Origin of the sequence: Aquirufa novilacunae (genome assembly GCF_045310505.1) — a bacterium.
In the GTDB taxonomy this organism is placed as follows: Bacteria; Bacteroidota; Bacteroidia; order Cytophagales; family Spirosomataceae; genus Aquirufa; species Aquirufa novilacunae.
Genome location: NZ_JBEWZG010000003.1, coordinates 344,671 through 402,341, shown reverse-complemented (window position 1 = coordinate 402,341; position 57,671 = coordinate 344,671). Strand labels below are relative to the sequence as shown.

Sequence of the window (57,671 nt, the reverse complement as noted above, 5' to 3'; positions counted from 1 at the left end):
TTAGTTAAAGGAACAAACACAGGAGCTACTACAGATGTTAACGGTGCATTCTCTGTAACTGTTAAGTCTGCAACTGCAGTTTTGAATATCACAGCTGTAGGTTACAAATCACAATCAATTACAGTAGGTTCTCAATCTTCTATTAACGTAACGTTACAAGAAGATAATTCTCAGTTAGACGAGGTAATCGTAACAGGTTACTCTGTAACTAACAAGAAGGAGTCTACAGCGGCAGCTTCAATCGTAAAAGCGAAGGATTTGCAAATTGCACCTTCAGGAAACGTTGAGCAGCAATTACAAGGTCGTGTAGCCGGTGTTACTTTGATCACGAACGGACAACCAGGTACGAACAGTATCATCCGTGTACGTGGTTTCGGTGCATTTGGTGGTAACGAGCCATTGTATGTTGTGGATGGAGTTCCAGTAGGAACGACGGATTTCCTTTCTCCAGATGATATCGAGTCTACTACGGTCCTTAAGGATGCGGCAGCAGCTTCTATCTATGGTGCTCGTGCGGCGAACGGTGTAATCGTTTATACGACTAAGCGTGGTGCGCGTAACAAAGGTATCACAGTTACTTATGATGGATTGTACGGTGGTACTGACCCTAACGTAGGTGGTGTAGCTAAAATGTTAACTCCTCAAGAGCAAGCTGATTGGACTCACGTAGCTTACCGTAACAACGCGGCAGCTAACGGAACTGCAGTTGCTTATACTCACCCTCAGTATGGAACTTCTGCGCAAGCAACTTTACCTACTTACTTGCACTTCAACGGTGCTAACGGTGTAAACTCTGGTGACTTAGCAGCAGCTCAAGCAGCTTATGCAGCTAATCCATTGACTACTTTCGTTATTAAGACAAACAAAGCAGGAACTAACTGGTACGATGAAATCACCCGTTTCGGATCGACAATGCGTCACTCTTTAGGTATCCAAGGTGGTACAGATAAAGGTCGTTTCTACTTAGGTTTATCTGGACAAGAGCAACAAGGTATCTTGATTCAAAATGATTTCAAGCGTTATTCAGCTCGTTTTAACTCAGAGTTTGACTTAGGAAAGAAAGTTCGCGTGGGCGAAAACATCCAAATGACGTATCGTTCAGTGCGTGGTCAAGCAGGTGGTAACAACGGTTTAGGTGTGGCTGCTGATGAGTCAGTAATCTTATCTGCTTACCGTATGCCTACAGCGATTCCAGTTTACGATGAGTTCGGAAGCTTTGCATCTACTAAGGCTGCTGGTTTTAACAACCCTCGTAACCCAGTTCGTCAAATCTTACGTAATAACGTAAATGACAATAACTACAACGCATCTGCATTTGGTAATGTGTATGTAGAGTATGAGCCAATCAAAGATTTAATTATCAAATCTTCAGTAGGTGGTCAATACTCAGGATATGCTTACAAAGATTATAACTACAAATATTTAGGTGATTCAGAGCCAGAGGCTTCTAACTCATTCTATGAAGGATCAGGTTATAACTTTGCTTACACGTTCACTAACACAGCGGCTTACAAGACGAAGTGGAGAAAGCACGGAGTAACTGCTTTAGTAGGTATGGAGGCATTGAACACAGGTGCAGGTCGTCAGATCTCTGGTTCAGGTATTAATCCATTCTCAATGGATACAGACTTCGTAACTTTATCTTCTGTACAATCTCCAGTAGTAAACTCTGGTTTATATTCAGGTGTTAATTTCTACTCTTTATTCTCTAAGGTAGATTATAACTTTAACGAGAAGTATTACTTAACAGGAGTTGTTCGTCGTGACGGATCATCTCGTTTCGGTCCTGAGAATCGTTATGGTATTTTCCCTGCAGTATCTGCTGCTTGGAGAGTAACATCTGAGGAGTTCATGAAAGATCTTCCTGCTATCTCTGATTTAAAAATCCGTGGTGGTTGGGGTTTAATGGGTAACTCAAACAACGTAGACCCAGCTAACCAATTCTCTTTATATGCTGCGAATCGTGGTAACTCATTCTATGCAATCGATGGTCAATCATCTGGAGCAAACGAAGGTTATTTCCGTTCTCGTATTGGTAACCCAGCTGCGAAGTGGGAGACTTCAGAAACAATGAACGTTGGTTTTGATGCAACTCTTTACAATGGTAAGTGGGAAATCGTATTAGACGTTTGGAGAAAAGATACACGTGATTTATTATTCAACGTGCCTCTTCCAGCGGTAGTAGGTAACTCTGCATCTGCTCCTTCAGTAAACGTGGCGAAAATGCGTAACCAAGGTATTGATTTCCAAATCATCAACCGTGGTAACTTAACTTCAGATTTGAAATATGAATTAACATTCAATAACTCATTCTTGAAGAACGAAATCGTTGCATTTGCTCCAGGTATCACTAACTTAACAGGTGGTGCATTCCGTGGAATTACACCAGTACGTATGGAAGTAGGTCGTTCTTTATCTTCTTTCTACGGATACCAGGTAATCGGTTACTTCAACTCAGCTGCTGAAGTTGCTTCATCTCCAGCGCAAGATGGTAAAGGCTTAGGTCGTTTCCGTTATGCTGATATCAACGGTGATGGAAAAATCACAACGGATGACCGTACATACTTAGGTTCTCCAGTTCCTACTTACACAGGTGGTATCAACGTAGGTTTAACTTACAAAGATTTTGAATTCGCTACGTATTTATACGCTTCTGCTGGAAACAAAATCTGGAACCAATCTAAGTGGTTTACAGACTTCTTCGGAACGTTTGAAGGATCAGGAAAAGGTGAGCGCGCTAAGCAATCATGGACTCCAGAATTAGGAAACAGCGCTGCTGCTCCGATTTGGGAATCAAACTCTAACATGTCAACTTCAGGTGCTGCTAACTCATGGTATGTAGAAGATGGTGATTACATCCGTATTCAAAACATCTCTTTAGGATACAACATTCCTAAGAACTACACTTCTAAGTTAGGTATCAAGCGTGCGAAGTTTACGTTATCAGCTAACAACATCTTCACTATCACTAAATACAAAGGTTTAGATCCAGGTGTAGGTGGTGCAGCTGATACAGGATTTGGTATTGATGTGGGTAACTACCCAGTGACTCGTTCATTCAACGCATCAATTAACTTAACTTTTTAATTAGCAACAGCCATAATTAATGAATAAGAAAATGAAAAATAATCAAATTTTAAAGCGAATCGCTTTAGTGAGTGTGTCAGCGCTGACGTTGACCTTCGCTTGTAAGGATCAGTTTTTAGAAGTTCCGCCTACCGCATCATTAGCGCAAGCGCAATTATCTTCTAAAGAAGGTGTAGAAGGGACCTTAATTGGTGCTTATGCTCAGTTAGCTGCAAAGGGATATTCTCGTTTAGCAGCTGGTAATAACTGGGTTTGGGGTTCTATCCGTGGTGGAGAGAACAATAAGGGTACGGATGCGGGTGACTTCACTGCCATCAACCCGATGCAACGTTATGAGGTTCAGCCTACAGACGGTGATTTGAATAGCACATGGCAAGCAAAATACGAAGGTATTGCTCGTTGTAATGCGACGATCAACTTAGCCAATGGTTCTAAGGAGATCTCTGCAGCGGATAAGACACGTATTATTGCGGAAGCACGTTTCTTACGTGGTCACTACTACTTCGAATTAAAGAAGTTGTTTAACTCTGTTCCTTATGTGGATGAGACAAAAGACTACGGTAAAGGAATTGAGAAAGTGGCTAACACGGAAGCTTTCTGGGATAAGATTGAGGCTGATTTTGCGTTTGCTTACACAAACCTACCAGCAACGTCTTCATCTGCAGGTCGTGCAAACAAATGGGCTGCGCAAGCTTATTTAGGTAAAGCGTTATTATACCAAGGAAAATTCGCTGATGCAAAAGCGAAGTTTACTGACGTAATCGCTAACGGTGTTACAACGAATGGTAAGAAGTATGGTTTAGTTCCTAAGTTTGCTGAAATCTTCAATGCGGAGAATGACAACAACGAGGAGGCTATATTTGCTATCCAATCTTCAATGAACACGGGTAACGTGAACAACGCAAACGGTTTTGATGACTTGAACTACCCATACAACACGGGTTCTGATGGTCCAGGTAACTGCTGCGGTTTCTTCCAACCTTCATTCTCATTAGCTAACGCTTACCGTACAGTGAACGGTTTGCCGATCTTAACAGAAACGGCTGGTGCTCCAGATTATAACTTACCTGCTAACGCAGTGAAGAATGACTACAAAGTTGCTTCTTCTGCTGCATTTACTGAAGATGCAGATCCATTAGATCCACGTATTGACCACACAATCGGTCGTCGTGGTATTCAATACTTAGACTGGATCGAGCACCCAGGTAAGAACTGGATTCGTGATCAAACGTATGCAGGTCCTTATTCACCTAAGAAATACGTATACTACAAGCGTCAAGAGAATACATTAACAGATGGTTCATCTTGGACACGTGGTTATGCAACAATGAACTACAATATCATTCGTTTTGCAGACGTATTGTTAATGGCTGCTGAGGCTGAAATCGAAGCTGGTTCATTAGCAACTGCTTTAGATTACATCAACCGTGTTCGTAACCGTGCGGCTAATCCTGCTGGTTTCGTTATGAAAGGTGGCGTAGCAGAAGCTAACTATGTAATTGCTCCTTACACAGCATTTGCTGATAAGGCTACTGCACAAAAAGCAGTTCGCATGGAGCGTATGTTAGAATTAGCGACTGAAGGACACCGTTTCTTCGACTTAGTTCGTTGGGGTACTGACGTATCTACGTTAAATGCTTATTTAAACTACGAGAAGCAATTCCTAGTAACGAAGTTTGGTGGTGCATCTTACCAAGCTACGGATAAGTATTTACCTATCCCTCAAGCTCAAATCGATATCCAAGGTTCTTCTATCTTGAAGCAAAACGCAGGATATTAATTTGTTCTAATTTTCTGTAAAAAAGGTGGGATATTAATCCCACCTTTTTTATTTTCGCTTAAGTTTAAAATTGCCTTATGAAGCCTATTTACGCCAATTTATTCCTTGCTTTCTCCTTTCTCGTTTTCTCTTGTAAAAACGCCACTACTTTCGAGCTTTTATCCGGTGATGATACCGGTATTCATTTTTCAAACAAGATTGTCGAGAACGATACCTTGAGTATTTTGAAGTATGAATACCTCTACAACGGAAGTGGAGTGGGTATGGGAGATTTTAATAATGATGGGCTGTTAGACTTGTTTTTCTCGGGTTCTCAGGCGAATGCTGCTTTGTATTTGAACAAGGGAGAAATGAAGTTTGAGGAAGTAGGAAAGGCATCTGGTTTAGATACAAAAGATCGCTGGTGTTCTGGAGTAAGTATTGTGGATATTAATGGGGATGGATTGCTAGATGTATATGTATCAGCAACGATGAAGAATGTGGAGCGTGATCGCCAAAATATGCTGTTTGTGAACCAAGGAATTAAAGAGGGGATACCCAGCTTTAAGGAAATGGCAACCGAGTATGGGATTAATGATTCAGGGCATAGTGAGCATGCTGCTTTCTTTGACTATGACCGGGATGGAGATTTGGATTTATATGTATTAACGGATGTTATTGATCAATTCCCATCCTTATACCGCCCAAAGGTTACCGATGGTTCCTATCCTAATACGGATCGTTTATACCGCAATGATTGGTCTAAGGATAAAAGTCATCCGGTATTTACAAATGTGTCGAAAGAGGCTGGGATAACGATAGAAGGGTACGGTTTAGGTATTAATATCTGTGATATTAACCAGGACAATTGGCCGGATATCTATGTGACGAACGATTATGTGTCGGATGATATTCTCTACATCAATAACCACGATGGGACTTTTACAGATCAGGCGAAGGCTTATTTTAAGCACACAAGTTTATCGGCGATGGGGAATGATGTGGCGGATATTAATAATGATGGACGTCCAGATATTGTGGCGCTTGATATGTTGCCTAAGGACAATGAGCGCAAGAAGCAATTAGCGCCGCCTAATAGCTATCAGTCGTATCAGAACAGTGATTTACACGGTTATACCTACCAGTACATGCGCAATTCCGTGCAGTTAAATGCAGGTAAGAAGGCAGATGGTTCTCCAGCGCCCTTCCAAGAGATTAGTTTACTAGCGGGCGTGGCGGAGACGGAGTGGAGCTGGTGCCCTTCTTTGGCGGATTTCGACAATGATGGATTCCGTGATTTAATGATTACCAATGGTTTTCCGCGGGACGTAACGGATAGAGACTTTATGTTGTACCGAGCTAATTCAGCACGCCTGGCGTCTGACGCCATTCTTTTAGAGCAAATGCCGGTGATTAAGGTGAATAATTATGCCTTTAGAAATAAAGGGGGAATGCATTTTGATGATGTGAGTGCGGCTTGGGGAATTCAACGTCCCTCGTTTTCAAATGGGGCTTCCTATGGTGACTTGGATAATGATGGCGATTTAGATTATGTCGTGAATAATATCAACGATGAGGCTTTTGTATACAAGAACAACACGGTTGAAACGAATGCGGATAAGGGACATTATTTACGCGTTAAGTTGCAAGGTAAGGGCCAAAATACGCAAGGAATTGGAACCCGTATTGAGGGACTTTATGCGGATGGCACCTATTTCTATTATGAGAATTCACCTTATAGAGGCTATTTGTCTAGCGTAGAGGCTGTTGCTCATATTGGTTTAGGGACGAAGCAGAAGATTAAAGAATTACGAGTGATTTGGCCAAATGATTCCATGCAGGTGATTTCTAAGCCGGGTGTCGATCAATTACTTACACTAAAGATCTCCGATGCGAAGCAACCTTATGTCTCCTTATATCAAACTGAAGCTCCTTTACTTCGGGAGGTGACGAATGAGATGCAGTTAACGGAAGTACACAAGGAATACGACTTTATCGACTTCAATTTCCAAAGTTTAACCCCGTTCAAGATGTCTCAATTAGGGCCTGGAGCATCGGTGGGTGATGTGAATGGAGATGGTTTAGAAGATTTCTTTGTAGGCGGCTCTAAATTTTATTCGGGTATTTTCTATCTGCAACAAGCTTCTGGCAAGTTTAAAGCAAATTTTTTAGAGGGTGTAGCAGAAAACAAGAATAAATTAGGAGAGGATTTAGGTTCACTTTTAATCGATATGGATCGGGATGGAGATTTGGATTTATACATTGCTCGGGGAGGAACAGAGGGCCAAATAGGTGCAACGAGCTTCCAAGATGTGGTGTATGCGAATGATGGGAAAGGAAACTTCAGCCTAGTGTCGAGAGCATTGCCAGCCTTTACGGAAAGTAATGCGGCAGTTAGGGCAGTGGATTTTGACAAAGACGGAGATTTAGATTTATATGTCAGCGGTAGAAACGTGCCGTTTTCTTATCCAAAAGGAACGGTTTCTCGCCTGTTGCGCAATGATTCGAAGGCCGGTATGATTAAGTATACAGACATGACAGCGAAGTGGGCACCTGATTTATTGAAGCCGGCATTAGCTTGTGATGCGGTTTGGACAGATGTGAATAACGATGGCTGGTCAGATTTAGTCGTGGCTGGGGAATTTATGCCGATTCAGATCTACCAGAACGTAAAGGGCCATTTAGTAAAACTTGAGAAGACGGGAGTAGAGGAAATGACGGGTCTTTGGGGCTCGGTGGCAGCGGCTGATTTTGATCAAGACGGAGATATGGACCTAGTGGCAGGTAATATGGGGAAAAACACCCTGTTACGTGCCAATGCGAAGCAGCCGGTGGATGTACTTCATGGGGATGTGGATGGCAATGGAGTTTATGATATTTTCCCTTTTGTTTATTTCCAAAGTGCTGCAGGAGCACCTGTTTCAGCTCCTTTATTTGGCAAAGACGATGTGCACAAGCAGTTGAATTCAACACGTCAGCGCTGGGTGTATTATAAGGATTATGGTAAAATTACGCAGGATGATTTCTTAACGGAGAAAGAACGGGCGAAAGCGACGAAGCTTTCCTTTACAGAGAATGCCTCATTGTATATTGAGAATCTAGGTGAAGGTAAATTTAAGGCGCATGATTTGCCCGACATGGCCCAGTTATCGGCGTTGAACGGGATGCAGATCCTAGACATCAATGCGGATGGTTATCTAGATATCTTGTTTGTGGGGAATAACTTCGCGAATGAGGTCGCTATGGGTCGCTACGATGCGTCGAATGGCGGTGTTTTATTAGGCAATGGCAAAGGGTTCACTTATGCACAAAATTCAGGAATGATGGTTCCAGCTGATGCGAAGGCCTTAGTAGGTATTCAGGTGGGTGCAGATTTAGCTTTTGTGGCACTACAGAACAGAGGTCCGATGAAGGTATTTAAGCCTCAGGGGGCCTTTATAAAAGCCGCTGTAAAGCCGGGTGTTTCATTTAGCTATACCTTAAAAGGACATAAACAAAAGATAGATTGGACCTATGGCTCTTCTTATTTAAGCCAAAGCGCCAGCGCACAGGCCTTCATTCCGAAGGGAGCTAAATTGAATTAACGAATTGAATTACGTAAGAGTCGAAGCTGAAGGCCAGGTGTTAGTTTAACGCCTGGCTTTGGTTTTCCAAATTGAAAATTACCAAGCAAAAGATCGACATCGCCATCTTTATCTAAATCACCGGCATCCATCGCCATGTAACGGGCATCATCCGGTAGGTTGATATTGCTAACCTGGAAGCGAAGTTTGCCCTGGTTTTGGAAATACAAGAATGATTCATTTACCCCTTTGTCATTCTCCGGAAAGAAAGCGATCATGGCTAGATCTAGGTCGCCATCCCCATCAAAATCACGGGCCAGCGTTTTCGTAGCTCCATAAGCTGGGTAAAAATACCCTTCCTTGAAATTATTTTTGCCATCATTCGTGAAGACATGCACCCCATGGTAGGCTTTCTTAGAATAAGAATTATCCGCATTATCTCCTGCTGAAATGATGATATCATCGAATCCATCTTGATTCAGATCCGCCACATCCATATAAGTACTTCCCCATATCGACTCAAATTGCAGTAAGGGTTTCTCCACAAATAAGCCCTGGCCTTTGTTGATAAAGAGGGAAACACCCTCTTTGGCTTCGGACATTAAAACTAAAATGTCAGGTTTGCCATCTTTTGAATAATCTTTAATGACGATGTTTCTAGCCCCAGGCTGAGATTTCAAGGTATGCCGTTGTTTGGTTTTTCCATCTACCCAAACGACCTGTCCCGCTTCATAGCCATATTCACAAATCAGATAATCTAGCGTGCCATCTTCATTGAAATCCGCCATCTGCATATCCACAGGGCGTTTTAATCCGTCGACTAGCTTAGTAAGTTTTCCAGCTGCGTTCATCTCGAATAGATTTCCGATTTTTTCGTCATTCGGGAGGATTTTGCCAATGCTTAATAGGTAATTTTTTCCTTGAATGAAGGAGGTATTTACATTGGGGCTTGGGGTTTTGAAGGTCGTTTTTACCTGTAGTTTACTGTCTACAATAGCGGTCTCATTCGAGTTCATTCCGATCCAAGCTTCCGCCTTCACTGGATGAATTTGAATAGAAGTTACTCGGCCTACAGAATGAACTGGAGAGATGAAATCCTCCGTTTTAAAGTGTAGTGGATTGGTGGAGATAGGACTTTTGGTTTTTTGTGGCAACGGATTTTCCGGTGCATTCGTTACATAATAATCCACGATCGCTTGCCAATTCTCGATACTCATCGCTGGGCTATCTGGAAAGGCATTTGCAGAAACTAAGGCATGGTATTGCTCTTCAGGTAAACTGGCGGCTAATTCAAATTTATTACGCAAGCCTAAGCGGTAGGACATGTCCATTAGGACTTTATCGTTCCAGGTCTTTTTGTCTAACAGACTTGGGTCTGGGAACTTGTGGCAAGAGCTACAGTTTTCTTTCGCCAGTTCTTCCCCTGTTTTCTTAGAGTTGCAGGCAAATGTTAGTAAAGCGATAAAGGCAAAGGCAATTAGTCTCATTCAGGCAAGGCGGTGGCAGTGGAAGAAGTTAAGGTAGAATCCCCTCCAATTCCTCCGACGCAACTAAAGTCGAAGGCTAAATTTTCGGGTTTAATGAATGGCATTTTTTGGTATCCATCGAGGGCTAATGATCGATCAGAGTAGACTTTCTCCATGAATTTTGTGAAGGCAGGCATGGCCATTTTTGCTCCTTGACCTAATTGAATGTTTCTGAAGTGAATACTGCGGTCATCGCCACCTACCCAAATACCGGTAACCAGTTTTTGGGTAACTCCCATAAACCAACCGTCAGAGAAGTTAGAAGTGGTACCCGTTTTTGCTCCAATTTCGTTTCCTGCAGCAATTGAGCTGCGATTTAATCCTTCGGCTGTTCCACCGGGTTCACGTACGGCACCTTGTAACATAAATGTCATTAAGTAGGCTGTTTCGGGCTTCATTACTGCCTTAGCTGTGGGCGAGAATTCGCGCAAAACGACGCCGTTTTTATCGGTGATTTTTAGAATGATGATCGGGTCGATTTTTTCACCACTATTCGCGAAGGTACTGTAGGCCGAAACTTGTTCGTAGACAGAGACTTCGGACGTGCCTAGGCAAAGGGAAGGTCCTTCGTACAGAGAGCTTGTAATACCCGCTTTGTGAGCAAAATCGGCAATTTTGCTGGCTCCTAGAGATTTCATCAGTTTCGCTGAAATCGTATTGATGGAGCGTCCCATCGCGCGTCTAAGCGTTAAATTCTCGTAACTGTATTTGCCATCGGAGTTTTGAGGCGTCCAGGTGTCATTCGTCAGTCCATCCTCTGTCCCAAAAGTCACCGGCTCATCCACATATTTATCACAAGGAGTGGCAATTTCATTTTCGATGGCTGCCCCATAAACAAATGGTTTGAAGGTAGAGCCAGGTTGGCGCTTACTTTGGGCAATATGATCATACTTGAAATACTTGTAATTAATGCCACCAATCCAAGCCTTCACGTGGCCATTCGTCGGATCCATCGACATCATGCCCACATTCAAAATACGCTTGTAATACCGCATGGAATCCAATGGGCTTAAGGTGGTGTCGATATCGCCATGGTAAGAGAAAATCGTCATTTTTACAGGACGATTTAATTCCTCCCAAACCCGCATCTCATCATTATTATACGCCTCCATTAAATCCCGGTAGCGCTGCGTGCGTTTCATAGCAGACGAAATAAAGCCCTTCAGCTCCTGCATTTTCTCATTTACCCAAGGATTGCGTCCCGCCCAATGTTGATTGAAAGCAATTTGTTGCGCTTTCATATGCTCTTGCACGGCATCTTGCGCATATTTTTGCATACGCGAGTCGATCGTCGTGTGGATGCGTAAACCACTGGTATACAAGTTCAATTGCTGGTCTTCCGGGCGGTCTTTGTTAATCTCAGAAAGGATACCTAGAATTTCTTTACGGATGGATTCGCGTAAATACGGAGCTGCGCCGGTGTTTTGGTTTTCTACTTTATAGCGAAGGTTCAAGGGGTCTGCCTTCATCTTTTCCGCATCCTCCTCTGACAGGTATTCGTATTTAGCTAGTTGGCCTAAAACGGTATTCCGACGCGCTAGAGTCCTTTCCGGTCTGATGCGTGGATCATACAGGGAGGGATTTTGCAATAAGCCGATCAAGGTGGCTGCCTCAGGGTAGGTAACTGTCTGCACGTTTTTTTGGAAATAAGTCCGGCAGGCTACTTGAATTCCATAGGCATTATTCCCAAAACTCACCTCATTCAAATACATCGCCAAGATTTCTTGCTTCGTGTATCGGCGTTCTAATTTGATGGCCAAAATCCACTCTTTAATTTTCGCGATGGCCGTTTTTAGCCCACCCACTTTCATTAATAAACCCATGTAAATAGGATCGTCTTCGCCATATTCAAGTGAACGGGTGTGGAATAAATTCTTGGCTAATTGCTGGGATATCGTACTTCCACCTCCTGAGGTACCAAAAGAGAATAATACGCGGGCCATAGAACGCACATCGATACCTGAGTGGCTGATGAAACGGGCATCTTCTGTCGCCATGAGCGTGTTAATCAGGATGGGTGACAGCTCCTCGAACTCCACCGGATTACGGTTCTCTCGGAAGTATTTTCCAATCTCTTCTCCGTCTTCTGAAATCAATAAGGACGCCTCTTGGCTTTTCGGATTCTCTAGCTCTTGCAGGCTAGGCATTCCACCAAACAGCCAAAGGAAATTATAGTTTACCGATGCAATGAAAAGAATGGCAAATAAGATTGTGCCTCCAAATATTTTGTAGGCTAAGGTAATTTTATTCAATTTAGATTCCTTTATGGGTTCTATCATTTGTTAATCAGCTTTAGCATTTCATTAGCCTCTGCAACGAGGGGGCTGGTGGGGAAAGATTGGACAAATTCACCTAACAGGCGTTTGCATTCTGCACTTTCCTGTAAACCCGCTTTACAAAGCGCCATTAAAAATACGATTTTATCTTCCAATTTACTACCAGGCGTATTTTGTTGAATCGCTAGGCAAGCCTCAAACGCCATCGCAAACTCTTTTGATTTAAAACGTTCATAGGCCTCTTCGTATTTCTTTTGTGCCTGAATTTCTTTGTTCTCGGTTAGCGCTCCATTTTCTAATTTGAGGATCATCGTCTTGAAATAGGAGCTAGGATAGCGTTCGAAAAGTGTTTTTCGTGAATTTGTTTTTGCGGTCCCTTCTTGGCTTAAATAAAGAACGTAAAGTGCCTCTGCTTCAAAAGCTGTGCTTGGGAATTCTGCTAATAATTGTTGTAACGTGCTAGTAGCCAAGGTGTTTTCGCCTAATTCTAAACGGGCCAACTTACCTAGTTTGAATAAGGATTCTTCCTTTAATTTGGTCGCCTTATTCGCGGCGTTAGCACTAAACGGAATTGCTTTCAACCAAGTTTCTTCTGCCACTCCTGTTGTGTTCGTTTGGGGAAGATTTGTTTTCTCCGTTACCGTAGAAACCGTGGTGGAATTGCTCAGGCTTGCATTTTTATTCTTTCTATTCCAAAAATCCTCCAAGGTCCGATTCCCCCATCGATTGCTAAATTCAATGCTACCCTGAATCCGAGCTTGTTCGTTATTGAAGTAGAAATTTTGTTGGTCTGCGTTAAAAGGGCGTCTCGTAAAAATAGGAGCAGTAGTTGCAGCACTTACCGATTTCTTCACCGTATCTTTTTGCTGCTTTAAAAAGAGCTCGTGTAATGCCTGTGGAGATAAAGTGGCTAAATGCAATAAGGAATCTTGTAAGGCTATTTGTTTCGAAAACGAAGTATAGCTAGCCCAGGATTTTTTCAGTTTTTGTGCTTTCGCGTAGTCGGGATGATTGTTTGCGAGGTAGGTAGCTGCACTGTCGTAGTAGTTTGCCGCTAGATCATAGGCCTTTAATTGTTTCGCGAAAAGACCGCCTAATTGAAAATAGAGTTCTCCTTTATTTGGGTTGTTTTCGCCGCCTTTCTCCCAATTTTCTTTGGCTTTTTTGTAGTCCTTTTTAGTGTAATAATATTGACCTATTTTGACATAGATAGCCGATTTGTTGTCCTCGTTTTTAGGGTCTTTCAGCATTTTCTCCAAGGCATCCACATTACCTTCGATTTGATGAATAGCCAGGCTTGATTGCAAGTTTAAATCATAGCTAGGCTTTGTTTTTAGCGTCGTTTTAAAGCTTTCTACCGCTAAATTCGGCTGGTTATTGTCCGCAAATAGTTGGCCCATGATGAATGAGATGCGCGCTTTTTCTTCGCCCTTCTTCAGGTATTTGGAGGCTTCCTGGAGTAATGAGAGGGCTTTTACAGGTTCATCTGCCAGCTGGTAGGAATAGGCTTTTAGTAACAAGAATTGCTTTTTCTCGTTTGAATTCAAGGGGTTTTCACTTAAGAATTCTTCGATCTTTTCTGCGGCAGTAAACTCCTGTTGTTGTAAATAAATTTCATAGAGAGCGAGTAATGCCTCTGGTCTAATTTCAAGTGAGTTTACGTATTTATACGTGTCAATGGCATTCTTTAGGTCGTATTGGTAAATGCGACCCTTACCGATTAGTAAATAGGCATCGATAATGTATCGGGAATTTTGGTGGCGATCGATCACTAAAGACGCCTTGCGGATTAGTTCTTTAATGTCCTTTTCGTTGCCTTGTTTAAAGCTCGAATCCAGTGGAATTCGGATGGGTAAGGTGGCATTATAGCTTTCCTTGCGTTCCGCGAATAGTTTGCGCTCTAATTCTTTTTCTAATCTCGAGGCCTGCCAAATGGCATTGTACTTCGCATTCACATTGTGAAACGCAACGGCCATGGGCTTGTTGCTGAATTGAGAACAAGACCACGTACTGAGGGCTAGAAATAAGAAGACAAGACGCCTGTACATAGGATTCGACGGAACAATTTTCAAATTTACAATTTATCTTCCCGAAAATTGGATAAATTTAGGCGAATATGAATTCCTACCAAAAATTCTTAGGGGCCGCTTTTCAGATGCTCGTCACCATCGTGGCAGGCGTTTTTGCTGGCCGCTATTTAGATGCCTATTTTTTTACGGATAAGCCCTGGTTTACGCTCATTTTCTCCCTTGGATCGATCGCATTTGCCCTGATCGCCTTGATCAAAAGTCTTCCCAAATAGGGTTCGCAGAAGCGCAGAATATTCTGTATTTTTGTCATTAAAATTCAATCCACTTGTTTACTCAACGGCGAAACCTGATCTTCTTGTTTTTCGGCCTCATCGGTCTCTTGTTCATCGGGAAGCTATTTTTCCTGCAAGTGATCGATGATACCTATGAGAAAGCAGCGGATAATAATGCGATTCGCAAGATTATTCAGATCCCATTTAGGGGGGAAGTGTATGATCGGTTTGGCAAATTAATCGTCTACAATACGCCCGTATACGACCTCTACATCATCCCTCGAAAAGCGGTGGTGAAGGATACGAATCAATTTTGTCGTGTGTTCCGTATCACGCGGGAATACTTTATCAAAACCACCCAGCGCGCTAGAGCTTATTCGCGGGTGAAACCGAGTCTATTTCTGAAACATTTATCGAAGGAAGATTTTGCAAGTGTGCAAGATGCGATGGTGGATTTTCCGGGCTTCTTTTTTGAGACCAATGCCTTTAGAACCTATCAATCCCGTTCCTTTTCGAATGCCTTGGGTTATGTAGCTGAGATCAGCCCGACTGCTCTGACGGATCAGAAAGACGATTATTACCGCCAAGGAGACTATGTGGGTATTTCTGGAATAGAATCCTTTTATGAAGAGACTTTACGTGGTCAGCGCGGGGTAAAATACCGGATGGTGAACAGTAATGGGGTAGAAAAGGGCGATTATAAAAATGGCTCTTTAAACATCAACCCAGTCTCTGGAAATAACTTATACACCTCCATCGACTTAACTATTCAGGAATATGCGGATAGCTTGATGCAGCATAAAGTGGGTAGTTTAGTGGCGATTGAACCTTCTACGGGGGAGATTTTAGCCATGGTTTCCGCCCCGTCCTATGATGCGAGCTTACTTACGGGGAATAATTTCTCCAAGTATTACCAGCAATTAGCCTTAGATCCGATGAAGCCTTTGTTAAATCGGCCTCCATCTGCTTATTATCGGCCGGGATCCACCTTTAAATTAGTACAGGCTTTAGTGGGACAACAGCTCGGATTTATTGGGCCAGGCACGGTTTTCTCTCATGCGGGAGCTCCGGTGAAATGCCATGGACATGGTCCTGTGGATTTAAGAGGAGCCATTCGGGTGTCATGTAATCCCTATTTTTACCATGCCTTTAGGAAAATGGTCTACGATAAAACGACGGGCGATACCTATGAGCGATCGGCGCAAGGTTTGCAACGCTGGGCGGATTTAGTGGCTAATTTTGGTTTTGGGCGCAAATTAGGGGTGGATTTAGGGAATGAGAAGAAGGGAATTTTGCCAAATGTAGAGTACTATAATTCAGTCTACAAGGGGGAGAAAATGTGGAAGTTTTCGAATATTTATTCGATTAGTATTGGGGAGGGGGAAATTGTCGTTAGTCCCCTAAAAATGGCAAATCTCGCTGCGATCATCGCTAACAGAGGATGGTACATTCCGCCGCATGTGGTGAAGGGAATTGGATTAAAGAAAAGTATTGACCCTTTCTATAAAACGCCAGTAAAAGTAGGTGTGGAGGCGAAGTATTTTAATGTCGTGATTGATGGCATGGAGGATGCGGTAACACATGGAACGGTAGAGGCGGATGGACGAATTCCTGATATCAAGATGGTCGGAAAGACCGGCACTTCCCAAAACCAAAAAGGGAAAGATCACTCCATTTTTATTGCCTTTGCGCCTCGCGATAATCCGAAAATCGCCATTGCCGTTTTCGTAGAGAACGCGGGTTTTGGTGGGTCTGCTGCGGCCCCAATAGCTTCTTTAGTCGTTGAAAAATACTTGAAACGAAAAGTAGATCGCAAGGCGGTGGAGACGAAATTTATGAATATGAATTACCTGCCTAACGTATACAGCGTGACACGTAAAAAGGTAGCCATTGATTCTACGAAAAAATGACAGATTCGAATCACATTCAGGGGCGCATTGACTGGATCACGGTGGGGTTCTATGTCCTGTTCGTCTGTTTAGGCTGGATGAATATCTATTCAGCGGTTTACAGTCCGGATGCCCCATTGAGCTTTTCGGATGCGGCATTTTACGATTCCAATGCGGGGAAACAATTGGTTTGGATCGGGACGAGTTTCGTATTAATCGTGTGCATTTTAGTGATTGATTTCCGTTTTTTCGAGTCCTTCGCCCTCTTCATCTACCTCGGTTTATTGCTTTTGCTGCTCGCAGTTCCCTTTTTAGGGGTGACCATCAATGGTTCTCATTCCTGGTTTAAGTTCGGCGGTGTTACGATTCAGCCGGCGGAGTTTGCCAAAACAGCAACCGCACTCTTGCTCGCCAAATACCTTAATGACCCCTTAGTCAACTTGAATAAATTCGCCTTTCAATGGAAGGCAGCCCTTATTATTGGGATTCCTATGCTGTTGATTATTGGGTCAAACGAGACAGGTTCAGCCCTAGTTTTCGCTTCCTTTTTAATTTTATTGTACCGAGAGGGCTTGCCGGGAACTTATCCAGCCTTATTTATTGGTGGAATTGTCTTGTTTGTGTCTGCTTTACTCGTTAAGGCTTGGATTATCTTGTTAGTCTTAGTTTTATTAGCCGGGCTTTTTGTACTTTTTATGCCCATTTATTTACAGCGCGATCCGAAGACCTATTTACGCCTCTCGGGAGCCATTGCGGTGATTATGACCTTAGCGCTTTTAGTAGATTGGGTGGTCAATAATGTGTTGCAGGAGCATCAAAGAAACCGGATTCGTGTCTTGATTGATCCCGGCTTTGACCCTCGAGGTTTAGGCTACCAGGTGACTCAATCGAAGATTGCGATTGGTTCGGGTGGTTTTTGGGGGAAGGGATTTTTAGGCGGAACTCAAACGAAATTTGATTTCGTACCGGAACAAAGTACGGATATGGTTTTCTGTACGATCGGTGAAGAGCATGGCTTTGTGGGCGTTATGCTGATGATCATTTTCTTTTTAGGCTTTTTGTGGCGTCTGATGTATTTAGCGGACTTACAGCGCTCCCGTTTTGCGAGAGCATATGGATTCGGATTAGTAGGAATTCTGTTTTTTCACTTTTTAGTTAATATAGGGATGACAATCGGCTTAATGCCCATCATGGGGATTCCATTGCCGTTTTTCTCCTACGGTGGATCGTCCTTGTGGTCGTTCACAATATTACTTTTTATCTTTTTAAAATTAGACTCTCACCGGTCTGATATGCTTTCTCGCTAGTATGGAAAATGAAACAATTTCTGCCAAAGCCAAAATGCTCATAGCCGTCGCCGCTCTTGGCTACTTCGTGGATGTGTATGACCTCATTTTATTTTCTGTCGTGCGTAATCCCAGCTTGATGAGTTTGGGATTGAAGGGCGATGAATTACTGAATCAAGGCTTGAACTTGATGAACGTTCAGATGGGAGGGATGCTTTTGGGTGGAATTTTGTGGGGAATCTACGGGGATAAGAAAGGCCGTAAATCCGTTTTATTCGGTTCGATACTTTTGTATTCAGCTGCGAACGCACTGAATGGTTTAGTGACTGATTTGAATACCTATGCGATTTTACGTTTTATCGCTGGTATCGGCCTTGCGGGTGAACTAGGAGCAGGTATTACGCTCGTAAACGAAACCTTACCGCCTTCTAAGCGCGGTATCGGAACCTTGATTATTGCCGGTGTAGGTGCTGCTGGAGCAGTGTTTGCGCCGATTATTGCGGGTTTAAGCCCTGATCCGGAGTGGTGGAGATCTTGCTATTTTATTGGTGGAGGAATGGGCTTAGCCTTATTGCTTTTACGTTTAGGAACGTTCGAATCGTCGATGTATTCAGAGATGGATTCGTCTGTGAAGAAGGGGAATTTTCTGCAACTCTTTTCTAGCGCTGCCACCTTCAAAAAGTATTTGTATTGCATTTTGATGGGGCTTCCCATTTGGTATATCATCGGAATTTTGGTTTTCTCAGCGCCTGAAATCTCTCAGCTAGTAGGCATTGAAGGTAAGATTAGTGGGGGTAACGCGATTATGTTCTGTTATATCGGACTTGCCACAGGAGATTTTGCTGCGGGAGCTTTGAGTCAATGGCTGAAAAGCCGCGGAAAGGCCGTTTTGACGTATTTATTTATTGCTGTTGGGATTTGCATCTATTACTTATTCGGGATGTCTAACATCACAACGACGCATGCGTATGTGATGATTACTTTATTAGGCTTCTTCGGGGGCTATTGGGCGGTGTTCTTGACATACTCTTCAGAGCAGTTTGGAACGAATGTACGAATGACAGTGACGACGACCGTTCCTAATTTCGTGAGGGGCGCATTAATTCCTATTTCCTTATTATTTAAGTTTTTAATTCCTTCCGTAGGCTTGATTCAGTCGGCGGCTTATGTGGGTGTGTTATGCTTTGCTTTGGCCATCTACTCCGTCTTACAACTGAAGGAAACCTTCGGTAAATCTCTAGACTACACCGAATAATGGCGCTAATCTCTAAGAAGAAGACCCTTTATCGGATTAATCAGCAGCTGCGCCGCTATTTGCATAAATACAATCGCGAGCACGTGATGAATATTAGTTATGCAGATCTCTTGCGTTACGATAACGCGATTGTGTTGTACGACAAAAATGAGGTGGATACGCTTTGGGAGACGGTTTTCTATTCTCCAGGTGATCAAGAGGAGGTCTATGAGGCGCTAAAACAGATCTATGCGGATTTAAAGACGGATGGTAACGAGGAGGTAATCAAGCACTTAGTGATCGACCGGGTGGATTATTGCACCTATGGGAATACGCATCCTTTCCGGATTCGCATTGTGAACCGGGTGAATGATAACTTTGATTATTTCTATATCAAAATTGCGGATGCCTCGCGTGTCTATGGGCTAGAGTTAGAGCATATTTTATCCCCAAATAGAATCAATTACGTCACCCACGAAAATACATTGGTCGAAGAGCATATCGCTGGAGTACCTGGAGATGCCTTTTTAAAGCAGGATTTAGAGCAGGACTTGGAGTCGCCCATTCGTTTAGCGAAAGAGTTCGTGAAATTCAATGAACGCTGCTTAGTACAATTATTGGGTGATATGCACAGCGCAAACTTTGTGGTAATTACGACACCGGATTTCGAGGAGATCTATTACCGTATTCGCCCAATTGACTTTGATCAGCAATGTTACGAAGGGAAGAAAACGGTGTATTTGCCGCAGTATTTCAAGCAAAATAATGCCCTCATTGAGCTGGGGATGAAGTATATGACGCCAGAATCGGTTTGGCAGTACCAAATCGAAGAGCGTTCGATGATCGCCTCACGTCTGAAATCAGAGAGTCAGCGCGTCTATGATTTGATGGCGGTGATGTCGAAGGACGAAATCGCTCCTCCCGAGAATGTAGAGCAATTAAAATCAGAACTGGCAAAGCATTACGAGGACAATCGCTTCTTGAATTGCAAGACGATGGGGGAGATTGTTTGGCTGAGCTTAGAATTAGTGATGCGTCACTAATTATTTCTTAAAGATGGACCACATCATGAGTCCGTAACCCATCATATAGCAAAGGCCACCGATAGGTGCAATCGCTCCAAAGATGGACATATTCGTCAGGCAGATCAGATACAGAGATCCAGGAAAGATAATGCTTCCCGCGAATTGAAAATAGGCGGCTGACTTTAAGTGCTTATTGCTAAAATTCATCTGCCAAACTCCCAAAATCAAAAGGGCCATTCCTCCGTACATTTGGTAGCGTGCTGCCGTTTCGAAAGTCTCTAAGCGATTGATATCACGCAAATAATCCTTCCAAGCATGAGCGCCAAAAGCGCCTAAGGCAACGGAAAGGCCTGCCATAAGTGAACCGAAAAACAACGAGAATTTTTTCATGGTAGGGGGATAAAAAAAGGCCCTGTTTCCAAGGCCTTTCTTATTAAGATGCTAAAGAAACTTTTAAATCGTTCAGCTTCCGCTTGATCGAATCATCGATCTGTTGGTCACCTACTTTCAAAATGAATCCACCGATTAGGCTCTCATCAATTTGTTCGATTAATTCTACTTCTTTACCTGTGTAATCTTTTACGATTTTAGCAACGGTTGCTTTCTGATCAGCTGTTAAGCTAGAAGCCGTTGTAACGGTAGCTTTTTGGATTCCTTTGTAATCCGTGTACATCGAGATGAATTCTTTTGCCACAGCAGGAAGAATTTTCTCGCGGTTCTTGTTCGTGATGATCACGAAGATACCGTAAGTCAATGGATTGAATTTATCCTTAAATAGCTTCGCAAGGATCGCTAATTTCGTATAATGCTTAATGATTGGGCTCTTCAGCGCTAACACTAATTCATAACTTCCTTCGCAAGTTTCTGCGAAATCGATCATATCCTTAGCCACAGCCTCTACCGCGTTCTTCTCGATCGCGAAGTCTAGCAGGGATTTAGCGTAACGGTGAGCTACAATTAATTCTGACATGGTCTATTCGATTAAGATAATTTAACGTCAGCCATCCACTCAGTTACTAATTTCTCCTGAGCTGCTTTGTCTTTTAATTGGCTTTTTAACACTTTCTCAGCTAAATCTAAAGAAAGAGTTGCTGCTTCCTTGCGGATAGCGGCTACTGCACTTGCTTTCTCTTGTTCGAACGCCACACGTGCTTTTTCGATTTCTTGGTTAGCGGCAGTTTGTGCATCTAACTTCGCTTGAGAGATCATCGCATCCGACGCTTCTTTCGCTTGTTTGATTAAAGCATCACGCTCAGCACGTGCTGAAGCGATTAATTGCTCGTTACCTGCTTTCAACTCAGCCATTTCAGCACGTGTTGTTTCAGATAATTTGATTGCCTCGTCGATGGATTGCTCGCGCTCAGCTAATGATTGAATGATCGGTTTCCAAGCAAATTTAGCCAAAAGGAAAAACAAGATTCCAAAGACAATTAGTTGCCAGAAGATAAGTCCAAAGTCTGGGGTGATTAACTCCATAGTATTTTTATTTAATATAAATCGTGTCAAAAAACGCAATTTGGCACCTAATGTAAACCAAATTGCGTTTTAAATGGGGTAGAATCTAATGCAAAGGCTAATCCTTTGGCGATTCTGATTGGTATCTTATTTCAAAGTTACCAATAGACAAATTACAGCAGCGAATAACGCAACCGCCTCAACGAAGGCAGCAACGATTAACATCGCACCTTGAATTTTTCCAGACGCTTCTGGTTGGCGAGCGATAGCTTCCATGGCAGAACCACCGATACGACCGATACCGAAACCTGCTCCTAAAGCAGCTAAACCAGCACCAATACCTGCAAGACCAAGACCTACAGAAACTTCTAATAAAATCGATAAAATAGACATACGATTTGGGTTTATATAAAAAAATAATTTACAAATTAATGGTGATGCTCTTCTACCGCCGCTCCGATGTACGTCGAAACTAACATCGTAAAGATGAAGGCTTGAATGAAGGCAACAATTAGCTCGATTACGTTCATGAAAAGCGAGAAAGGAACTACTGCTAGACCTAAAGCTGCATTTTCAAAAATGAAAATCAAGGATACTAAACTTAATAAAATGATGTGACCCGCTGTAATGTTCGCAAACAAACGAACCATTAACGAGAAAGGCTTCATGAAAATACCTACGATTTCTACCGGAGTTAAGATCACTAACATCCACTTCGGTACACCTGGCATTGCGAAGATGTGAGTCCAATACGTCGAACGACCATTAAAGTTCGTTACGAAGAAGGCAATAATCGCTAATACTAAAGTTACGGCGATATTACCTGTTAAGTTTGCGCCTCCTGGAATCAAGCCTAACATATTGTTAAACCAGATAAAGAAGAAGATTGTTAATAAATACGGCATGAAACGACGGTAGTGTTTCTCTCCGATATTGTTTTTTGCGATTTCATCACGCACAAAAATGATGATGGGCTCAAATAATGATTGTAAGCCTTTCGGTGCTCTGTGAGGATTTTTTTTGTATTTTTTACCGATACCGATGAAGATAGACAATAATAAAACTGCTGATAATAATAGAGAGGCTACGTTCTTCGTGATCGAGAAATCGTATACTTTTTCGCCATTCTCCGCGTGAATCTTACCATGCTCTAAAACGAATCCGTTGTAAGCGATTTCTTCGTGGTGTTCGTTCTTAAAGTTAGAAGACGAGAATACTTGTAAGCCTGCTGATTCCGTGTAAACGATACAAGGCAATGGCAAAGTAGCGTGGAAATGGCCAATCGTGAAGAAATGCCAATCATGCTCATCCGCAATGTGGTGTAGAATTAATTTACCTGGATCGAATTTTTCTGTTTTCGCTTCGTGAGCAGCAGGAGCAGTCGCGTGAGCAGCTGTGTCGTGTGATGCAGAATCGTGCGCAGCCACTGGTTCGTTTGCGAACACATTTAGGCTAATAAAGCTCAAGAAAAGCCCTAGTAGTATATTCGAAAAGTACATTTTTTGTGTTGAAGTCTTCACCTGCATCTGAAACATTAATCTTGCTATTTTCTAAAAACGTCGCAAGTTACGAAGCAAACCAAAAATTTCAAAATTTGTGCTACATAAATAGAGTACAAAAAAGTTGCTGGCGAACAAGACCATATTTGGCGTGTGGATAGAAGCGAAATATCCGATGAAAACGACGCTTAAAATAAATCGAATCGTGAGCGAAATCATCTGAAATGGGATGAATTTCTCTCCTTCGTTTTTTAAACCTAATTGAGCGAGGTTGAAGGTCAAGTAGGTTTGGAACAAAAGAAAAACAAAGATGAATTTTAGGTCTGGGTGCATATACGTTAGCACGCTAGTTTGCGCTAAACCATACAAAAGCCCCCCTAAAATTCCATAAAACAGCGCCATTTTTAACATAGGGCAAATATCGTCAGAAAGGAATTAATCGGCAAAGATTTTGGAAAAAAGGGATTTCGGCTGTTACTTGCAACCTCAAATCAAAAAGCCTCGCTTGTTGATTTATAAAGAAGAAGGGAGAGACTAGGCTCAATGAACTTCTGGCAACCCGTCCGCGAAAGCAGACCCCGGTGCTAATTCCTACCCCAGGCGGTGCCTGTTTAGGGAAATATAAACCATTTTGTGCATGCAAGCTGAGTTTCATCATTTTCATTCTGCGTCCCCATTTGCCCTTGAATTAGGGGGAGATTTGCCTGCTTTAGATTTAGCTTACCAAACTTGGGGCAAACTAAACGCTAAAAAAGACAACGTCGTTTGGATTTGCCACGCCTTTACCGGAAGTCACGATGTGGCGGAATGGTGGCAAGGACTGGTAGGACCCGGAAAGTTGTTTAATCCGGAGAATAACCTCATCGTTTGTGTCAATATTTTAGGCTCGCATTACGGTTCATCAGGTCCACTAACGGTGGATCCGAGAACAGGAAAGCCGTATTTTCACTCGTTTCCAGATGTGACGATTCGCGATGTAGTCTCTAGTTTCGAGGTTTTACGTAAAGAATTGAAGATTACGAAGATCAAAACCTGCATCGGTGGTTCTTTAGGTGGCCAGCAAGCCGTTGAATGGGCGATTATGAATCCGGGTTTGATCGAAAATTTGATTTTAGTGGCGACTAACGCGGTTCATTCGCCTTGGGGGATTGCCTTTAATGAGTCCCAAAGAATGGCCATCGAAGTCGACCCTAGCTGGAAAGAATCACAGCCTAAAGCTGGTTTAGAAGGAATGAAGGCCGCTCGTGCGACCGCTTTGATCTCCTACCGCAATTACGAAACCTACCAAATTACCCAAGCTCGCAAGGAAAATTCCTATGGATCATCTTTACGTGCAGTTTCTTATCAACGTTACCAAGGGGAGAAATTAGCTCAACGCTTCAATGCGTATTCCTATTTTCAATTATCGAAGATGATGGATTCGCAAGATGTGGGTCGTAATAGAGGAGGTGCTGTCGCTGCTTTGAAACAAATTCAGTCGAATACGCTGGTAATTGGTATTAAATCCGATGCTTTGTTCCCGATAGTAGAGCAAGAATTCTTAGCTAAGCATATTCCGGGTGCCTCTTTCCATGTCATCGATTCCTTGTATGGGCACGATGGATTCTTAATCGAGAGTGGATTAATGACCAAAGCCGTACGATTATGGCAAAAGTTACAACGCTTAGAAGTAAACCCGATGGCCGAATTCTTCCAGGCCTTAGAAGCTAAAATGGCAGCCCATGAAATTTCATAACAAAGTAGTTTGGATTACGGGCGCTTCGTCCGGAATCGGAGAGGCCTTAGCTTACGCTTTTGCGACAGAAGGTGCTTTATTAGTTTTGTCTGCGCGTCGAGAGGAGGAATTGCAGCGGGTAGCAAAAGCCTGTGGGAATGCCTATGTACTTCCTTTTGACATGCTTTCTGTGGCAGAACATGCCGATCGCGTGCTGGATGTAATCAACACCTACGGCCGTATTGACTATTTAGTTTTAAATGCAGGCGTTTCCCAGCGCTCTTTTGTGAAAGATACTTCCTTCGATGTATATCGCCGTCTGTTTGAGGTGAATTTCTTTTCGATTGTTTCCTTGACTCAGGCTGTTTTACCGATTTTTACCGCCCAAAAATCGGGTGTTTTCGTCCCCATCGCCTCTGTGGCAGGTCGGATTTCGACTCCTCGCCGGGCGGCTTATGGGGCAACTAAGCATGCTTTGATTGGTTTCTTTGACTCTGTGCGGGCAGAAGTTTTCAATGACGGTATCCGCGTAACGACTATTTTGCCAGGTTATATTAAGACGAACATTTCCCTTCACGCGATGAACGAGAAAGGGGAGGCTTACGGTAAAATGGATCCGAATCAGGCCAAAGGCCTAGATCCCAACATCACCGCCCAAAAGATTCTTCATGCCGTACTAGCGGAGAAAAATGAATTCTTTGTCGGTGGATTTCTCGAAGGTTTTGGCCTTTTTGTGAAGCGTTTCTTTCCTGCGATTATGCCATTTATGCTGCGTAAGATTAAGAATACGTAGTCTTTTTCTCACTAAAGAAGAACACGAAGAGTAGTAAAACAACCCCTGCAATCGCAGCTGGCACCATCCAAACTGATTGCCAATCCTTTATATCGTTGATTGTATAATAGTCTAGAACGATTCCCGACAGTTTAGAGCCGATGCCCATCCCGATGCCATAGGTCGCAAAGGTGATTAATCCCTGAGCAGAGTTCTTGATTTTTTCTCCCGCTTTTTGGTCTGTATAAATCTGCCCCGTCACAAAGAAGAAATCGTAGCAAACCCCGTGCAGGATAATTCCGATGTACAAAATCCATTCGCTCGAGATTCCATCCCCATATCCGAAGCAAAGGAAGCGTACAATCCAGGCCACTAGACCTACCACGAGCATCTTTTTAACACCTAATCGAGTGAATGCGATGGGGATCAATAGCATAAAAATCACCTCGGAAGCCTGCCCTAAGGACATTTTATTCTCCACATTGCTCATATGAGAATCTGTTAACGAAGGATTCGCCATCGCATAATAGAAGGACAAAGGAATACAGATCAAAATAGAGGAGATAAAGAAGATCAAGAAGGAACGATCTTTAAATAATTTCAAGGCATCTAGCCCCAAAATCTGTGCCACTGACGCATTTTTATCTCCTTTCGGAGGTGTATTCGGTAAGGTAAACGAGTAGATGCCTAGTAAGAAAGAGGTATACATCGCAATCTCAAATATGGCTACTTTGTCTCCCAAAGCATAAAATCCGATGATATTTGTCACCACGATCCAGGCGATAGTACCGGTAACCCGAATGGAAGGGAATTCCTTCTCTGGATTCGACATTTGGTTCATCGCAATCGAATTCGATAAGGCCAAATTAGGCGCAAAACAAAGCGTGTAAGCTAAAATATACCAGAAAAAGGCCTCCGGATCTCTTTCTAAACTCAAAAAGTACAGGATAATACCACCCAAAATATTCAAAAAGCCCATTACTTTTTGGGCAGCAAAAAAGCGATCTGAAATCAAGCCCACGAAGAAAGGGGCAAAGATGGAGGCAATCGCAAAAGTCGTATAGGCATTGCCCACTTGATCGCCCGTAGCGTGTAAATTATCTAATAAGTACTTACTCATCTGTCCGTACCAGGCGCCCCATCCGAAGAACATCAGGAACATCATGGACATGAGTTGGAATTTTACGCTACTTTTCATCTTTTTTGAGGTTTAGAGTTACCAAAAATACAAATTTGTCAGATATTTAAAATTTTCTGAAAATATATTTTTTGGGCATTTTTCCTGTTTTGATATACCGATTTTCAGTTATTCTGCATTTTTTTTCAGACTTAAGTGTGTTTTTGAATCGGGTTTTTTTTAAATAGTGCAAAAATCTCATTTTATCCCCTTAAAACACAACTTGTCAGCATTCCTGAGCGAGGAGCTAATAATTTGATAATCAGTATTATTTATCGTTTTTTTGAGTGTTGAATAACATTCAGCGGAAAAAATATGTTCGGAATCTTATTAATATCAGCTCGGCCTACTGGCGAATTTCACGGATCGATGCCCTTGTTCTTGGGCGCGTTCACGTTGATTTCTGTGGTATTAATTGGTTTTGGATTGATTCTTTTCAAAAAGCGCAAACAGTGGATCCACAATTCGAAGATGACCTACGGCAAAATCGTGGAAATCTCGAAGCGTTATTCTCGCGATGACCACAGTGGTCGCTTTCCTATTTACTTTCCGATTGTCTCTTACTATGTGAATGGTCTTGAATTTAGACGTGAGGCAGACAAAGGCTTAGCAAAAACCTGCGAAATCGGTCAAGAAATCCCTGTTCGCTATTTGTCTGAGAATCCTTACGAGGCTTCTTTGGCAGAAAACACCGTACCCGGTTTAAATCCATCCATCTTCTTTGCGATGGGCATTTTGATGCTGGCCAGCGCCATCATCTTATTGGTGTTGAAGTCTTAATTTCATTTTTCGAAGCCTTTTTGTAATTTGGTCCAAAATCTAGGACTATGGAAACTCCCGTTAAAGAAAAAGAGGAATTTAGAAATTACGATCAAGGTGAAATCACCGCTGCAGTAAAGGAACACTACCGCAAAATGCGCTCTCGCCAAACATACGATTATGTTCAGCGCATGAAAGCAAAATACCTCACTTTCGAGCGTCCCATGGACCTTTGGGATATGATGGAGCGCCTAAACGTCCTGGTTGATGTTTCCGATCCAGACCTAAATCTCCCTAACATCATTCACTTGTTGCAATCTGCCGAAGGCATGCGCGCAGACAATCGCCCAGACTGGATGCAATTAGTGGGTCTAATTCACGACCTTGGAAAAGCTATGTACCTATTCGGCTCTGACGAAGACGGCACCTCACAAGCAGAACAATGGGGTCTAGTAGGCGACGTTTTCGTCGTAGGTTGCAAATTACCTGACTCCTGCGTTTACCCAGAGTTCAATGCCTTAAACCCTGACATGCAGGACCCTCGCTATAATACCGAATTAGGTATTTACGAAGCGGGTTGCGGTTTAGACAATATCCACCTAGCCTGGGGACACGATGAATATTTGTATCAGGTACTAAAGAATCACAAGGATAATCAAATCCCAGAAGCTGGAATGGCCATGATCCGTTACCATTCTTTCTACCCATGGCATTCCGGCGGTAGCTATAAAGCCTTATTATGCGAAAAAGACGCGCAATACCTTGAATGGATTCGCGATTTCAATCAGTATGATTTGTATACCAAATCCCCGTTAGTTCCTAATTATGAGGAATTGAAGGAGTATTATAAGCCGATAGCGGAGAAATATCTTGGTAAAGGTCCTATCTACTGGTAAATGTAAAGACCCTAAGTCTCCTTGTTCCTAGCGAAAAGACTCGGCTTCGGGTCTTTTCATTTGCCATGAACAAATAGGTCTCTTTGCCTCGATTCTGTTTACTGTATAAAACAAAATGCCCCTTGAAAATGGCGTATAAAAATAATTGCTCCTAGAAAATGTTGTATCCAAATATTTTCCGCGGAGCAATTATTTTTATTCTCTTTTCAGAGCTCATTTGTAGTATCCTAGCCAAAAATGCCATTACCACTCAGAGATAATTTTTGTTCAGGGGTCCAAAAATATTTATGCAATAACCTTTTTGGGACCCTGAATAAAAATTATCACCATCCATCATCCGCCTTTGGCTTCACCACCGCCTTCTTCACAGGAGCCGCAGCTTTAGCTGGAGTAGAAGTCTTTCCGCTTACCGCTTTCACCCCCACACCACTCGCCACATTCACGTCCAAAGCAACGCGGCTGTAGACGCGGCAAACGATTTTCCAATCGTCATTGATTTTAACTAGGCTTAATAGGTCGATGTATTTGAAGTCGTCGAATTTAAATTCTACCGTAGCTACGGCAGAAGTTCCAGCATAGGAATAATTTACTAGGTTTCCAGTTGCTTTTGCGCCACCTGTAGGCATCCCAGCGATGAATTTACGTAAAGGGGTGTCTACTAATTTCCCTGTGGAGGCATTCAAATTTCGTAGAAGGGCGTTGCTTGCAAAGGCACGACCTAAACTAGCGGTGTCACCTTTCGTGAATCCCTCGGTGTAAGCAGAAATGCTGGATTTAATCCCATCGTCCTCTGATTGGGCGAATGCGGAGAAGCCCATTAGGCAGCATAAGGCAAAAAATACATTTTTCATGGTCTGTTAATTTAGTTTCCTCCTGAAGATTCTTGCTCAGCTGGGAGATTTTCCCCCTTTAAGAAATACTTCGCTTTTTCAGGATATAAAATGGATTGAACGATATTGACTTTGGATAAAGAATGATTTGCCATGTTTCCTAGGATGATGATGGCAGAATTGTCTTTCGAATTATGCAGGTAATAGTTTTTAAACCCATGCCACCAGCCAGTGTGGTAGGTTAACCACTCGCCATTTTCTAATTGCTTCAAGCGCCAGCCTAAGCCATAGTTTGTGGTTAACACTTTTGGTTTTGTGTGCTGAGGCGTGAATGCTTCGGCTAACGAACTGAGTTTGACTACGGTTTCCGAATTTAAGGCTTGGTCCCAAAGAAACATATCCTCCACGGTCGAATAGATTCCTTTATCTCCAGTCACTCCATCTAGATGATCGAATCCAACAACGGCTAGGCCGGAACGTTTGGGTTGATAGCCTGTGGCTGATTTTTTCAGTTGTTCCGGATGTTGAGGATCATAAACAAAGGATTCATTCATCCCAGCAGGGGTGAAGATATTCTCTTTCACGTATTCCCTGAAACCTTTTCCGCTGATTCGCTCGACGATGTAGGCTAATAAGATGTAGTTTGTGTTATTATAATGAAACTGGCGATTAGGGTGGTAATCGATGCCAGGTTTGATGCGGTTGAAAAGCTCCACGACTTTGGCATTTGTCAATGGCGCTTTTTTATCATAATACTTATCTAAACAATAGGCATAATTAGGAAGGCCAGATTTATGTGTTAATAAACTGCGAATCGTGATGCTGGAATCGTAAGGGAATCCGGGAATGTGTTGCTCTACGCGATCATCTAGCTTTAATTTCCCTTGTTCCATCAATTGTAAAATCGAAACAGCAGTGAATTGCTTGGAGACTGACGCTAATTGAAAGGGTGTTCGCGTGCTTAAAGGGTCTTTTGTGAAATTATTCGCTATGCCAAAAGCTCTCTTGTAAATCACCTTCCCGTATTGTGCGATAAGAACGGTGCCATTGAATCCGGTTTTCTTTTGAAGCGTCTTAAAGAAAGTATCTAATTTAACCGCTTTTTGCTGCGCAATGCTGGGATTAAATAGACTCGCAATACTGTCATTTCTCTTTTCTACCGCACTATTCTTGGTAAAAAGGTGACCGGGAATGTTGTTGCAGGAGGCCATACAAAATAAGCATGCCAAAATTCCAAGAGCTAAAGACCTGCGATTCATGTAATATTGCGAATTGAATTGATTAATTTTAAAGCAATTTAATCAGAAAAGGCTTTATTTCAAACCCCATGATCCAGCGGATTTTTGTTTTCTTTTTTCTGATCTTGATACGTATCTATCAAGGGATGATTTCCCCTTTTCTGCCTAATTCCTGTCGGTATACTCCCACCTGTTCTTCGTATGCTAAAGAAGCTCTTCAGAAGCATGGTTTATTCGAAGGTTTGCGCTTGACAATCAAGCGAATTGCAAGCTGCCATCCCTGGGGTGGAAGTGGTCACGATCCCGTACCCTGAAGTCAAATCAACAGTATAGCACTGTTCGAATTGTATTATTCTAATTTTAACCTAAATTATTTTTGGCATTAGATTACCGAAAAAAAACTGATTTTTTTTTCAAAAAATTTTCTATTGAAAAAATACAATCGTTTGTGGGCTTATTTGGAGGTTTTGGTCTGAAATTGACTGAAAAATAGGGTCTCTGTTAAAGATTAGATAACAATTAGATTATTTTCAGATTCTGTCCTACACTGTGCTAGCTTTAAAGAAATTCTAGCTTAAGTACAATTTATGAGTCATAAGTCCCCGTTTCATTATGGGAAATCATTTTTTTATTCAATTTATTCTTACTTTTTTTGTGACGGTTTTGAAATTACTCATACTATGTAAACGATTACATGAGGATTTTGAAGGGCTTTGGCCCATAGAATCTATGTCTTCATTATATAATAGGAATAAGAACAAGACCACAAGAATCATTAATCATTTTTAACCCTTAATTTTTCACTTATGATTCATTCTTACAAAAGAGTGGGTCGCCTTGTGCGATCAAGTGTAAGTAACCTAGGCTTTAAGCAAGCTTTTAGTGTTGCTGTTGCACTATTAATTTCCTTGGGTGCTTTTGCTCAAGATGTGGTTTCAGGGAAAGTAACTGATGCTGCTGATGGCTCAGCTATTCCTGGAGTTTCTGTAACAGTTAAAGGTACTACTAAAGGTGCTCAAACTGACGTTAACGGTACTTACAAAGTAAACGCAGCAAGTGGAAGCACTTTGGTGTTTACATTCGTAGGTTATACTTCAAAAGAAGTAAAGGCTACAGGTTCTGTAGTTAATGTTGCTTTATCTGCGGATAACAAATCTTTAGAGGAAGTTGTAGTAGTAGGTTACGGTACACAAAAGCGTAAAGAGATTTCTGGAACTGTAACAAGTTTAGGAGCTCGTGAATTCAACGCGGGTGTTGTTACTAACCCATTAGCTGCGGCTCAAGGTAAAGTAGCGGGTTTAGTTATCACTCAGTCTTCTGGTGATCCTAACGCTCGTCCAACGGTACGTTTACGTGGTACAGGTTCATTGAACGCAGGTTCTGAGCCATTATACGTAATCGACGGTGTAATTGGTGCTCCTATCGAAAACGTTGCTCCAGAAGATATCTTATCTATGGACGTGTTACGTGATGCATCTTCTGCAGCTATCTACGGTTCTCGTGGTGCTAACGGTGTTATCTTGATCAACACAAAACGTGGTAAGTCAGGTGCTCCTACAGTTGATTATTCAGCTTACGTAGGTGCTGAGACTATCTCTCAACGTCCAGAATTATTAAATGCTGCTGAATTCCGCGCTGCTGCTGCGAAATACAAGCAAACATTTGATGATAATGGTGCTAACACTGATTGGTTAGATGTAATTACACGTACTGCGGTTTCTCAAAACCACAACGTAGGTGTTTCTGGTGGTTCTGAGAACTTATCATACCGTGCTTCAGTAGGTTATTTAGACCAAAAAGGTACATTAATCGGTTCTGGTAAAGATCGTTTAACAGGTCGTTTAAACTTAGATGCGAAAGCATTAGACGGTAAATTGATGATGAAATTCAACATGTCTGCTATGCAAACAAACGGAACTTTCTCTGATAACCGTGCGGTAGGTTTTGCAATGAACATGCGTCCAACTGATCCAGTTTACGCTGCAAACGGAAACTACTTCCAATTGCCAGGTACATTCGCTAACTTTAACCCATTAGCTGCTTTAGAGAAGAAATCTAACACTCAACGTTTACAAGATTTCTTATTCAATGCATCTGCTGCGTATACAATCTTAGATGGTTTAGTATTCAACGTATCAGGTACATTACGTACTCAAAATGCTAACAATAGCTATTTCGCTTCTACTACTCCAGGTAACTTATTATCTACTGTAGGTGGTAACTCAGCTTCTCGTTCATTGAACGCTGTAACTGATAAGCAATTAGAGGCTACTTTAAACTGGACTAAGAAGTTAAATGATGTTTCTACATTGACTTTATTAGGAGGTTATACTTACCAAGACGTTGTTAACGACGGTTTCGGTGCTTCAAACAACAACTTCTTAACAGATGCGTTTGGTGCTGATAACATCGGTTCAGGTTTAGGTATTCGTACAAACCCATCTTTATTATATTCTTACAAGAATGAATACAAGTTGGTTTCTTTCTTAGCACGTGCTCAATACTCGTTAATGAACAAGTATTTCGCAACTGTTAACATGCGTCGTGACGGTTCTACTAAATTCGGAGATAACAACAAGTGGGGTTTATTCCCATCAGTTTCTGTGGGTTGGTCATTATCTGAAGAAGCTTTCTTAAAAGGAAATTCAACAATCGACAACTTGAAGCTTCGTGTTTCTTGGGGTAGAACTGGTAACTCAGAAGGTATCCGTCCATTATTATCTAAATCATTCTATGGCCCATCTGGATCATACTATGATGGATCTGCTGATGACTTCTTACCAGCTTACGCTATCCAATCTAACCCTAACCCTAACTTGAAGTGGGAGGTTAACGAAAACTACGGTTTTGGTATTGACTACTCTATCTTAAAAGGTAAGTTAACAGGTTCGATTGACTGGTATACTCGTCAAACAAAAGATTTATTATACACTGTTAATGCTCCACAAGAGAAAGGATATGTATATCCAACTATCTTAGCGAACATTGGTTCGATGCAAAACCGTGGTATTGAGATCACTGCTACATACCAATGGTTAGATACGCAAGATTGGTCTATTAGCTCTACATTCGCTGGTTCATTCAACCAAAACGAATTGATCTCATTGAAAAATGATGAGTTCGCTGCAGCTGACCAAGTATTCTTATCTACTTCTTTAGGTAGCTACATCCGTGGTACTTCAGCAGTAAACTTCTCAGTTTTACAAGCTGGTCAACCAGTAGGTGTATTCTACGGAGCTAAGATTGCTAAAATCGAGAACGGTAAATATGTATTCCAAGACCTTAACGGTGATGGTACTGTAGATCCTAACGCGAAAGATCGTACTTACTTAGGAAATCCTAACCCTACTTTCGTAGGTGGTTTAACTACTAACGTACGTTACAAAGCATTTGACTTACAATTCCAATTCACAGGAAACGCTGGAGCGAAAATCGTAAACACAAACAACTTATTGTTAGGTCGTCAAGATGGTCGTTTAGCTGAGTCTAACGCATTGAAATCTGCTTTAACGTCTATCATCAATGATGAGCGTACAATCCCTATGGATTACTACGTAGAGTCAGGAGATCATATCCGTTTAAACAACGCTTCTTTGGGTTATACTTTACCAGTTAAAGGTGTATTCAAAAGAGCTCGTATTTATGTAGCTGGTAACAACTTATTGTTGTTCACTAATTATACAGGTGTAGATCCAGAAGTTAGCCAAAACCTAGCTATCGGTTCTGCAGCGCCAGGTATTGACGTTCGTGAGACATACTACAAGACTCGTGCATTTACTGCGGGTATTAACTTGTCTTTCTAAACAAAATACCCACACTATTAGTTATATAACTTAATTAATAAAATCATTAAAAAAATGAAAAAATATATCTATAAAGTACTTTCAGTAGGTGTTTTCGCTTCGTTAGCCCTATCGTCTTGTACAGATTTAACTGAGCCAGTTTACGATTCGATCCCAGCTGATCAATTCTTGAAAACTGATGCTCAAATTGCTGCGGCACTAGGACCAGCTTATGGTGGTCTTCGTGGTATCACTTGGGATTGGTTTAATCCAAGTGAAGCATCTTCGGATGAGTTAATCGTTCCTACACGTGGTGGTGACTGGTATGATGGTGGTGACTGGTTAGCTTACTCACGTCACACATGGACTCCACAACACGGACCTATCAACGGTATGTGGGGATTCATCTTTGGTAACATCTCTCAGGTGAACCAATTGATCCCAGTGGTTGCTTCTAACCAAAAAGCGGTAGATGAGTTACGTGCAGTGCGTGCGATCTATTACTTCATGGCAGTAGATGCATTCGGTAATGTGCCTATCGTTACAGATAACAAATCATCTGCAGCGACTAAGACTCGTGCTGAAGTGTATAACTTTATCGTTTCTGAGTTAACATCTGCTATCCCTAACTTGCCAGCAGGTAAAGCTTACTCTCGTATGACTCAAGATGCTGCTAAAGCATTGTTAGCGAAAGTATACTTAAACGCAGGTGTGTACAAAGGAGCTACTGAGTGGCAAAAAGCTTATGATACAGCTGATCAAGTAATCAAATCTTCGAACAACTGGTCATTGTCTTCTTCTACTTTGTCTAACTTTATCGTTCAAAACCAAGGTTCAAACGAGAACATTTTTGCTATCCCTTTCGATTCTTTCAAAGCGGGTGGTATGAACTTCCAAATGAGAACGTTACACTATGCTAACCAACAAACGTATGGTTTAGGTAACTCTCCATGGAACGGTTTCTGTACTTTAGCTGATTTCTACAACTCATTTGAGTCAGGTGACTTACGTGGTGCTATGTGGATCAAAGGACAGCAATATGCTGCTTCTGGAGCTAAGTTAAAAGATGCGAAAGGTGCTGATTTAGCATTCGTTGCGGATTGGGAAAAAGATCAAATGACTGATGCAGATGCAGTTTACCAAGTAGCTGGTATCCGTTCTCAGAAATATGAGATCCAAAAGAACAACCCGAACGGTGATCAATCAAATGACTACGTATTCTTACGTTTAGCTGACGTTATCTTAATGCGTGCTGAAGCTGCTTTCCGTTTAGGAAACACAGCTCAAGCGTTAACAGATATCAACGCGATCCGTACTCGTTCTGGTGTTGCTCCTTTAACTGCGGTTACTGCTGACGATATCTTAGCTGAGCGTGGACGTGAGTTAGCTTGGGAAGGATGGAGACGTAATGACTTAATCCGTTTCAACAAATTCTCTGTAGAGCGTAAGTTCATGAAGGTTACAGACAAGACGCGTGAATTGTTCCCAATTCCACAACCTCGTCGTGATGCTAACCCATTATTGACTCAAAACCCAGGATATTAATCTGTAGGTTTTTGATAGAAAGGCAGAACCATTTGGTTCTGCCTTTTTGTTTTATATGCCCCTAGTATTTTGTAATTTTGTGACGCAAAAATTCACGCTTTTAGGATGAAAAATTTCAGTTTAATCACCCTTCTTTCCATCGCTTTATTTTCTTGTTCTCAGAAAGAGGATACCCTTTTCGAAGAGTTGCCTGCTGATCAAACCGGTATCGATTTTGTGAACCGTAGTTTGGAGAAAAAAGAGTTCAATATCTTCAATTACCGCAACTTCTATAACGGTGGTGGTGTGGCTATTGGTGATGTGAATAATGATGGTCTCTCGGATCTATTTGTAACTTCTAATTTCGAAGACAATAAGTTGTATTTGAATAAGGGGGAGATGAAGTTTGAGGACATTACAGTGAAGTCAGGGATTGTAGGGAAGAAGTTTTGGTCGACTGGGGTGACTTTTGCTGATGTGAATGGGGATGGTTTGATGGACATCTATGTGTGTAATTCGGGATCACGTGATCAACGTGGAAACCAGTTATACATTAATCAAGGAATTAAGGGTGGCGTGCCTACGTTTAAGGATCAAGCTAAAGAAGCCGGTCTAGAAGACGGTGGATTTTCTACGCATGCGGCCTTTTTTGACTATGATCGCGATGGCGATTTAGATATGTATTTATTGAATAATAGTTTCACCCCGATTGATAAGTTAGGGTATACGAACTTACGTGAGGAGCGTGATAAGTTAGGCGGTGATAAACTGTTTAGAAATGATAGTAAGGATGGAAAGGAACTTCATTTTACCGATGTGTCGGAATCGGCGGGTATTTATGGAAGTTTGATTGGTTTTGGTTTAGGAATTACGATAGGCGATGTTAACAATGACAACTGGCCTGATATTTATATTTCAAATGACTTCTATGAGCGTGATTACCTATATATCAACCAGCATGATGGTACATTCAAGGAGGATTTAGAGAATGAAATGCCGCATATTTCGTTGAGCTCCATGGGAGCTGACATGGCGGATTTGAATGATGACGGTTACATGGACATTTTTGTGACGGACATGTTACCTGGTGATGATCGTCGCTTGAAGACTACCTCTGTTTTCGAAGGATATAACTTAGTGGAGTTGAAGAAGAAGCGCGGTTTTTGGCATCAATACATGCGCAATAACCTGCAATTAAATAATGGAGATGGGACGTTCTCTGAAGTAGGTCAATTAGCCGGTGTGCATGCGACAGATTGGAGCTGGGGAGCTTTGATTTTCGACATGGATAATGACGGGAAGAAGGATATTTTCGTGGCGAATGGTATTGCCAAAGACCTAACAGATCAAGATTTTGTCGATTTCTTAGGCGATCGCAACACGATGCAGCAGATGTTAGATGGAAAGAAATTTGACTACAAAGAATTCACGGATAAGATTTCTTCTGTACCTATTCCGAATTATGCCTACAAAAATGAAGGTGATTTGAAGTTCTCGAATCAGGTGAAATCTTGGGGATTAGAAGGCCCAGGTTTCTCGAACGGGTCAGCCTATGGTGATTTAGACAATGATGGGGATTTAGATTTAGTGGTGAATAATGTGAACTCACCTTTGTCTGTCTACAAGAACAAAACGAATGAGAAGTTAAAGAATCATTATTTGACGGTTCACTTAAAAGGAACAGATCGCAACTTAAATGGTATCGGAGCACGCGTAACCGTTTATCAGAAAGGCGGATTCAAAGTCTTGCAACAGATGCCTAACCGGGGTTTTCAGTCGTCGAGTGATCACCAGATGGTGTTTGGTTTAGGAGCGAACGGAGCGATTGACTCGGTACAGGTTTTATGGCCAAACGATAAAATCGAAACGATTAAATCAGTGAAGTCAGATCAGACGATTACCTTGAAGCAAGAGAATGCGAAGGAGATCTTCCACTTCTTTGAGGCTAAGCAGACGCCAATTTTTGCGGATGTGACGTCAGGGCTTTTGGATTATCTACACGTCGAAAGTATGTTTAATGACTACGATCGCGATGTGTTATTAAAGCAAAAGTATTCAACTCAAGGTCCAGCGCTGGCGGTGGGTGATGTGAATGGAGATGGTCTAGAGGATATTTATTTAGGTGGGGCTGCAGGTCAGATCAAGAAATTATTTATCCAAAAAGCCGGAGGTAAATTCGTGGATTCTCCTCAAGCTGATTTTAGTTTAGATCAAACGACAGAAAATACGGATGCAATTTTCTTCGATGCGGACAAGGATGGCGACCAGGATTTATTCGTTGTGACGGGTAGTAATGAGTTTGCGGAGAATGCACCGGAATTGCATGATTTATTGTATTTAAATGATGGTAAAGGAAATCTGAAACGCGATGTGAGATTCCCAATGATTTATGAGAATGGATCAAGTGTTTCGGCGGCAGATTACGATAAAGATGGAGACATCGATTTATTCGTGGGAACGCGAATGGTGAATGCGAAGTATGGCCAAAGTGCGCAAAGTAATTTATTCATTAACGACGGAACCGGAGGATTTAAGAATCAATCGAAACGCTACATGCCGCAGGTGACTGACTTAGGGATGGTAACGGATTCAGAATGGTCTGATGTCAACGGGGATGGATATGTGGATTTAGTGGTGACGCAAGATTGGGGTCCGGTAGTCGTGTTTAAAAATGAGAGAGGAAGAAAATTGACGAAGCAGGAGCCGGTGGTTGGGTCTGAAGGTCTTTGGGCTTGTGCTAAACCAGCAGATATGGATGGCGATGGAGATGTGGATTTTGTGTTGGGGAATTTTGGCCTAAATTCTAAAATTAAAGCATCTGTGGAGGCTCCAGCCTATTTGCACGTGGGTGATTTCGATAAGAATGGGGTGGTAGAACAAATTATCTCTTGCGTTACGGAGGATGGAAATACCTATCCGATGGTATTAAAAGGCGAGATGCAGCGTGCGCTTCCGATGATTAAGAAGAAATTTATCAAGTACAAAGATTACGCGAATAAGACGGTGGAGGAATTATTTACGGATGAGCAGCGAGAAGGTGCGACTGTGAGGCAAATTCAAACGACGTCTTCCTCTTTCATGATCAATGATGGGAAAGGTAATTTCACTTTCCAAGCCTTGCCTTATCAGGCCCAGTTTTCGCCTATTCGCGCGATCCAAACAGGGGACTTCAATAAGGATGGCAAATTAGATATTTTATTAGCAGGTAATTTCTTCGATTCTCTTCCGGAGTGGGGGCGTTTCGATGCGAATTATGGCCTTCTATTAGAGGGTCAAGGAAAAGGTAAATTCGCCGTGAAATTATCGAAGCAAACCGGATTCAAAACCCTCGGTCAAGTACGTAATATGGCACTCGTAAAAGGAGGAAAGTCGACTTACGTGGTTTTGGCCAAAAATGATGAAAAAGCCCAAGTATTTAAATTTTAAAACAATGCGTACCCAAAATTATCTATTCACACTCTTATTTTCTGTAGCTCTTTTTGCCTGCAACTCAGGCGATGACGTAGTGCTTTTCGAAAAATTAGATGCCGAAAAGACACACATTGATTTTGCCAATAATATCACTGAAACCAAGGATTTCAATATCCTAGATTACCTCTATTTTTATAACGGTGGTGGGGTTTCTGCGGGAGACATCAACAATGATGGTTTAGTAGATTTATTTTTTGTTTCGAATCAAGGCAAGAACAAATTGTACTTGAACAAAGGGGAGATGCAATTTGAAGATATCTCTGAAAAGGCGGGAATCGAAGGCTTTTCTGACTGGAAAACGGGTGTGACGATGGCCGATGTGAATGCGGACGGTTTCTTAGATATCTATGTGTGTGCGGTTGGGAATTACAAAGGATTAGAAGGATCGAACGAATTATATATTAATAACGGGGACAATACGTTCTCGGAGAAGTCGAACGAATATGGTTTAGACTTTACCGGTTTCTCCACGCAAGCGGCCTTCTTCGATTATGATAAAGACGGAGATTTAGATTGCTATTTATTGAATCACGCCGTGCACAACACGCGTTCGTATGACCGCGTTAATACACGTTCATTAAAAGATAATGAGGCGGGTGATTATTTATACCGCAATGACAACGGGAAGTTTGTCGATATATCCAAAGAGTCAGGCATCTACCAAGCGGCTATGGGCTATGGTCTAGGCATTTCGGTGGCGGACATAAATAACGATGGCTGGTTAGATATCTACGTGAGCAATGACTTCCACGAGGATGATTACTATTACATTAACCAAAAAGACGGCACCTATAAAGAAGGCATTCGTGATCACTTCAAGCATTTGAGTCGTTTCTCGATGGGCTCAGATGTGGCCGATATCAATAACGATGGATTCCAAGATGTGATGACCTTGGATATGTATCCGGATGATGAGAAAGTGGAGAAATCGTCGGTGGGTGAGGATCCTTTGGACATCTACATGTACAAATTGCAATTCGGTTATTTCAATCAATACTCAAGAAACTGCCTTCAGTTGAATATGGGAGGACAAAAATTCTCTGACATCGCTGCCTCTTCTGGAGTTGCCGCGACGGACTGGAGCTGGAGCACCTTGATGAACGATTACGATGGGGATGGAATTAAGGACATCTTCGTTTCGAATGGTATTTTACGTCGTCCGAACGACTTGGATTATTTGAAATTCGTGATTGGCGATTCACTTCATTATGGCTTGCCTACCTCAGAGAAATTAGATCAAGAGGCGATCGATTTAATGCCGGATGGCCGAGTGCATAATTACATTTTCAAAGGCGCGAAGGATTTACGTTTCGTAGACAAGTCCTTGAAATGGGGTTTTGAAGACAAAGGCGTTTCAAATGGGTCTACTTATGCCGATTTAGATAACGACGGGGACTTAGACTTAGTGACAAACAACTTGAACGAAAAGGCGGGTGTCTACCAAAACAACAGCCGTCAGTTATTAAAGCACAACTTCATTAAAATCAAATTCAAAGGGGATGGCGGTAATACGTTTGGTGTAGGAGCGAAAGTTATCTTGAAAACCAAAGATGGTCAGCAGTTGCAGCAAATGATGCCTACGCGTGGCTTTATGAGCTCGGTGGAGCCTACTTTACTTTTCGGAATTGGAGATTTACAACAGGTGGATGAGATGCTAGTTATTTGGGAAAATGAGAAGATGCAGATCGTGAAAAACCCGAAGATCAATACCACACTTACGATGGAGCAGAAAAATGCGAACGTGAATGTGAAAGATTATCAATTCTCCGCACCAGTGAAGCCTCTTTTCGAGGAGGTGACAGCGGGTGTAAGTTTCCCTTACCAGCACCAGGAAAATGTCTATTTCGACTTCAACCGGGAATTATTAATTCCGTTCAAAGTATCGATCGAAGGGCCTAAAATGGCCGTGGGAGATGTAAACGGCGATGGATTAGAAGATGTGTATGTAGGTGGTGCGAAGTACCAGGCAGGGCAATTATTGCTGCAGAAAGGGACTGGATTTGTCGTATCCAATCAGCCGGTCTTCAAAGCAGATTCTTTGTATGAGGATGTGGATGCCTTGTTCTTCGATGCAGATGGCGATAAAGACTTAGACCTGTATGTGGTGACAGGGGGTAATGAATTTTATGACCAAATGCCAGAGCAATTTGATCGTCTGTATACAAACGACGGGAAAGGTAATTTCTCCAGAGCATTGAATGCTTTACCTCCAATGTATGATAATAAATCGGTGGTTCGACCTTGTGATATCGATCGTGATGGAGATACCGATTTATTCGTAGGTGGCCGCGTGGTAGGATATTCATACGGAGCATCACCTCGTTCCTATCTGTTAGTGAACGATGGCAAAGGACACTTTGCAGACAAAACAGTGGCTTTAGCTCCGGAATTGCGTGAGGCAGGTATGTTGACAGAGGCGATTTGGGCAGATATTGATCAAGATGGAGATCCGGATTTAACCGTGGTGGGCGATTGGATGCCAATCAAAACCTTTGAAAATAATAAAGGCAAATTCAAATTAATCGAGAACGGCCTGGAAGAGAAGACGGGTTTCTGGTCCGGAATTACGGCGGCGGATTTTGACAAAGATGGAGATATGGATTTCATCGTAGGAAATCTAGGGACGAATACGAAGCTACGTAAGGAACTTGAAGGTCAGTTACGCATGCAGATTAAGGACATCGACAAAAACGATACGAAAGAACACATCGTTTCCTATAACCGCGGCGATGATTGGTTCCCAATTAACAGCAAGGATGAGATGGGAAAACAGATCCCAAGTATCATCAATAAGAAGTACACGGCCTACCATATGTTTGCGGGTAAGACGGTGGAAGAGATTTTTGGCGATAAGGAATTAGAGGGTGCAGAGGAAAAGCGCGTGAATACGTTTGAATCTGTTTATTTGGAAAACCAAGGGAACAAGACGTTTAAGCTGGTGTCACTTCCTCCATTAGCCCAGGTGTCTAAGATTATGGTCTTGCGCACAGAGGATGTCGATAAAGATGGTAACCTGGATGTGATTGTAGGTGGAAACTTTAATGGTGCTTCGATGTACCAGGCTCGATATGACGCCTTCTTTGGCCTAATTCTGAAAGGAAATGGGAAAGGTGGGTTCAAGCCGCTTATCCCTACGGATACAGGCTTGATGCTCGAAGGCGACATTCGCGACATAAAACAGGTGAAAACTACCTCAGGAATTTTGTACCTAGTGGCACGTAACAACGATAAACTACAGGTATTTAAGAAATTATAGGATGCGGACACTGCTGGCTCTTGCCCTCTTCACGGTATTCTCTTATGAGTTTCCTAGTTGCTCGAACAAGGCGGCAGAAGGGAAAGAGCTAGCCAAAACCTATTGTGCATCTTGTCATATGCTTCCAGATCCGGCTATGTTGCCCAAAAATGTGTGGCAATACAGCACTCTTCCTTATATGGGCATCATGATGGGGGTGGACAAAGAGATCGGGATGCTGGAGAAACCGCTTTCAGATTATACCATTCTAGGGCCAGGATCACAGATGATTCCGGACGAGGACTGGGAGAAAATCAAGGCCTATTATCTAGAGGAGGCACCTAAGACCTTGGAGATGCCAGCTTATCAGCCATTAGCAAAACAAACGATTTTCGAGGCAGAACCTATCGTAGCCACTTTACCGGGGACCACTTTACCGAACATGACGGCTGTTAAAATTGATACTCGTCGTAAGCAAATTATCGCGGGAGATCAGTCGAATCGGGTGATTTGGAAATGGGATCTAGCCGGTAAATTATTGGAGACGAAGACGAATCAGGATGCCCTGACAGCTATTACTTCTTCGGGTTCGGAGACTTTGTATACTTTCATCGGGACGACGACGCAGGCAAATCCGGATGTGAATGGCTTTGTGAGCAATGCTGCTACCGGGAAAAAGCTGATTCAAGGTTTGAATCGACCTATCAGCCTTGTCTCTGCGAATTTAGATGGCGAGCCAGGGGATGAATTAATTAGTTCTGAGTTTGGATTTAAGGTAGGCGGGATGTCAGTGTGGAAGCTCAGGAATGGGGCCTATCAAAAGCAAGTATTGAACCCTCAAACGGGAGCAACAAAATCTATCGTACGTGATTTTACGGGGGATGGGAAACCCGATATTTTGGCACTTTTTGCGCAAGGGGACGAACGCATTTTACTCTATGAGAATCAGGGTGGGATGAAGTTTAAAGAAAAGCAGTTGTTGCGATTCCCTTCTATTTATGGATCCTCGTCCTTTGATATCGCAGACATCGATGGAGACAAAGACTTAGATATCGTATACTCCGCTGGAGATAATGCCGATTTTACAACGGTCCTGAAACCCTACCATGGGGTTTATGTTTTTGAAAATACGGGAGGGCTGAAATTCAAGCAAAAGGCCTTTTTCTCTCAAAATGGAGCCACCAAAGTAATGCCAGCCGATTTCGATGGTGATGGCGATCCGGATTTGATATCCATCGCTTTATTTCCTGATGTGGCGGCTAGACCTGGCGAGGGAGCTATGTATTTTGAAAACAAAAAAGGGACTTTTGTCCCGATGACTTTACCGATTGAACATTTAGGACGCTGGTCTGTCATGGACATTGGAGATCTAGATGGGGATGGAGATTTAGATGTAGCGCTGGGATCGCATGCGGTGGCTAAATTCCCACAAGGAGGATTCGATCCTCAATGGAAGCAGGCAAAAGGTCTGCTCATTTTACGAAATAAAACCAAATGAAATTAGGCCTGAGAGTATTGATTTTACTGCTACTATGTGGCTCCATCGCGCATGCGCAACGCAGAGGCTATGTCATTTTCTCAGGGAAGATTATTGATGTAGAAAATAAGGCACCTATTGCAGGAGCATCCGTGTTTTTCTCTGGCTCTTCTGCAGGTGGAACAACCGATTCTTTAGGTCAATTTACAGTGACTATCGCGGCACGTTCTTACCAAGTAATCGCTCGAAGTCTAGGCTATAAATTCAAGACATTTAAACTCGATCTCTCTAAAAATACCCAAACAACCATCGAATTAGAGCGTGCGGAACAATTATTAGGCGAGGTGGTCATCACTGCTGAAAAGGCAGATGCGAACGTGAATCGGGCGATGATGGGGGTGGAGAAGATGTCTTCGAAGACTTTGAAAAAACTTCCTACCTTGATGGGAGAGGCGGATGTGATTCGCAGTATTTTATTACTACCTGGCGTTTCTACAGTGGGTGAAGGTGCCTCAGGTTTCAATGTGCGTGGAGGCAATGTGGATCAAAATCTGGTTTTATTAGATGGCGTTCCTTTGTTTAACACCTCCCATTTGTTCGGTTTTTTCACCGGTTTTAATGCGGATATGGTACAGGATTTGAGCCTGTACAAAGGTGGGATTCCATCGATGTATGGCGGTCGCGCCTCTTCGGTTTTAGACGTGCGAGTGAAGGAAGGGGATTTTGAGAAATGGTCCTTGCAAGGCGGTGTGGGTCCTATTTCGTCTCGGATTTTAGTAGATGGGCCATTAGTGAAAGGAAAGACTTCGTTGATTGTGGGTGCCCGAGGATCGATTTCGGATTTCTATATGCAGTATTTTCCTAATCCAAGTTTAGCGAAGAGCAAGGCGGATTTTTATGATGTGAACTTTAAGTTGACGCATCGTTTTGGGAAGAACCAACGCATCTCTTTGTCAGGTTATGCGAGTAATGATGGATTCAAATTTGCGCAGGATACCCTGTATTCTTGGAACACGAAGGCGCTAAGTTTCAAGCATAATGCCTTAATTAAAGGCGATATATCCCATAATTTTACCGCTTTCTATAGCGATTATACCTACGGTATTGAGGGCCAAAAAAGTGGCTTAGAATTCCTTTGGAAACCATCCATCATTCAAACTTCCATTAAAGAAGAGTTAAGTAAAGACTTAGGATCTTATGGGCGATTAGATCTAGGGGCGGAAGTTTCAGCTTTCACGAATGATGCGGGTAGCTTTTTACCTAATTCGAGCAGCTCAAAAATCGACAAATTTGCGATGTCCACGGAACATACGCGGGAGTTGGCGGCCTATATAGGCCATAGCTTGCCTTTAGGTAAAAAACTAAGTTTGGATTATGGCCTCCGCTATGCCTCATATCAATTGCTAGGTCCAGGGGAATTCTACCAGTATAAGCTAGGCACACCACGTGAGATCAATACGATGACGGATACCTTGAGCGCAGCTTCGAATGAAGTGGTAGCGACCTACGGTGGCTTCGAACCTAGATTATCGTTAGCAATTAAATTAGATACGAGCTTCTCTATCAAAATTGGTTTCAACCGAATGCAGCAATTCCGCCATTTATTATCGAATACGATGGCCGTTTCGCCGTCGGATATTTGGAAGAATTCGAATCAACAAATTCCCCCTCAAGTCGCCGATCAGTATTCTATCGGTTTCTTCAAGAACTTCACAAACGCTTCGAATGCTGTCTTCGAAACCTCAGCGGAGTTCTATTACAAGAATCTGAACAATGTGGTTGATTACGTGGATGGAGCGCAATTATATTTGAATCCGACAGTGGAAACCCAATTATTAGTGGGTAAAGGCTTAGCTTATGGCGCGGAATTCTTCTTAAAAAAGTCGCGGGGAAAACGTCTAACCGGATGGATTTCCTATACCTACGCCAGAACGTTCAGAACAATTCAGGCGAATGAAAATCAGAAGGAGGCGAACTTTGGGATTCAGTTTCCGGCGAATTTTGATACGCCACACACCTTTAAGTTCGTGTTGAATAACCGCTGGACGAATCGCATTTCGTTTAATGCGAATTTTACGTATACGACGGGTCGCCCGATTACCTACCCGAATGGTCGCTACAAGATTTATTCGTTTAATGATCTGTATGATTATGCCGTGGCGACTGGGATTTTCCCTCGACCAGGTTTGGCACAATCTTCTTACACTTATAACGGAACGACCTATAAGTTTTTACAGCCAAAAGAAATCAAGGAATTACTCGATGGCTATTCCTCCGCCTCCTTTACCTTGCGTAACGCCGAGCGTATTCCAGATTATATCCGCTTAGACGTGGGCATTACGATCGACCCTAAGCCAGGCAAGCGCTGGCAGGGAAGTTGGAATTTCTCCATCTATAATTTATTAGGTCGTCAAAACGCCTACTCCGTCTATTTCCGTTCTTCCAGTGGAGATATAAATCAAGCTAAAACCTACCAATTGTCGGTTTTAGGAGCGGCTATTCCTTCCATCACCTATAACTTCAAATTCTAATGAGACACTTACTACTAATTTTTTGTGCCTTGTTTCTTTTGAGTTCTTGCGAGACGGAGATCGAGGATTTTCAAACCCAAAACCTGAGTTCAGCCATTGTTGTTTACGGTGAAATCTCCAATGTGGATGGACCATATAACGTTCGTTTAAATTACGTGAGTGCTTATTCGCCCTATGATGCTACCCAGTTTACGGGTCAGCCTATCACCGATGCGAATGTCCGCATAGTGGACGGAAATGGAAAGGAGACAGCCTATTACGAGAAGAGTAAAGGTTATTACTTAAGCCCTGCCGGATTTAAAGGGGAAGTAGGCCAAAAATACAAACTGCGTATCAAACTTCTCGATGGCAAAACGATCGAATCGGCCTTCCAGACGATTACTCCATCTCCTTCACTCGCAGAATTCAGCTATTCATTTAAAGATGCAGCAAAGGTGGAGAATATGCGTTTCCCTTTAATAGCTAGCATCAAAGATCCGAAAGCGACCGAGGATTATTATTTTGTGAAGCGCCAGGATTTTAGACAATTCTTGTTGACCTGTCCACCGCCACCTGCACCACCAGCACCTACGCCACCCTGTAATTGTTTGTGCTGGCAGGCGCCTTTAAATACCACGCCTTACCTATTAGATGATTTTCTATTAAGCGGCAAGAACTTGTCGTTGGATTTAGGTCAGCTTCCTTATGAAGATTTCACCGATTGGGTAGTGCAGCTAGATGTCTATTCTATCTCGAAAGAGGCTCACACGTATTGGAAAAGGTTAGAGGATCAACGTAAGTTGAGCGGAGGTATTTTCGATAAAGTTCCTGCCCAAATTATAGGTAATCTAAAATGCACCAGTGAGCCTTCACAAGAGGTTTTAGGCTTTTTTATGGTGGGTGGATTAACGCAGAAAAGGTTACAAGTGGACCGTTTTAACGGTATTCCTACGGAGGCTTATCAAAAACTTTTGTTCTACGTAGACTTCAATAATATTCGCTACAAAGACATCCCACTTTGGAATTGCAAAGACGCAGCATTCATCAAATATAATCTTGGATATTCCTTGCCTCCATTATAAATATAGTATGCTTGCATAATAGTTTTTTTCTCTGCAAATTTGTTACAACTTAAACGTTATAAACATGGCAAGAGAATACGACCGTCGCAACCTAGACTTTATTTTAAAAGAGGTTTTTGATACTGCTTCCCTGTGTAACTATCCTCGTTACGCGGATTATACCCCCGATATGTTTGATATGGTATTGGATTCTGCTGATGCCATTGCCGAAAAATATTTACGCCCCATCTATGTAGATTCAGATCGCAAAGCGGCTGAATTAGTGGATGGAGTCGTGCATGTTCACCCGGGTATTGAGCCCTACATCAAAGAGATGGGCGAGTCGGGAATGATCGGTTGTACGTTTGATATTGAACACGGAGGTCAGCAAGTACCTTCAATGATTGGTGGCGCACACGAATTTATTCGCGGTGCGGCGCACAATTCAGCCGTGATGTTTACGGGTTTATCTCACGGAGCTGCGCATTTGATCGCTTCTTTTGGTTCCAAAGAATTAGCGGATACCTATGTTCCCAATATGCTTTCTGGCAAGTGGACAGGCACCATGTGTTTAACAGAGCCGCAGGCGGGAAGTTCCTTGAATGATGCGTCTACTTCGGCGAAGGATTTAGGGGATGGAACCTATGCCATCAAAGGTCAAAAAATATTCATTTCAGGAGGGGATAATCACTTCTCAGAAAATATCATTCACTTGGTTTTAGCTCGTTTAGAGGGCGCTCCGGCAGGTACGAAAGGGATTTCTCTTTTCGTAGTTCCTAAGAAGCGCATCGAAAATGGCACTTTAGTGAATAACGAAGTGGTTTCTTTAGGCGTCTATCATAAGATGGGCCAAAAAGCCACACCAGCCCTTCACCTCTCTTTTGGAGATAAAGGCAATTCAATTGGTTACTTAGTAGGTGAGCCGAATAAAGGCTTGTCTTATATGTTCCAAATGATGAATGAAGCGCGTCTAGGCGTAGGAATGGGTGGTGCTTACATCGCATCAGCTGCCTACCATGCCTCGAAACAATACGCAAATGAGCGTGCACAAGGTCGTTTATTAACGAACAAAGACCCAAACACGCCTCCTACCTTAATCAAGAATCACCCGGATGTGCAACGTATGTTGTATTTCCAAAAAGCCATCGTTGAAGGATCCATGGGTCTTTTATTCCAATGCTTTATGTGGGATGACTTAGCGAAGAGCTTAGAGGGTGAAGAGAAAAAAGAGGCACAAATGATGCTTGACTTGATGACGACTGTCGCGAAAACCTATCCAGCTGAGATGGGAACACAAGCGGTGAATCAAGGCTTACAAGTATTAGGTGGTTACGGATACACCGAAGATTTCCCATTAGAGCAAATGGCACGTGACGTGCGGATTATGTCGATCTATGAAGGAACGACCGGTATTCACGGATTGACTTTATTAGGTCGCGGTATTCCGGCGAACAATGGAGCAGCTTTACAGACTTTGGGAAAATTAGTCTACGCTGACATTGCGGTGGCAAAGGGCCACGAAAGCATCGCGAAATATGCGGGAATGCTGGAAAAAGAATTAGAAAATTTAACGAAGGTGACGATGCACAAACTAGGCTTCGCGATGAAAGGCGAAATCGAAGTTTTCCTAGCGGACTCAACTTTGTATATGGAATTGTTCGGATTAATTACTGTCGCATGGCAGTGGTTAAAGCAAGGTCACGTGGCAGCGGCTGCCTTAGCGAAAGGTGGTTTGAGCGCAGAGGACGAAGCCTTCTACAAGGACAAGATTCATACGATGAAGTTCTTCTACCACTACGAAGTCCCTAAGGCATTAGGTTTATCGACTCGTTTGATGGATGAAGAAGTTTTGACTATTTTTGATCACAAATAAAATTTTTATGTTGAGAAAACTGGTATTTATAGGGCTTACGGCCTTGATGGCAACTGCAGCGAACGCTCAAAGCAAGTATTCCGCTTACGAATTATTTCATCCTTTATGGAACTACGGACCTGTTTCTCCAGCGCGTTCAGCGGCAGGTGTTCCAGGCCCAGGTTACTGGCAGAATTCGGCAGATTATAAGATTGCTGTTTCCTTAGATGACGTAGCGAATAAAATCACAGGTGATGTGGAGATTACCTACAAGAATAATTCTCCAGACAAATTGCCTTTCTTATGGTTGCAATTAGACCAAAACAGCTTTAATACGCAATCTCGCGGAGGAAAGACGACGCCCATCAGTGGTGGCCGTTTTGGAAATTTAGCTTTCGAGGGTGGCTATAAAATCGAGAGTGTAACGATCGATGGCAAGCCGGCGAATTTCATCGTGGAAGATACGCGTATGCAGATTCGTTTAGCGTCTCCATTAGCAGAAAAAGTAGGAACGGCGAAAATCAAAATCGCTTATTCCTTCACTTCTCCGGAAAATGCATCGGACAGAATGGGGATTCAGCAAACGAAAAATGGTGCGATCTATACGGTAGCACAATGGTTTCCACGCGTTTGCGTGTACGATGATATCGAAGGATGGAACGTATTGCCTTATTTAGGAGCAGGGGAGTTCTATTTAGAATATGGCAATTTTGAGTATTCCATTAATGCGCCAGCCTCTCACATTGTAGTAGGTTCAGGGGAATTATTGAATCCAACAGAAGTATATACGGCTGATCAGGTGAAAAAATGGGTTGCAGCGGCGAACTCAGAGACAACGGTTGTGATTCGTTCAGCAGCTGAGGTGACTGACCCGGCTTCTCGTCCAGCGAAGGATAGGTTGACTTGGAAATTTAAGTGCAACAATGCGCGTGACGTAGCTTTTGCTTCGTCTAAGGCCTTTATCTTAGATGCTTGCCGCATTAATTTGCCTAGTGGTAAAAAGTCATTGGCTGTTTCGGTTTATCCAGTTGAATCGGATGGCAAAGACGCTTGGGCTCGTTCTTCCGAATATGTGAAAGCATCGATTGAGCATTATTCGAATTGGTTATATGAGTATTCGTATCCAGTTGCGACTAACGTAGCAGGTATCGTTTCTGGAATGGAATATCCAGGTATTATTTTCTGTGGTTACAAAGACAAGACGGCTTCTTTATGGGGTGTGACGGATCATGAGTTTGGCCATAACTGGTTCCCAATGATTGTTGGTTCGAATGAGCGTAAGTTTGCTTGGATGGATGAAGGATTTAATACCTTCATCAACTTTTATTCGACAGATTCCTTTAATAAGGGGGAATACAAGAACCAAAAATTTGACATGCACAAGCTTGCTCCTCGGATTTTTCATGATAATGCAGACCCGATTATGTCGATTCCTGATGTCATCCAAACACGTAATTTAGGAATGGAAGCTTATGGAAAGCCGGGTTTTGGTTTACGTATCTTGCGTGAAAATATCCTAGGCGCGGATCGTTTTGATTATGCATTTAAGAATTATATCGCCAAATGGGCCTTCAAACACCCAACTCCGATGGACTTCTTCCGCGCGATGGAAGATGGTGCAGGGGAGGATTTAGGCTGGTTCTGGAGAGCTTGGTTCTATGAGCTTTGGAGACTTGATCAATCCGTGAAAGATGTGGATTATGTAGAGCAAGATCCAGCTAAAGGAGCCGTGATCACAATCGAAAACTTAGACAAGATGGCGATGCCAGCAGTCGTGGAAGTTGAATTAACAAGTGGAGAAAAAGAGCGCTTCACGTTCCCAGTAGAAATCTGGCAACGCGGTGCGACTTGGACATTCCGCACGTCGACAAAACTTCCAATCAAATCCGTGGTCATCGATCCAGATCATTCTTTCCCGGATATGGATTCGAAGAATAATACATGGAAGCCGCTGAGTGTGCGGTCGAGATAATAAAAAAGCCCTTGCGAACTGCAAGGGCTTTTTTTTATCCTTTCAATATCCTACCAATATCATTCGCCTTTCCTAACTCTTCCTTCAGCTTTTCGTAGCTGCCGGAAAGCATCAGGCCTTTGTATTTCAAGAGGGTGTTGATATACTCATCGAGAACATCCAAAAGGTTTTCTTGGTTCTGGTGGAAAATTTGACTCCAGGTTTCTGGGGATGATTTTGCTAAACGAACTGTCGACTCAAAACCGGTGGAGGCTAATTCGAAAATGCGGGCTTCGTTCTTTTCTTTCTCTAATACCGTGTTCGCTAAGGCAAAGGAACAGATGTGGGAGATGTGCGAGATATAGGCCGTGTGCATATCGTGTTCGATAGAACCCATATAAATGAGGTTCATCTCTAAACCGGTGCGGTATAAATCTTCAATCAGTGCCACAGCAGCGGGGTCGCTCAGTTCTTTATCGCAAATTACCCCGCGTTTTCCTACGAAAAGGCCTTGGACGGCTGCTTCGGGACCGGAGAATTCGGTTCCGGCCATCGGGTGGGTGGAAACGAATTGACTGCGTTTGGGGTGGTTTTTTAAAGCTTCGAAAACGGGACTTTTGGTGGAACCAACCTCGATGATGGTTTGGCCGGGTTTTAGCGCGTCTAAAACGGATGGGATAAGTGCGACTAAAAGGTCTACCGGAATCGCACAAATAAATACCTCGACTTGGTCGATGGCCTCTTGCCAACTGGCGATGCGGTCTACGAGTCCTAAGGCTATTGCCTTTTTCTGGTGCTCTGGATTCGTGTCGATACCTACAATTTCAGAGGCCCATCCTGACTTGCGTAAGCCTAGTGCGATGGATCCACCAATTAATCCGATACCGATAATGCCTACTTTATGAGATGCCATTGCTGTGATTTTTGATGCGAGCTATCGCTTGTGAGAAAACGGATTCTTGGGCACAAAGTGAGATGCGGACATAGCCGTCTCCTTGTGTTCCGAAGATTCCTCCTGGTGTAATAAACACCGCGTTTTCATCTAATATTTTATCTGAAAGTGCGTAGCCGGAGTCGAATGTGGCAGGGATTTTAGCCCAAACAAACATCCCCGACTGTGCCGGATCATACACGCAATCTAGTAAGTCTAAGAGTTCGAAAACTAGCTTTTGGCGCGAACGGTAAATGCGATTCTGATTCGCAAACCAGTCCGCATCAGCAGAAAGGGCCTTCACCGCAGCTTGTTGCAGCGGTAAGAACATTCCTGAGTCCATATTCGATTTGAACTTCAACACAGGTGCCAGGAATTCAGCCTTTCCAAAAGCCGCCCCAATTCTCCATCCCGCCATATTATGGGACTTCGAAAGGGAATTCAATTCGATCGCCACGTCTTGCATACCCGGAATGGAAAGCATGCTCAAAGGCTGCTCGTTCAAGATAAAACTATAGGGATTGTCATTGACTAAAAGTATGGAATGACGAAGCGCGAAATCATGTAATTCCATGAAGAATTCTTTCGTTGCCTGTGCACCCGTAGGCATGTGCGGGTAGTTTACCCACATGATTTTCACTTTTGAAAGATCCCGCTTTTCTAAGGCTTTCAAGTCTGGTAACCAGCCATTCGAAGCCGATAATTCATAGCTTTCAACCGTAGCGCCTGCTAAAGAACAGGCCGCAGAATAGGTAGGGTAGCCCGGATTAGGAATCAGGGTTACATCGCCTTTTTCTAAATAGGCCATGGCGATGTGCATGATGCCTTCTTTGGAACCGATTAAAGGTAAAATCTCAGAAGCCGGATTAACCGTCACACCGTAGTTTCGAGCATAAAAAGCAGCGAATGCCTCGCGCAATGCAGGAATACCTTGGTAACCTTGGTAGGCGTGATTCGAAGGATTTGCCGCACTTTCTGTGAGCGCTGCGATCGTTTCAGTAGAAGGAGCTAAGTCTGGGGAACCGATACCTAAGTTAATAATAGGTACACCGGATTCCTTCAAAGCCGCAATCTGCTTCAATTTTTTGGAGAAATAGTATTCCTCCACGCTGTTTAAGCGGCTCGCCGCTGTGATTTGTAAGCTCATAAAACAAAAAACCGACGTAAAGTCGGCTGATATAATTGACAAAAAACTATATAACCGATTAGGCAGCGTTGTAATAACCTGCGTAATAATATGCTGTTAAATAGTTGATTGCGTGTGAATTCATATTCCAAAGGTAGGGAAAATTTGCTTTTATGCAAATAGAGGCTTTAAAAGCTCACGAACTAGCGAAGATTCGTAGCCCTTCGAGAGACCGTAGTTATAGCATTTTTGGTAGCGCTGAGGCGAGGTACCTGCTTTGATCTCGTCTCTCTTTTTCTGTAACAAGGTGCGGGCCTTCTCGATATAATCTTGATCGTCGATTCCATCCCAGGCACTAGCTAATAAAGAAGCAGAAATGCCGCGCTTTCGTAATTCGTAATTGATTTTAGTGCGTCCCCAGCCTTTTTGGTTGAATTTAGAACGGACGAAGATCTCGACAAAACGGGCTTCGTTCAGGTAATTATTTTCAGAAAGCCAGGCTACATATTCCGAAAATTCTGATGGCAATACCTCGAAAGTCTTCATTTTTTGTTCCAGTTCCTGCACGCATCTTTCCTGATAGGCGCAGTAGCGGGCCAGTTTTTGAAGAATTTCGCTATTCATCAGGATAAATTAAGATTCGATTTCTTCGAAACTCTCTAGGTTGAACAGATCGTTCAATACATCGACCATTTTGTCGGAATCCCCTCGCTTGCAAGCAGCTTTTAGGTGGATGATGGGTTGCTTGATGATTTTTTGGACTAAACCAGCGGTGATTTTCTCCAGCTTTTCCGTCTCCTCTTTCGTCAACCCCTTCATATGGCGGTTCATCTCCTCCTTGCGGATTTGCTCCAGTGCATTTTTCAATTTGTGGATGGTAGGTGAAACCTCCATCTCTTTGGACCAATCATTAAAGCTAATTATACTCTCTTCGATGATGGTGCGCACGTCAGGAATCGAAGCTAAGCGAGTGGCCAAAGCCTCATCCGCACGCTCCTTCAACGTATCGATATTGTATAAAAGGACGCCATTAATCTTCTCGATGCCGTCTTCGATGCTGCGAGGCACAGAAAGGTCTATGAAGTATTTAAAGGACAATAATTGCAATTTCTTGATCTCCGCCTGCGTGATGATCGGGCTATCCGTGCGAACTGACGAGATAATGATGTCAGCGGCAGCCACTTCCTTCCACAAATCGGCGATAGGAGCGACTCTGAATAATTCTTTACCTGCTGCGATTTTCTCCGCTTTCTCGATCGTACGGTTCATAATCGTGAACTCCGCAAAATCCTTTTCCTCCATATTCTTGCACACATCTAAACCGATTTCGCCTAATCCTAGGATTAAAACTTTCGGGTTTGGAAGGGCTTGAGAAAGTTCTTCGGCTAAAGCGACCGTGGCATAAGAAACGGACGCTGCTCCATCACGGAATGATGTTTCTTGCGCTACTCGCTTGTTAGAGTAGAAAATAGTATGCATCAAACGGTGTAAATACGGACCTGCCATATTTAAATCTGCCGCTTGTTGGTAGGCTTTCTTGATTTGGTTCGGGATCTGTAAATCACCCACTACCTTGGATTGTAAACCGGTTGCCACTTCGAATAAATGACGCAGAGAATCCTCTGTTTCGTTCATTTGCTTGAAATAGCCTAGGTATTCCGCTGTGTTCGTCAGGCCTTTTTCGATTAAGAAGGCTTTCGTTAAATCCGTCGAGATGTCGCGATCAGAGGTATAATAAAACTCGGTGCGGTTGCAGGTAGAAACGATTAATAATTCATTGAGGCCAAAAAGATCCTTACACTTCACATAAAATCCTTTGCTCTCTTCCTCGTTCAACGCTAACATCTCGCGAATGGCGAGCGGCGCTGTACGGTGTGAAAGGCTGACGGATTTAAAAGGTAAAATCATTTCTGTCTTAAGCGTGATTATTAATTCACAAAAGTACAATGCAAAAGTTTAAAATGTATCTGTCTTTGAAAGAAAATCGTAATTTAGATGAAGAAAAAATTGGAACCATATGCACTTCAAAAACAAGACCGTTTTTATCACGGGTGGATCCCGTGGGATCGGATTAGAGATTGCGAAAAAATTAGCTTCAGAGGGTGCAAACATCGTTATTGCGGCAAAAACCTCAGAGCCACATCCTAAATTACCAGGTACGATTCACACGGCGGCGGCAGAAATTGAGGCGGCTGGAGGAAAGGCTTTGGCCTGTATGGTCGACATTCGTGACGAAAATCAGGTTTTATCGGCGGTACAATTAGCGGTGGATACCTTCGGTGGTATCGACATTTTAATTAATAATGCCTCGGCGATTCAGCTCACAGGAACGCTGAGTACGGAGATGAAGAAATACGATTTGATGAATCAGGTCAACACGCGTGGAACCTATTTGTGTGCTCAGGCTTGTTTGCCTCATTTATTAAAGTCAGAAAATCCCCATGTGTTAACGCTTTCGCCACCTTTGAATGTGGAGGCGCGCTGGTTTGAAAATCACGTGGCCTATTCGATTGCGAAATTCGGAATGTCTTTGTGTACCCTGGGGATGGCGTCGGAATTTAAAGGGAAAGTGGCGTTTAATTCACTTTGGCCTAAAACGATTATTGCCACTGCTGCCATCGAATTTGCTGTAGGAAATGCGCAAATGATGCAATTAGGGCGTAAGGCCACGATTATGGCGGACGCTGCTTCGGCGATTTTGCAGAAAGATGCGAAAACAGTAAGTGGTCATTTTTATATCGACGAGGACGTGTTGCGCGCAGAAGGGGTGACGGATTTCTCTGAGTATCGTGTGAATCCGAATACACCTGAAAATCAATTATTGCCTGATTTTTTCATTTAATGCTAGAAAATTATACTCCGCCTCTTTGGTTACCGGACGGGCATACCCAGAGTATTTACCCTTCTTTATTTCGGAAAGTACTGCTGGCTGAGACACCCCGCCGGGAGCGAGTTACAACGCCGGATCAGGATTTCTTGGATATTGATTGGTATGGCGGTTCGCTTTCAGACAAACCTTTACTGATCGTTTCTCACGGTTTGGAAGGTTCGAGTGATCGCCAATATGTGACAGGTTTGATCAACAAGATGAAGGGGATGAATGCGCTGGCTTGGAATTACCGGAGTTGTTCGGGAGAGCCAAATAAGAATTTGCGTTTTTACCACAGTGGGGCGACGGATGATTTGGACTTTATTATTAAGCTGGCTATCGAACGTGGGGCGAAAGATATCTACCTGGCGGGATTTAGTTTAGGAGGTAACCTGACCCTAAAATGGTTAGGCGAACAGGGTAAAAATCCTCCCGAAATCATTCGAAAAGCTGTGGCATTTTCCGTACCTTTACACCTTTCATCGAGTAGCAAGCAATTAGCTAAGCGAGAAAACAGACTCTACACTCATCGATTTCTACAAACTCTCATAAAAAAAGTCAAGGAAAAGTCCGCGCGCTATCCTCAGGATATCACCGTGGAGATGATTGATTCTATTAAGAGTTTAGTGGATTTTGACGATGTGATCACAGGGCCTTTACACGGGTTTAAAGATGGGGAAGACTATTACGAGAAGAGTAGCTCCCTGTATTTTTTGGATCGGATTAACGTACCTACTTTAATCGTGAATGCAAAAAATGACCCTTTTTTATCGGCGGAATGCATTCCGGAAGACTATGTGAAAACCTTGGATTTTGTCCAATTAGACGCACAGGAAAAAGGAGGGCATTGTGGATTTTATCCGAAGAATTACCAAGGCTATACTTGGTCGGAGAATCGAGCCGAACTTTGGTTTAAGAAAAGCGTTTAGAAAATAAAAATATGCCTACAGCTCAAGCAGAACCTTTAAAAATTGTCATTGATTTCGATAGTACGTTCACGAAAGTGGAGGGGCTCGATGAATTAGCGAGAATCGCGCTTCAGGGAAATCCGAAGCAAGCGGAGATCGTGGGAAAGATTACCGATATCACCGACCAAGGTATGGTAGGGGCCTATTCTTTCTCAGATTCCTTACGTGATCGCGTGGCTTTATTGCCAGCGAATCGTTCGCACGTGGATCAACTGATCGTCTTTTTAAAGGGTAAAATCTCTGAGTCATTTAAGCGCAACAAAGATTTTTTAGAGGAGAATGCGGCACAAATTTTAATCGTATCCTCTGGATTCAAAGACTTCATCGTTCCAGTCGTGAACGAGATGGGTATCCCAGCGGAAAACGTCTATGCAAATACTTTCACGTATGACACGGAGGGAAATATTACGGGTTACGATGCGGACAATTTATTGTCTCAGGATAAAGGAAAAGTACGTTTATTACAATCGCTGCAGTTAGAAGGCGAGGTTTATGTAATCGGTGATGGTATCACTGATTACGAATTGCGTGAGTCAGGATTAGCGAATAAGTTCTTTGCTTTCACGGAGAACGTGTCGCGCAAGGCAGTGACGGACAAAGCGGATTACGTAGTGCCATCTCTAGATG

At 42.8% G+C, this 57,671-nt stretch carries 41 protein-coding genes and 1 riboswitch (2 of these 42 only partly in view); of the genes, 25 read left to right on the top strand and 16 right to left on the bottom strand.

Annotation, left to right across the window (positions count from 1 at the left end):
- From V7S74_RS09925 to V7S74_RS09915, 3 genes are all read left to right on the top strand, one after another.
- Positions 1 to 3,087 carry the 3' portion of a SusC/RagA family TonB-linked outer membrane protein gene (locus V7S74_RS09925; RefSeq protein WP_406778605.1) on the top strand. The gene continues 147 nt to the left of window position 1, outside the view, so the window shows 3,087 of its 3,234 coding nt (coding positions 148-3,234); its start codon lies off the left edge, out of view; the stop codon is at positions 3,085 to 3,087.
- A gap of 31 nt (positions 3,088 to 3,118) precedes the next feature.
- The gene (locus V7S74_RS09920) at positions 3,119 to 4,867 is read left to right on the top strand and encodes a RagB/SusD family nutrient uptake outer membrane protein (RefSeq protein WP_406778604.1); all 1,749 of its coding nucleotides are present in this window, start codon (positions 3,119 to 3,121) and stop codon (positions 4,865 to 4,867) included.
- A 77-nt stretch (positions 4,868 to 4,944) separates the two neighbouring features.
- Positions 4,945 to 8,430 (top strand): VCBS repeat-containing protein, encoded by a 3,486-nt coding sequence (locus V7S74_RS09915; protein ID WP_406778603.1) that lies wholly within the window; start codon positions 4,945 to 4,947, stop codon positions 8,428 to 8,430.
- Here the strand turns inward: V7S74_RS09915 and V7S74_RS09910 are convergent.
- From V7S74_RS09910 to porW, 3 genes are read right to left on the bottom strand one after another with little or no spacing between them, the layout of a single operon-like run.
- The gene (locus tag V7S74_RS09910; RefSeq protein ID WP_406778602.1) at positions 8,427 to 9,896 is read right to left on the bottom strand and encodes an FG-GAP repeat domain-containing protein; all 1,470 of its coding nucleotides are present in this window, start codon (positions 9,894 to 9,896) and stop codon (positions 8,427 to 8,429) included. The two genes, V7S74_RS09915 and V7S74_RS09910, sit on opposite strands and share 4 nt — an antisense overlap.
- Positions 9,893 to 12,214, bottom strand: coding sequence for a penicillin-binding protein 1A (locus tag V7S74_RS09905; RefSeq protein ID WP_406778601.1), 2,322 nt, complete (start codon positions 12,212 to 12,214; stop codon positions 9,893 to 9,895). The genes V7S74_RS09910 and V7S74_RS09905 overlap by 4 nt, the downstream gene beginning before the upstream one ends.
- Positions 12,211 to 14,259: a type IX secretion system periplasmic lipoprotein PorW/SprE gene (gene porW, locus V7S74_RS09900; RefSeq protein WP_406778600.1), complete on the bottom strand. Its 2,049-nt coding sequence runs from the start codon at positions 14,257 to 14,259 to the stop codon at positions 12,211 to 12,213. Before porW ends, V7S74_RS09905 begins: the two co-directional genes overlap by 4 nt.
- 68 nt (positions 14,260 to 14,327) lie before the next feature.
- Here porW and V7S74_RS09895 point away from each other — a divergent pair, with 68 nt between their 5' ends.
- Genes V7S74_RS09895 through V7S74_RS09875 form a run of 5 tightly spaced genes read left to right on the top strand, consistent with a single transcriptional unit; the run spans position 14,328 to position 19,965 of the window.
- Positions 14,328 to 14,513, top strand: a complete 186-nt coding sequence (locus V7S74_RS09895) for an AtpZ/AtpI family protein (RefSeq protein ID WP_406778599.1) — start codon at positions 14,328 to 14,330, stop codon at positions 14,511 to 14,513.
- A gap of 53 nt (positions 14,514 to 14,566) precedes the next feature.
- Entirely contained in the window at positions 14,567 to 16,423 is a 1,857-nt protein-coding gene (locus V7S74_RS09890; protein ID WP_406778598.1) for a penicillin-binding transpeptidase domain-containing protein, read from the top strand.
- Complete coding sequence (gene rodA, locus V7S74_RS09885) at positions 16,420 to 17,709, top strand: rod shape-determining protein RodA (protein ID WP_406778597.1); 1,290 nt, start codon at positions 16,420 to 16,422, stop codon at positions 17,707 to 17,709. Before V7S74_RS09890 ends, rodA begins: the two co-directional genes overlap by 4 nt.
- 1 nt (position 17,710) lies before the next feature.
- Positions 17,711 to 18,943, top strand: a complete 1,233-nt coding sequence (locus V7S74_RS09880; RefSeq protein WP_406778596.1) for an MFS transporter — start codon at positions 17,711 to 17,713, stop codon at positions 18,941 to 18,943.
- A complete protein-coding gene (locus tag V7S74_RS09875; RefSeq protein ID WP_406778595.1) occupies positions 18,943 to 19,965 on the top strand; it encodes a hypothetical protein in 1,023 nt (340 codons plus the stop codon). The genes V7S74_RS09880 and V7S74_RS09875 overlap by 1 nt, the downstream gene beginning before the upstream one ends.
- On the opposite strand, the gene V7S74_RS09870 is transcribed toward V7S74_RS09875, so the two are convergent.
- The 6 genes from V7S74_RS09870 to V7S74_RS09845 form a co-directional block, all read right to left on the bottom strand.
- Positions 19,966 to 20,337 carry a DUF423 domain-containing protein gene (locus V7S74_RS09870; protein ID WP_406778594.1) on the bottom strand — a complete coding sequence of 124 codons (372 nt, stop codon included), beginning with the start codon at positions 20,335 to 20,337 and terminating at the stop codon, positions 19,966 to 19,968.
- 43 nt (positions 20,338 to 20,380) lie between these two features.
- Complete coding sequence (gene atpH, locus V7S74_RS09865; protein ID WP_406778593.1) at positions 20,381 to 20,917, bottom strand: ATP synthase F1 subunit delta; 537 nt, start codon at positions 20,915 to 20,917, stop codon at positions 20,381 to 20,383.
- 11 nt (positions 20,918 to 20,928) lie between these two features.
- Complete coding sequence (gene atpF, locus V7S74_RS09860; protein WP_406778592.1) at positions 20,929 to 21,423, bottom strand: F0F1 ATP synthase subunit B; 495 nt, start codon at positions 21,421 to 21,423, stop codon at positions 20,929 to 20,931.
- 126 nt (positions 21,424 to 21,549) lie between these two features.
- Positions 21,550 to 21,795, bottom strand: a complete 246-nt coding sequence (atpE, locus tag V7S74_RS09855; RefSeq protein WP_406778591.1) for an ATP synthase F0 subunit C — start codon at positions 21,793 to 21,795, stop codon at positions 21,550 to 21,552.
- Positions 21,796 to 21,830: 35 nt separating this feature from the next.
- Entirely contained in the window at positions 21,831 to 22,928 is a 1,098-nt protein-coding gene (gene atpB / locus V7S74_RS09850; RefSeq protein ID WP_406778790.1) for a F0F1 ATP synthase subunit A, read from the bottom strand.
- 24 nt (positions 22,929 to 22,952) lie between these two features.
- Positions 22,953 to 23,312 (bottom strand): hypothetical protein, encoded by a 360-nt coding sequence (locus V7S74_RS09845; RefSeq protein WP_406778590.1) that lies wholly within the window; start codon positions 23,310 to 23,312, stop codon positions 22,953 to 22,955.
- A 99-nt stretch (positions 23,313 to 23,411) separates the two neighbouring features.
- Positions 23,412 to 23,529, top strand: a riboswitch (SAM riboswitch).
- 9 nt (positions 23,530 to 23,538) lie between these two features.
- Here V7S74_RS09845 and V7S74_RS09840 point away from each other — a divergent pair.
- Together V7S74_RS09840 and V7S74_RS09835 are read left to right on the top strand one after the other, a co-directional pair.
- Complete coding sequence (locus V7S74_RS09840; RefSeq protein WP_406778589.1) at positions 23,539 to 24,636, top strand: homoserine O-acetyltransferase family protein; 1,098 nt, start codon at positions 23,539 to 23,541, stop codon at positions 24,634 to 24,636.
- Positions 24,623 to 25,408 carry an SDR family NAD(P)-dependent oxidoreductase gene (locus tag V7S74_RS09835; RefSeq protein WP_406778588.1) on the top strand — a complete coding sequence of 262 codons (786 nt, stop codon included), beginning with the start codon at positions 24,623 to 24,625 and terminating at the stop codon, positions 25,406 to 25,408. The genes V7S74_RS09840 and V7S74_RS09835 overlap by 14 nt, the downstream gene beginning before the upstream one ends.
- On the opposite strand, the gene V7S74_RS09830 is transcribed toward V7S74_RS09835, so the two are convergent.
- Entirely contained in the window at positions 25,395 to 26,585 is a 1,191-nt protein-coding gene (locus V7S74_RS09830) for a nucleoside permease (protein ID WP_406778587.1), read from the bottom strand. The genes V7S74_RS09835 and V7S74_RS09830 overlap by 14 nt on opposite strands.
- A 294-nt stretch (positions 26,586 to 26,879) precedes the next feature.
- Here V7S74_RS09830 and V7S74_RS09825 point away from each other — a divergent pair, with 294 nt between their 5' ends.
- Together V7S74_RS09825 and V7S74_RS09820 are read left to right on the top strand one after the other, a co-directional pair.
- Positions 26,880 to 27,344 (top strand): DUF3592 domain-containing protein, encoded by a 465-nt coding sequence (locus V7S74_RS09825; RefSeq protein ID WP_406778586.1) that lies wholly within the window; start codon positions 26,880 to 26,882, stop codon positions 27,342 to 27,344.
- A gap of 47 nt (positions 27,345 to 27,391) precedes the next feature.
- Complete coding sequence (locus V7S74_RS09820) at positions 27,392 to 28,219, top strand: inositol oxygenase family protein (protein WP_406778585.1); 828 nt, start codon at positions 27,392 to 27,394, stop codon at positions 28,217 to 28,219.
- A gap of 323 nt (positions 28,220 to 28,542) precedes the next feature.
- On the opposite strand, the gene V7S74_RS09815 is transcribed toward V7S74_RS09820, so the two are convergent.
- Together V7S74_RS09815 and V7S74_RS09810 are read right to left on the bottom strand one after the other, a co-directional pair.
- Complete coding sequence (locus V7S74_RS09815; RefSeq protein ID WP_406778584.1) at positions 28,543 to 29,070, bottom strand: nuclear transport factor 2 family protein; 528 nt, start codon at positions 29,068 to 29,070, stop codon at positions 28,543 to 28,545.
- An 11-nt stretch (positions 29,071 to 29,081) separates the two neighbouring features.
- Positions 29,082 to 30,260, bottom strand: a complete 1,179-nt coding sequence (locus tag V7S74_RS09810) for a serine hydrolase domain-containing protein (protein WP_406778583.1) — start codon at positions 30,258 to 30,260, stop codon at positions 29,082 to 29,084.
- A 116-nt stretch (positions 30,261 to 30,376) separates the two neighbouring features.
- On the opposite strand from V7S74_RS09810, the gene yidD reads away from it, so the two are divergent.
- The 10 genes from yidD to V7S74_RS09760 all read left to right on the top strand — a co-directional run bounded on the left by yidD (position 30,377) and on the right by V7S74_RS09760 (position 51,171).
- Entirely contained in the window at positions 30,377 to 30,601 is a 225-nt protein-coding gene (yidD, locus tag V7S74_RS09805) for a membrane protein insertion efficiency factor YidD (protein ID WP_406778582.1), read from the top strand.
- A gap of 492 nt (positions 30,602 to 31,093) precedes the next feature.
- Positions 31,094 to 34,090: a SusC/RagA family TonB-linked outer membrane protein gene (locus V7S74_RS09800; protein WP_406778581.1), complete on the top strand. Its 2,997-nt coding sequence runs from the start codon at positions 31,094 to 31,096 to the stop codon at positions 34,088 to 34,090.
- A gap of 54 nt (positions 34,091 to 34,144) precedes the next feature.
- Entirely contained in the window at positions 34,145 to 35,614 is a 1,470-nt protein-coding gene (locus tag V7S74_RS09795; RefSeq protein ID WP_406778580.1) for a RagB/SusD family nutrient uptake outer membrane protein, read from the top strand.
- Between the two features lie 105 nt (positions 35,615 to 35,719).
- The gene (locus V7S74_RS09790; RefSeq protein WP_406778579.1) at positions 35,720 to 39,019 is read left to right on the top strand and encodes a VCBS repeat-containing protein; all 3,300 of its coding nucleotides are present in this window, start codon (positions 35,720 to 35,722) and stop codon (positions 39,017 to 39,019) included.
- Between the two features lie 4 nt (positions 39,020 to 39,023).
- Positions 39,024 to 42,320 carry a VCBS repeat-containing protein gene (locus V7S74_RS09785; RefSeq protein ID WP_406778578.1) on the top strand — a complete coding sequence of 1,099 codons (3,297 nt, stop codon included), beginning with the start codon at positions 39,024 to 39,026 and terminating at the stop codon, positions 42,318 to 42,320.
- Between the two features lies 1 nt (position 42,321).
- Positions 42,322 to 43,797 (top strand): FG-GAP repeat domain-containing protein, encoded by a 1,476-nt coding sequence (locus V7S74_RS09780; RefSeq protein ID WP_406778577.1) that lies wholly within the window; start codon positions 42,322 to 42,324, stop codon positions 43,795 to 43,797.
- Positions 43,794 to 46,307 carry a TonB-dependent receptor gene (locus tag V7S74_RS09775; RefSeq protein ID WP_406778576.1) on the top strand — a complete coding sequence of 838 codons (2,514 nt, stop codon included), beginning with the start codon at positions 43,794 to 43,796 and terminating at the stop codon, positions 46,305 to 46,307. Before V7S74_RS09780 ends, V7S74_RS09775 begins: the two co-directional genes overlap by 4 nt.
- A complete protein-coding gene (locus tag V7S74_RS09770; RefSeq protein ID WP_406778575.1) occupies positions 46,307 to 47,368 on the top strand; it encodes a DUF4249 domain-containing protein in 1,062 nt (353 codons plus the stop codon). Before V7S74_RS09775 ends, V7S74_RS09770 begins: the two co-directional genes overlap by 1 nt.
- Before the next feature lie 64 nt (positions 47,369 to 47,432).
- On the top strand, positions 47,433 to 49,220 hold the full coding sequence (locus tag V7S74_RS09765) for an acyl-CoA dehydrogenase (protein ID WP_406778574.1): 1,788 nt from the start codon (positions 47,433 to 47,435) through the stop codon (positions 49,218 to 49,220).
- Between the two features lie 7 nt (positions 49,221 to 49,227).
- Positions 49,228 to 51,171: a M1 family metallopeptidase gene (locus V7S74_RS09760; protein ID WP_406778573.1), complete on the top strand. Its 1,944-nt coding sequence runs from the start codon at positions 49,228 to 49,230 to the stop codon at positions 51,169 to 51,171.
- A gap of 34 nt (positions 51,172 to 51,205) precedes the next feature.
- On the opposite strand, the gene V7S74_RS09755 is transcribed toward V7S74_RS09760, so the two are convergent.
- The 4 genes from V7S74_RS09755 to hemA all read right to left on the bottom strand — a co-directional run bounded on the left by V7S74_RS09755 (position 51,206) and on the right by hemA (position 55,115).
- Complete coding sequence (locus V7S74_RS09755) at positions 51,206 to 52,063, bottom strand: prephenate dehydrogenase (protein WP_406778572.1); 858 nt, start codon at positions 52,061 to 52,063, stop codon at positions 51,206 to 51,208.
- Positions 52,050 to 53,228 carry a pyridoxal phosphate-dependent aminotransferase gene (locus V7S74_RS09750; protein ID WP_406778571.1) on the bottom strand — a complete coding sequence of 393 codons (1,179 nt, stop codon included), beginning with the start codon at positions 53,226 to 53,228 and terminating at the stop codon, positions 52,050 to 52,052. The genes V7S74_RS09755 and V7S74_RS09750 overlap by 14 nt, the downstream gene beginning before the upstream one ends.
- A 150-nt stretch (positions 53,229 to 53,378) precedes the next feature.
- Positions 53,379 to 53,831, bottom strand: coding sequence for a regulatory protein RecX (locus V7S74_RS09745; protein ID WP_406778570.1), 453 nt, complete (start codon positions 53,829 to 53,831; stop codon positions 53,379 to 53,381).
- A gap of 9 nt (positions 53,832 to 53,840) precedes the next feature.
- Positions 53,841 to 55,115, bottom strand: coding sequence for a glutamyl-tRNA reductase (hemA, locus tag V7S74_RS09740; RefSeq protein WP_406778569.1), 1,275 nt, complete (start codon positions 55,113 to 55,115; stop codon positions 53,841 to 53,843).
- A gap of 109 nt (positions 55,116 to 55,224) precedes the next feature.
- Here hemA and V7S74_RS09735 point away from each other — a divergent pair, with 109 nt between their 5' ends.
- The 3 genes in view from V7S74_RS09735 to serA are tightly spaced (at most 11 nt apart) and all read left to right on the top strand, a layout consistent with a single transcriptional unit that may run on beyond the window.
- Positions 55,225 to 56,049 carry an SDR family oxidoreductase gene (locus tag V7S74_RS09735; protein WP_406778568.1) on the top strand — a complete coding sequence of 275 codons (825 nt, stop codon included), beginning with the start codon at positions 55,225 to 55,227 and terminating at the stop codon, positions 56,047 to 56,049.
- Positions 56,049 to 57,005 (top strand): YheT family hydrolase, encoded by a 957-nt coding sequence (locus V7S74_RS09730; protein WP_406778567.1) that lies wholly within the window; start codon positions 56,049 to 56,051, stop codon positions 57,003 to 57,005. Before V7S74_RS09735 ends, V7S74_RS09730 begins: the two co-directional genes overlap by 1 nt.
- A gap of 11 nt (positions 57,006 to 57,016) precedes the next feature.
- Positions 57,017 to 57,671 carry the beginning of a phosphoglycerate dehydrogenase gene (gene serA / locus V7S74_RS09725; RefSeq protein WP_406778566.1) on the top strand. 1,256 nt of this gene lie beyond the right edge of the window, so only the first 655 of its 1,911 coding nucleotides appear in the window; it begins with the start codon at positions 57,017 to 57,019; its stop codon lies beyond the right edge, outside the window.

What these genes read in the sequence shown, in the direction of transcription:
- V7S74_RS09905 (WP_406778601.1), bottom strand. Translation starts at nt 12,214, where the DNA reads ATGATAGAACCCATAAAGGAATCTAAATTGAATAAAATTACCTTAGCC.
- V7S74_RS09780 (WP_406778577.1), top strand. Translation starts at nt 42,322, where the DNA reads ATGCGGACACTGCTGGCTCTTGCCCTCTTCACGGTATTCTCTTATGAG.
- V7S74_RS09895 (WP_406778599.1), top strand. Translation starts at nt 14,328, where the DNA reads ATGAATTCCTACCAAAAATTCTTAGGGGCCGCTTTTCAGATGCTCGTC.
- atpE (WP_406778591.1), bottom strand. Translation starts at nt 21,795, where the DNA reads ATGTCTATTTTATCGATTTTATTAGAAGTTTCTGTAGGTCTTGGTCTT.
- V7S74_RS09775 (WP_406778576.1), top strand. Translation starts at nt 43,794, where the DNA reads ATGAAATTAGGCCTGAGAGTATTGATTTTACTGCTACTATGTGGCTCC.
- V7S74_RS09870 (WP_406778594.1), bottom strand. Translation starts at nt 20,337, where the DNA reads ATGAAAAAATTCTCGTTGTTTTTCGGTTCACTTATGGCAGGCCTTTCC.
- V7S74_RS09845 (WP_406778590.1), bottom strand. Translation starts at nt 23,312, where the DNA reads ATGTTAAAAATGGCGCTGTTTTATGGAATTTTAGGGGGGCTTTTGTAT.
- V7S74_RS09755 (WP_406778572.1), bottom strand. Translation starts at nt 52,063, where the DNA reads ATGGCATCTCATAAAGTAGGCATTATCGGTATCGGATTAATTGGTGGA.
- atpF (WP_406778592.1), bottom strand. Translation starts at nt 21,423, where the DNA reads ATGGAGTTAATCACCCCAGACTTTGGACTTATCTTCTGGCAACTAATT.
- V7S74_RS09795 (WP_406778580.1), top strand. Translation starts at nt 34,145, where the DNA reads ATGAAAAAATATATCTATAAAGTACTTTCAGTAGGTGTTTTCGCTTCG.
- V7S74_RS09815 (WP_406778584.1), bottom strand. Translation starts at nt 29,070, where the DNA reads ATGAAAAATGTATTTTTTGCCTTATGCTGCCTAATGGGCTTCTCCGCA.
- V7S74_RS09765 (WP_406778574.1), top strand. Translation starts at nt 47,433, where the DNA reads ATGGCAAGAGAATACGACCGTCGCAACCTAGACTTTATTTTAAAAGAG.
- V7S74_RS09825 (WP_406778586.1), top strand. Translation starts at nt 26,880, where the DNA reads ATGTTCGGAATCTTATTAATATCAGCTCGGCCTACTGGCGAATTTCAC.
- V7S74_RS09745 (WP_406778570.1), bottom strand. Translation starts at nt 53,831, where the DNA reads ATGAATAGCGAAATTCTTCAAAAACTGGCCCGCTACTGCGCCTATCAG.
- V7S74_RS09840 (WP_406778589.1), top strand. Translation starts at nt 23,539, where the DNA reads ATGCAAGCTGAGTTTCATCATTTTCATTCTGCGTCCCCATTTGCCCTT.
- V7S74_RS09835 (WP_406778588.1), top strand. Translation starts at nt 24,623, where the DNA reads ATGAAATTTCATAACAAAGTAGTTTGGATTACGGGCGCTTCGTCCGGA.
- yidD (WP_406778582.1), top strand. Translation starts at nt 30,377, where the DNA reads ATGATCCAGCGGATTTTTGTTTTCTTTTTTCTGATCTTGATACGTATC.
- V7S74_RS09920 (WP_406778604.1), top strand. Translation starts at nt 3,119, where the DNA reads ATGAAAAATAATCAAATTTTAAAGCGAATCGCTTTAGTGAGTGTGTCA.
- V7S74_RS09790 (WP_406778579.1), top strand. Translation starts at nt 35,720, where the DNA reads ATGAAAAATTTCAGTTTAATCACCCTTCTTTCCATCGCTTTATTTTCT.
- V7S74_RS09830 (WP_406778587.1), bottom strand. Translation starts at nt 26,585, where the DNA reads ATGAAAAGTAGCGTAAAATTCCAACTCATGTCCATGATGTTCCTGATG.
- V7S74_RS09820 (WP_406778585.1), top strand. Translation starts at nt 27,392, where the DNA reads ATGGAAACTCCCGTTAAAGAAAAAGAGGAATTTAGAAATTACGATCAA.
- rodA (WP_406778597.1), top strand. Translation starts at nt 16,420, where the DNA reads ATGACAGATTCGAATCACATTCAGGGGCGCATTGACTGGATCACGGTG.
- atpH (WP_406778593.1), bottom strand. Translation starts at nt 20,917, where the DNA reads ATGTCAGAATTAATTGTAGCTCACCGTTACGCTAAATCCCTGCTAGAC.
- atpB (WP_406778790.1), bottom strand. Translation starts at nt 22,928, where the DNA reads ATGCAGGTGAAGACTTCAACACAAAAAATGTACTTTTCGAATATACTA.
- V7S74_RS09750 (WP_406778571.1), bottom strand. Translation starts at nt 53,228, where the DNA reads ATGAGCTTACAAATCACAGCGGCGAGCCGCTTAAACAGCGTGGAGGAA.
- hemA (WP_406778569.1), bottom strand. Translation starts at nt 55,115, where the DNA reads ATGATTTTACCTTTTAAATCCGTCAGCCTTTCACACCGTACAGCGCCG.
- V7S74_RS09910 (WP_406778602.1), bottom strand. Translation starts at nt 9,896, where the DNA reads ATGAGACTAATTGCCTTTGCCTTTATCGCTTTACTAACATTTGCCTGC.
- V7S74_RS09735 (WP_406778568.1), top strand. Translation starts at nt 55,225, where the DNA reads ATGCACTTCAAAAACAAGACCGTTTTTATCACGGGTGGATCCCGTGGG.
- V7S74_RS09810 (WP_406778583.1), bottom strand. Translation starts at nt 30,260, where the DNA reads ATGGCCTCCTGCAACAACATTCCCGGTCACCTTTTTACCAAGAATAGT.
- V7S74_RS09875 (WP_406778595.1), top strand. Translation starts at nt 18,943, where the DNA reads ATGGCGCTAATCTCTAAGAAGAAGACCCTTTATCGGATTAATCAGCAG.
- V7S74_RS09800 (WP_406778581.1), top strand. Translation starts at nt 31,094, where the DNA reads ATGATTCATTCTTACAAAAGAGTGGGTCGCCTTGTGCGATCAAGTGTA.
- V7S74_RS09785 (WP_406778578.1), top strand. Translation starts at nt 39,024, where the DNA reads ATGCGTACCCAAAATTATCTATTCACACTCTTATTTTCTGTAGCTCTT.
- V7S74_RS09770 (WP_406778575.1), top strand. Translation starts at nt 46,307, where the DNA reads ATGAGACACTTACTACTAATTTTTTGTGCCTTGTTTCTTTTGAGTTCT.
- V7S74_RS09730 (WP_406778567.1), top strand. Translation starts at nt 56,049, where the DNA reads ATGCTAGAAAATTATACTCCGCCTCTTTGGTTACCGGACGGGCATACC.
- V7S74_RS09880 (WP_406778596.1), top strand. Translation starts at nt 17,711, where the DNA reads ATGGAAAATGAAACAATTTCTGCCAAAGCCAAAATGCTCATAGCCGTC.
- porW (WP_406778600.1), bottom strand. Translation starts at nt 14,259, where the DNA reads ATGTACAGGCGTCTTGTCTTCTTATTTCTAGCCCTCAGTACGTGGTCT.
- V7S74_RS09760 (WP_406778573.1), top strand. Translation starts at nt 49,228, where the DNA reads ATGTTGAGAAAACTGGTATTTATAGGGCTTACGGCCTTGATGGCAACT.
- V7S74_RS09915 (WP_406778603.1), top strand. Translation starts at nt 4,945, where the DNA reads ATGAAGCCTATTTACGCCAATTTATTCCTTGCTTTCTCCTTTCTCGTT.